Below are 57246 nucleotides of genomic sequence, written 5' to 3'. Positions count from 1 at the left end.
ACTGGTGGAAGGCCTGGCCCACTGCGGCGCCTGCCACACGCCACGCGGGCTGGCGTTCCAGGAAAAGGAGATGGCCGATGATGGCAGCCGCCAGTTCCTGTCCGGCTCGGTGCTGGAAGGCTGGTACGCGAAGAACCTGCGCAATGAATCGACCGGCCTGGCCAGCTGGAGCGAGGGTGAGATCGTCGACTTCCTTCGTACCGGACGCACCGATCGCTCGGCGGCCTTCGGTGGCATGGCCGACGTGGTCGAGCACAGCACGCAGTACCTGTCCGACGCTGACCTGCTGGCCATGGCGCGCTACCTGAAACAGCTGCCCGCGCGTGAGGGCCGCAGTGCCCAGTGGTCACCCGGTACCGACACCACCACGGCCGCACTGCGCAGCGGCGACTACCGTGTTGCCGGTTCGCTCGCCTATGCCGAGCACTGCCAGGCCTGCCACCGTGCCGACGGCCGTGGCATGCCCCGCGTCTATCCGGCCCTGGCCGGCAACTCGATCGTGTTCGCCGATGATCCCAGTTCACTGGTACAGGTGACCCTGATCGGCGGACGCACGCCGCTTACCCCGCACGACCGCATGGCCTTCACCATGCCTGGCTTCGAGCAGCTGCCGAATGCGCAACTGGCACAGATCCTGACCTTCATCCGCAGCAGCTGGGGCAACCAGGCCAGCGCGGTGAGCGAGGTCGACGTGGCGCGCATGCGCCGGGTGGTGCGCGACAAGCCGGTGCACTACGTTCCGCAGGAGGCTGCACGATGAAGCGTTCGCGCAAACGTTCCCGCCTGCTGATCGGTAGTGCGATCACCGTGGTGCTGCTGGCCGGTGCCAGCGCCCTCGCCTACCGTCACCTGTACCCGGACCTGGATGCTGCCGTAGCCAGCACGATCGATATCCTCGATGCGCAGGGCAAGGTGGTCGGGCACTACCACGCACCCAGCGCCGAGGAGATCGCCGGGCTGGGCAATGCCGAATCGGTGATGCTCGGCCGCCGCATCCTCAACGAAACCGCGCGCCTGCTGCCGGACAACGTCGGCAACGATCTGAACTGCAACTCATGCCACATGGCCGAGGGCAAGAGGCCCTTCGGCAACCACTACTTCAATACCGGTGGTGGTGCCTATCCGCGCTACATGCCGCGCCCCGGCAAGGTCATCGGGCTGACCGAGCGCATCAACGGTTGTCTGCAGCGTTCGATGAACGGCAAGCCGTTGCCGAAGGACTCGCCACAGATGCGCGCGATGCTCGATTACATGGCATGGCTGAGCAGCCCGGTGCCGGACGGCGCGCGCGTGGCTGCTCCCAGCGAAGGGCCGATCAACAACACGCTGACGCCGGACCCGATCCGTGGCCAGGCACTGTACGCCGCGCAGTGTGCTGCCTGCCACGGCGACAACGGCGAAGGCCGGCGCGACGCCAGCGGAGACATCGCTTTCCCGCCGCTGTGGGGCCACCACAGCTTCAACATTGGCGCCGGCATGGCGCGCCTGTACAAAGCGGCCGGTTTCGTCAAGCACAACATGCCGCCGGCGGTGACCCGCGAGCCGCCACTGGGGCAGCAGGTGATGCCCGACCAGGATGCGGTGGACATCGCCAGCTACTTCATCAACCAGCCGCGGCCGGACTTCGCCAACAAGGCCAAGGACTGGCCGCGCGACCCGAAACCCAAGGACGCGCGCTACTGAAGCAAGTGGCGGGTGCGGGCCGTCCCACAACACGGTTCCTGCATATTCACGTCATGCCGATGTCATTGGCATTGCTGACACTCCGGGGCTTCCCACCCCTGAAGGTCCGGTCTCGATGCGAACGTTCGCGCGCTTTCCCCGTGTCTCCCTGCTTGCCCTGCTGATCGCCCCCGCACTGGACGCCCTGGCCGAAGCACCGCAGGGCGCGGCGGCCGAGGCGCGCAGCAGCGAGGCGCGTACCCTCGACCAGGTGCAGGTCATCGGCCAGGCCACCAGCTACGCCAAGACCTCGGTGCGTGCGGAAACGCTGAACCGGCAGACGGTGATGAGCAGCGTCAACGACGCGCTCAACGAAGTACCTGGGGTGGTGGTCAGCGAAGCCGACGCCACCGGTTCGTCGGTGTGGGGCACGCAGATCAGCATGCGCGGCTTCGTCACCAACCGCGATACCCAGCAGATCGGCACCACTATCGACGGCCTGCCCAATGGAGGCTCGGGCTACGGCGGCGGTTCGCTGGCCAACCGCTACATCGACACCCTCGATCTGGAAACGGTGGAGGTCAGCCAGGGCACCGCCGACATTTCCTCGCGCTCGAACGAAGCGCTGGGCGGCACCCTCAACTTCCTCACCAGCGATCCGCTGCAGGACAGCCGCCTGCGCTTCGTGGTCGGTGCCGGTGACAACGAAGCACGCAAGTACTACGTGCGCTACGACACCGGCCTGCTGGGCGGCCATACGCGCGCCTGGGTCAGTGCCTCTTCGGCCCGCGTGCATGACTGGATCGACGGCAGCGGCAAGACCAGCAACGACCACATCGCCGGCAAGTTCATCACCGAGTTGGATCGCTGGACGCTGACCGGCTACCTGTCCTACAACGATGCCGACGAGCCGGAGTACACCAGCGTCTCGCCGAAGGGCTTCGCCACCAATCCGGACCGCGACAACCTGGTCGGCACCCTCACCGGCATTCCCTACCTGGACCAGAACTACCGTTCCGGCTCGCGTGCGCTGCGCGAGAACACCTTCGGCTACCTGCGCGCGGCCTTCGACGGCGGCAACGGCTTCAAGGCCTCGGTGGCGGCCTACGGGCACCGCATGGAAGGCCGTGGCGACTGGCTGCCACCGTACCTGGCGCAGGTCAGCGATGACGGTGCCGGCCGCCCCGAGTCGGAGTACATCGGTGGAAAGACCGTGTATGGAGGCAGCAACCGCGGCCAGATCTTCTTCGTCAATCCCGACGGCAGCGCTGCTCAGCGCCTGGCCAGCTGCACGCCGCGGCTGGGCTTCACTGCCGAGTACGATCCGAACTGCTATGCCGGCAACGTGCTGGGCGCGCAGTCGTATCGCCACACCCACTATGACAATGACCGCATGGGCGTGACCGCCGACGTCGAGTGGCGGCAGACCTTCGGTGCGGTCGACAACACGATCCGCGGCGGCCTGTGGGTGGAGAAGCTGGACCGCTCTGCCCGCCGCGATTGGCACCGCCTGCTCAACGTCGGCCAGGACATCGGCTTCGACCACCAGCCCTACTGGGTCCAGTTCGAGGACAAGTACAAGGTCGACGAGCAGATGTACTACGTCGAGGACGTGGCCCGCTTCGGCCCGTTCAGTGCACGCCTGGGCGTGAAGCAGTTCTTCGTCGACCAGTCGCGCCGCCGCGTGATCGGTGCCAGTGAGCACGTCAAATCCGATTCCAAGTCCGACCCGCTGCTGTCCACCGGCTTCACCTGGGCGCCGGGCGTGGAAGGCATGGAGCTGTTCGCTGGCTTCTCGCAGAACTTCGCCGCCATTCCCTCCGGCGTTCTCGGCGAGACCGACCCGCAGCGCTTCCGCAACGTCGAGCCGGAGACCGCCGACAACATCGAAGTAGGCATGCGCATCAGCCGCTGGCCACTGACCGCCTCGGTCACCCTGTACAACATCAAGTTCGACAACCGCATCGTCTACCTGCCGGCCGGCTTCGTCAGCGGCATCGACTACCTGGGCGAGACCGACGGCGTCTACGAGAACTTCGGCGGCGTGGTGAGCAACGGCCTGGAGGCCGCCTTCGGCTACGGCTGGGACAACGGCTGGCGACTCAACGCTGCCTATACCTACAACCGCTCCAAGTACCTGGGCAGTGGCGACGCCGCACGTGATACCCAGTTGGGCATCGTCGACGGCGCCAAGGTGATCGGCCAGCCCGAACAGACCCTGGTGCTGTCGGCGGACTGGCAGGGCGAGAACTGGAACTTCGGCCTGTCCGGTCGCTACCTGGGCACGCGCTACCTCGATGCCGCCAACGTCAACAAGCTGCCTTCGGCCACCGTGTTCAACGCCAACATCGGCTTCGACCTGCAGGGCCTGTCGCCGCGCCTGAAGGGCATGGGCGCCAACCTGGTGGTGAGCAATCTGACCGACAAGCGGTATCTTGCAGGGGTGGACGGTCGCGACAACGCCTTCATCGGCGCTCCGCGCACCGTCGGCATCTCCTTCCGTGTGGACCTGTGAGTGAGCCCGTGACCGATATCGGCCGACGCCGGTTGTTGCAGGCCGGCGTTGCCGCTGGCCTTTCCCCGCTGCTGCCCAGCATCGCCCGGGCCGCAGCGATCGCCCCCGCCGCGCAGACGCGAAGCCTCGAAGACCTGCAGCACATCGTGGTGTTCATGCAGGAGAACCGTTCGTTCGACCACTATTTCGGCACACTGCCGGGTGTACGGGGTTTCGGCGATCGCTTCGTCGCTCCGGCGCAGGCACTGCAGGCCGGCGGCCGCGCGCGCAGCCTGTGGCTGCAACCCGATGCCAGCGGCAAGCGCGCGATCGCACCGTTCCCGCTGGATACCGCTGCGCACTTCGGCTACATGCGGGTGGAAGGCACGCCGCACACCTGGCCGGATGCACAGCGGGCCTGGGACCACGGACGGATGGGGCAATGGCCGAAGGCCAAGCAGAACCACTCGATGGGCTACTTCCAGCGCAGCGACCTGCCGTTCCAGTTCGCCCTGGCCGATGCCTTCACCATCTGCGACGCCTACCACTGCGCGATGCAGGCCGGAACCAACCCGAACCGGGTGTTCCTGTGGACCGGCCACAACGATGCCGCCGCGCGCGCTGGTGGCCCGGTGATCGCCAACTCGCACGACAACTTCCCGGAACATGGCGGGCATCCAGCGTCATACCGTTGGACCAGCTATGTCGAACGCCTGCAGAAGGCAGGCGTTTCCTGGCAGATCTACCAGGACATGGCCGACAACTTCACCGACAACCCGCTGGCTGGCTTCGAGGCGTTCCGCCAGGCTTACCGCGCTGCACCCGGTCATGACCCGCAGCTGCGCGCACGCGGGGTCAGCACGCGTGGACTGGCGCAGCTGCGCCAGGACGTCATCGACGGACGCCTGCCACAGGTCAGCTTCATCATCGCCGACGCGGCCGGCAGCGAGCATCCCGGCCCCTCCAGCCCGGCCCAGGGCGCGGCCTATACCGCGCGCGTGCTGGATGCGCTGACTGCCGATCCGGAAGTGTGGAGCCGCACCGCCCTGCTGCTGATGTTCGACGAGAACGACGGCTTCTTCGACCACATGCCGCCACCGGCACCGCCTTCGCCGGTGGGCGGGGGCTGGGCGGGTGCGTCCTCGGTGAGCACCGAGGGCGAGTACCACCACCATCCGGCCCCGGGCGACGAAAAGTACGACGCGGCCGAACTGCGCGGCCGTCCGTATGGGCTGGGCCCGCGCGTGCCGCTGTACGTGATTTCGCCCTGGAGCCGCGGTGGCTGGGTCGATTCGCAGGTGTACGACCACACCTCGGTCATACGGCTGATCGAACGCCGCTTCGGCGTGGCCGCACCGGACATCTCGCCTTGGCGCCGCGCGGTCTGCGGTGACCTGAGCAACGCCTTCGACTTCGCCCAGCGCGATACCCGTCCGTTCGTACGCGGCCTGCCCGACGTGAGCGCGGTGGCCGCACGTGCCGCCGCCCTGCCGGGACGCACCGTGCCGGCGTTGCCTGACGGACTGAAGCCGGCGAAACAGGAAAGCGGCGTACGCCCAGCGCGCGCCCTGCCCTACCGGCCGCAGGCATCGATTGCTGCGATCGACGCCTCGGGCGTGGACCTGAGGTTGTCCTGCGAAGGTGCGGCGGCGGTGCTGCATGTCTACGACCGGCTGAGGCTGGATGCGGTGCCACGCCGCTATACGCTGGTGCCGGGCATGCCACTGCAGGCGCGTTGGCCGCTGGATGCACACGGTCGCTACGACCTGTGGCTGCTGGGCCCGAACGGCTTCCACCGCCATTTCCAGGGGGCGGCCAAGGCACCCGCCGTGCAGGCGGCGGTCGAGCGTGCGGACGACCAGCTGCGGCTGAACCTGCGCAACCTGGGTGACAGCGCACAACAGGTGCGCGTGCATGCCGGTGCCTATGCCGGGCACATGCCCGAGCAGACGCTGGCACTGCCCGCACATGCAGAGACATCGTTGGCGTGGGATGCGATGCCTACCGCCGGCTGGTATGACCTGCGCGTCAGCGCGGGTGAGAGCGTGCTGCGCCTGGCAGGCCGGGCCGAGGATGGACGCCCCGGCACCAGCGACCCGGCGATGGGCAGCGAACCGCTGCGCTTCGAACACGATTGATGGATCTCTGTAGAGCCGGGCCCAGGCTCGGCCCTACAGTGCGGCTGTACTGATCAGGCCTCCTGCAGCCCCGGCCGACCGTGTTCCACCGCATAGCGTTTCCAGCTCTGCAGCGCGCCATTCGGCTGCATCACGGCATCCAGCGTCTTCATGTCGCCGATCCACGCATCGCGGGTGACATCGCACAGCACATAGCCGCGCTTGTCGATGGTCGCCTTCAGGTGCGGACTGTGCCGCAGCTGATTCTGCGCATACGCGTCCACGCCCTGTCCATCGGCGCCCGAGCTGATCGAGGTGGCGAGGAATTCGCTGGAGACCACGCCCGAATCACGATGGTCCTGCACGAGGTCGCTGGCGTAATGCCGGTGCGCGTCGCCACAGGCGGTCACCACGTTGCCGAAGCCGACCTCCTGGATGTGGTCGAGCAGGCGCCGGCGGCTGTCCAGATAACCCGACCACTGGTCATCGGACGACTGCACCGCCCCGTCCTTCTCGCGCATGTAGTTGCCCAGTGCCACCTGGTGGGCGATGGTGTGCCAGCGCGGCGTGGCATCGGCCAGGCCGTCGAACAGCCATCGCTCCTGCTTCGCACCCACAATGCTGCGCGCCGGTGATTCCACTTCCTCACGCAGCGCCATGTTCACCTGCTTGCTGCGGTACTGGCGTGTGTCGAGCAGGTGCAGGTCCATCAGCGTGCCGTAGCGCGCACGCCGGTACATCTGCATGTGGCCATCGCGCGGAAACGCCGATCGTCGCAGTGGCATGTTCTCGTAGTACGCCTGGAAAGCCTGCACGCGGCGCAGCAGGAAGACTTCGCTGGGCGTGTCGTCCTGGTCCTCGGCACCGGCCCAGTTGTTGTCCACTTCATGGTCATCGAAGGTGACGAACCACGGTGCAGACGCATGTGCGGCCTGCAGGTCGGCATCGCTCTTGTACTGGGCGTAGCGGCGGCGGTAGTCGTCCAGCGTGTAGGTCTGCGGCCCGACATGATTGCGCAGGTTGGTGAACGGCTGTCCGTTCATCTTCCGCAGGCCCGGCTGGCTTTCGCCCTCGTAGATGTAGTCACCATAGTGGAAAACGAAATCCAGCGGTTCCTCGGCGATGCGCCGCCACGCGGTGTAGTGGCCCTCTTCGTAGTGTTGGCAGCCCGCTACCGCGAAGCGCACCCGATCCACCGCCGTCGTGGCTGCGGGCAGCGTGCGCGTGCAACCCACCGCACTGGCATGGCCGCCCACCGTGAAGCGATACCAGTAAGGTCGGCCCGGTGCCAGTCCTTCCAGCTCCACGTGCACGGCATGGCCCAGCTCGGGATGCGCCATCGCCGAACCCTGGCGCACCACCCTGCGCATACGCTCGTCCGCAGCCAACTGCCATTCGACCACCATCGGCCGGGTCGGCATGCCACCGCCGAACACCAGCGGTTCGGTCGCCAGCCGTGTCCACAGCACCATGCCATCGGCCGAAGGATCACCCGAGGCCACGCCCAGGGTGAACGGAGAGCTGGCAAACCGCGGCGAGGCCAGCAGGTTGCGCGGGTTCAACGCGGTGGCATCGGCCTGTGCCGCCAGCGCGTGCGCCGTACCCATCCAGGCGCCGGCGGCGGACAGCCCAGCCAGGGCCAGGAATCGCCTGCGATTGATCGTATCCACGGCTGCGTCCTCAGTTATAGATGATGTGGAAGTAGAAGAAGCGGCCGTAGTCGTCGATCTCGGTACGGAAGCGCCCATTGGGGCCAGTGCTGTAGGTCGGCTGGGTGTTGAACAGGTTCTTGGCCTCGTACTTCAGCGTCACGTGCCTGCTGACCTTGTGGCTGAAGGCCATGTTGAAGGTCATGTACGGGTCGTAGTACGAATCCAGCCACTGCGTATCGCCGAAGTCGACCAGCATCCGGCTGCGGTAGGTGCCGGACAGGCGCAGCTGCGCGCTCTTCCACGGCATGCGCCAGATCACCGAACCATTGAGCGACCAGTCCGGCTGGTACAGCAGGCGGTCCAGGCGACGCTCGGTGCCATCACTGATGCGGTAGTTGGTCTGGCCATCCAGCCGCGTGGCATTGAAGTACATGTCGAAGCGCTGGCGGCCCCACTGCAGGTTGCGGTTGGCCACTGCGAACTCGACGCCGCGAAGCCTGGACTCATCGGTGTTCATCGGCTGGGTCACCCGGTAGCGGGTATCACCCACGTTCTCGAAGGTGGTCAGGGTGTAGATGTCGTCCTTGATCACCTTGTCGAACAGCGCGACCGAGACCAGGCCGTTGTTGCCGTTGAAGTACAGGTCCCACGCCAGGTCGATGTTGGTGGAACGGCGCGGCTGCAGATCGGCATTGCCCTGCTTGATGGTGCAGAAGCCCCTGCCCTCCTCGTCATCGCCACAGCTGGTGCTGGTGGCCTGGGCGATGTTGCTCGGCGTCGGCCGGCCCAGCGTGCGGCTGGCGGAGAAGCGCAGGCGCTGGTCCTCGCTCAGCTTGAACGTCGCATTCAATGAGGGCAGCAGGTTGTTGTAGCCACCGCTCGTGTTGCGGAAGGCGGAGGTATACGTAGCGCCGCCATCATCGCTGAATGGGCTGTAGGCATCGAAGCGGGTGTGGTCGTAGCGCAGGCCGCCGATCAGCAGCAGCCTGTCCCAGGCGTAGTGCGCGGAGACGTAGGCATTGGTGATGTCCTCCACGTACTTGTAGTCGCTGGTGAAGTTGGCATTCGGATACGCCGCATTGTTGTTGCCCAGTTCCGGCAGCAGTTCCTCGTTCCACTTGCGGTTGTCGATCAGCGGGAAACCCGGCACGCTGCCCAGCAGGGTCGAACCCGGGTACAGGTAATCGTTCAGCGTCGCGCTGCTCTTGTAGTAGTCGAAGTCGATGTCCTGCCAGATCTTCAGGTGGCGGTATTCCGCACCAGCAGCCAGGCCGAAGCCACGTGCATCGGCATCAATGTTGTAGCTGAAGTCGGCGCGCAGGTTGTCGATGCTCTCCTTGGCATCACGCGGCGAGATATAGGCCTGGGCAGGATTGAGCTTGAACGCCGAGCTGGTCAGCAGGCTGGAATCGGAAACCGCCACCGCATTGGGAAAGCCATGGCTGTCATTCTCGTAGTCGACGAACAGGTTGCTCGGGTAGGCGCGTACCCCCCAGTAGACCTGATTGTTGTGGAAGGTTTCTTCGGTGTGGCCACCGCGCAGGGTCAGCCGCGAGCGATCACCGATATCCCAGTTGAAGCTGGCGATGGCACCGCGGTTGCTGCGGTCCCAGCGGTCGTGCCGGTTCTTGATGTAAATGCTGTTGATCTGGGTGGTGCCGCTGTCCTCGGTCTGGTTGCGGATCGGGAACTTGGCATTGCCGTACAGATCGGTCTTGTTCATCGTCGAGTTCTCATAGAACCGGTACGAGTACAGCAGCAGTGATGCGTAGAACGGATCATCCGATGGCTTCCATTCCAGCTTGGCCGAGCCACCAAAATTGGTGATGAAGTTGGTGTAGGTGCCGGTGCTGAAATTGCCCGGCGCGCGCAGCCCGTTCCAGCCCTTGGCCTCGTCCGGCCCGGTGGTGCCGTCGGTGAGGTACTTGCCGGCGTCGTTGTAGTAGTAGTTCGACTCCACCCAGCGCTTGACGCTGTTGCGCGAACGCTGCTCATAGCGCGCCACCGCAACGATGCCGAAGTCCTGGTCGGCACCGAACTGGTTGGAGAACACCATTTTGGCGCTCTTGCCGAAGTGACCCAGGGTCTCGTGGTTCCCACCGGCGCTGCGCTCGACATTGGTTTCGGCCGTGGAGTAGATGCCGGCCACATCGGCGAACACATACTTGCCGGAACGGTCGAAGGCGCTGCGGCTGATGATGTCGATCACACCGCCGATCGCGTCCGGCGCCTGTTCTGCACTGAAGCTCTTGTAGATGTCAGTACGGGTACCGATATCGCTGGGAATCAGCTGCAGGTTGTTCATGCGCTCACCCGAGCCACTGCCACCCACGCTGGCAATCGCAATGCCATCAATCGTGGTGTAGTTGAGGTTGGCCTGCACGCCACGCACGGTCACGTAACGGGGCTCGCCGGCATCTTCCACCGCACTCAGGCCCGGCGCGGCCATCAGGCTTTCGGCCAGGGTTTCGTCGCCGTAGCTGTCCATTTCGTCATAGATCACCGAATCCTTGATCACCGGCGAAGTCTTCTTCTGGTCGATCACCTCGTGCGCGGCGATCACCTTCACCGTGCCCAGGGTCGGCGCAACCACTGCCTCGGCCTCGCGCGGCTTCGGCGCGACCGGCTTCGGTTCGTTGCGTGCGGGCGCCGGATCGATGGCGATGACGTTGCCGTCAACCACGGTGTAGCCCAGTCCAGTCCCTGCCAGCAGTGCGTCAAGCGCCTGCTTGACGGTCGCACCACGCGGCACCGCCCCGGCCATGTGCGCTTCACCGCTGCCCGAATACAGGAACTGCACGCCGGAGCTGCGCGACAACTGCTCCAGCGCACGCGACAGGGGCTGTGCTGCGATCGGCGCCGATACGCGGGCCTCCAGGCCATCGGCAGTGGCCGCGGACGCCAGCGGAACGGCGCAGGGAGACAGAGCGAGGAGGATCGACAGGTAGAGCGTGTTGCGCATCACGGGTCCTTGGAAGAGAGAAGGCAGCAGGTGCCACTGCGCGGATCGGCAGCGGCTTCTTCCAAGTAAGAGCCCGCTTCCACCGAAGTGGAGAATGCGGATTCGATGAATCTTTTCTGACAGTGCACGGCCACGTCGCCCTCAGCGACTGCCAACCCGCACCGTGTCGCCTTCGCGACGGACGACAAAGCGTGGATCGCGTTCGAGGAAGGCCTGCAGCGCGCCGATGCGATGCGCATCCAGGCTGCCGGACAGCCGCGCCGACGCCGCACCTTCATCCAGCACCCGCACCTGCACCTGGTTGTGCCGGTTGAAGGCGGCGGCCACCTCATCCAGCCGCTCGTCCAGGAAGGACACCTTGCGTTGCTGCCAGTCCAGCAGCATCGACAACGGCACATCCAGCGTCTCCACGGCCTGACTTCGCGCGTCGACCTGTACCACCCGGCCTTCGCCCAGTTGCGCAAGGCGCCGGGCGCCCTCGCCCTGGCTCCATACCTCCACCTCGCCGGAGACCACGCCGATGCGCGTCCCCTGCAGCCGTCGGGACACGTCGAACACCGTGCCGATGTCGCGGATCTCCAGCCCGTTCACCTGCACGTTGAACGGCCGTCGGTCGCGTGCAATGTCGAACGAGGCCTCGCCCTGGAGCAGCTCCACCCTGCGGCTGAACCAGCCCATGCGTACCCGCAGCCGGCTGTCCGCGTTGAGCCGCACCTGGGTCTGGTCGGGCAGCACCAGCACACGCAGTTCACCATGGTTGGCGCTGTACAGCTGGTCGGTGGGCATCAGCTGCGGAACCAGGCCCACGCCAAGCAGTGCAACACTGGCGACGGCAGCCGCCACCCACCAGCGCGCGTGGCGACGACGCGGCGCAGCGCGCGGCGCGGCCTGTGCGCTACCGAACAGGGGCACCACCTTGGCGGCAGCCTGCCGTGGCAGCAGCGGCGCCTCTTCCGGCAATGGCGGTTGCAGCGCCTCACCGACCTGCCGATGCAGCGCGAGGGCGTGCATGTACGCGCGCACGTGTTCCGGCGAGCGCTTCATCCAGTCCAGGAATGCACCCCGCTCGGCCTCGCCCAGCATTCCGTCGCGATTGCGCAGGAACCAGTCCATGGCCTCGCAGGCGATCATGTCGTCGACCACGGGGGATGGGTTCCGGTTCATGTGTGCTCCCTGGCGCCAAGCGCCTTCCTGCACGCCTCCAGCCCCTTGCCGATGTGCTTGCGCACCATGTGCACCGACACCTGCAGCTGCTGGCTGATTGCGGGGCAGTCCAGCCCGTCGCGGTAGTGCAGCTCCATCACCCGCCGCGTGGCCGTCGGCATCCGTGCGATGGTGGCGCGGATATCGTTCCAGCGCTGCGCGCGCTCGAATGCACCTTCGATGTCTTCTTCGCTTTTCAGCACTTCGGCCAGAAGGTCGACGTCCTCCAGCGGCGGCAGGGACGAACGCGAGCGTGCATGCTCCCGTGCAAGATTGGCCGCGACCGTGAACAGGTAGGCCTCGGGGTTCTCGATCGCTGCGGCATTCTCGCCGGTGGCCCGCAGCAACCGCAGGTAAACCTCCTGCGCGAGGTCCTCGGCATCTTCGCTGGCAGAACCGCGGCGCAGGAAGAAGCCACGGAGCAGCCGCCGCCGCAGCGCATAGCCCTTCTCCCAGATCCTCACGCTGTTCACGGCCGGCCAACCACCCCGAGGCTGGAAAGCCCTGCAGGGTGACGGCCATCGATGACAGTGGCGTTTCAACAGCCCACAGGCAGCGGCTAGAATGCCGCCCCTGCCTTGTCCCGGCAGCCGGCACAAGGAGCGCCCCGCAATGAACGCCCGCACCGCCATCAATACCCTCAGCAGCCTGATGTTCCTGCTGCTGGTCGCCCACACCACCGCCTACCAGCAGCAGATGTGGCCACCCAGCCGGGTCGTCCACGTGCATCCGGTGGTCGTCGCCCTCGCCTACGCGCTGGGCCTGCTCACCCTGCTGCTGTGGATCGGAGGACGCCGCTTGCCGGAACGCTGCCAGCAGCTCTCGGGCTGGCTGCCGATCGTGGCCTGGTGCCTGCTGGGCGTCGGCGTGGCGGTCATCCCGATGTTCTTCCCGGGCCTGTCCCCGGCCTGATCAGCGGCCGCACGCAGCACGCCCGCCCATGATACGGCGCGCCGTGCCAACCCTTGCTTGCCAGAGACCCAAGCCGGGCCCGCCTATCGAAGGCACAGGGCCGGGCCTACGCTTGTCTCCTCGGTGACTACGACGGTCGCCCTTCGCGTCACGGCTCCGCCGTTGCGACCCCGCTCCAGTGCTGTGCGTCCTGCCGGTGTTGTCGCCCAGGCCGAAGTCCAACTGGCGCTTTCTGGAGACAGCCATGAATCAAGCCCTCATTCCCTTCGATACCGACCCACTGGAAACACAGGAGTGGCGCGAGTCGCTGGAGGCGGTGATGCAGGCCGGCGGTCGACCGCGTGCGCATTACCTGATCGACCAGCTGAGCGAACTGGACGCGCAGCAGCACGGCGACCTGCATGCGCGCGCGTGGACCGCCTATGTCAACACCATTCCACCCGAGCGCCAGCCGGCCTATCCGGGTAACCTGGCCATCGAGCACCGCTTGAACGCGATGATCCGCTGGAATGCGATGGTGATGGTGCTGCGTGCTGGCAAGCAGTCCAACGTGGGCGGCCACATCGCCACCTACCAATCGGCGGCAGTGCTGTACGACGTGGGTTTCGATCATTTCTTCCGAGGCCGCACCGACGCCTTCGACGGCGACATGATCTACATCCAGGGTCATTCAGCGCCAGGCATCTACGGACGCGCCTATGTGGAAGGCCGCATCGATCCTGCGCGGATGGACAACTTCCGCCGCGAAGCCGGCCGCGAAGGCCTGTCTTCGTATCCGCACCCTCGCTTGATGCCGGAGTTCTGGCAGTTCCCCACCGTGTCGATGGGGCTGGGGCCGCTGACCGCCGCCTACCAGGCGCGCTACATGCGTTACCTCGAGTACCGCGGTCTGAAAGAACACCAGGGCCGCCGGGTCTGGGCCTTCCTCGGCGACGGTGAGATGGACCAGCCCGAATCGCTGGCGGCGATCTCGCTGGCCGGGCGCGAGCGGCTGGACAACATCGTATTCGTGGTCAATTGCAACCTGCAGCGCCTGGACGGTCCGGTGCGCGGCAATGCCAAGGTCATCCAGGAACTGGAAGGCACCTTCCGCGCGGCCGGCTGGAACGTGATCAAGCTGATCTGGGGCAGCGGCTGGGACGACCTGCTGGCCCGCGACCACAGCGGCCTGCTACGCCAGCGCATGATGGAATGCGTGGATGGCGACTACCAGACCTTCAAGTCGCAGAGCGGCGCCTACGTGCGCGAACACTTCTTCGGCCGTTACCCCGAGTTGCTGGAGCTGGTCGCGCACATGAGCGACGACGACATCTGGGCGCTGGCACGTGGTGGCCACGATCCGCAGAAGGTGTACGCCGCCTACCAGCAGGCGGTGAACACCAGCGGCCGGCCGACAGTGATCCTGGCCAAGACGGTCAAGGGCTTCGGCATGGGCGAAGCCGGCGAAGGCCAGAACATCAACCACCAGCTGAAGAAGATGAGCACCGATGCAGTGCGCGCCTTCCGCGACCGCTTCAACCTGCCGGTCAGCGACGACCTGCTGGAGGAAATGCCCTATCTGCGCCCGGAACCCGGCAGCGCCGAGGCCGCCTACTTCGCCGAACGCCGCCGCATCCAGGGCGGGCAGTTGCCCGCGCGCCTGGCCAGGGTCGATCCGCTGCCGCTGCCACCGCTGTCGATCTTCAATACCCAACTTCAGGGCAGTGGTGATCGTGGCCAGTCCACCACCATGGGCTTCGTGCGCATCCTCACCAGCCTGCTGAAGGACCCGGAGCTGGGCAAGCTGGTGATTCCGATCGTGCCTGATGAATCGCGCACCTTCGGCATGGAAGGCCTGTTCCGCCAGATCGGCATCCATTCGTACCTGGGCCAGCTGTACACCCCGCAGGATGCCGGCCAGCTGAGCTATTACAAGGAAGCCAAGGACGGCCAGATCCTGCAGGAGGGCATCAACGAATCCGGTGCGATCTGCTCGTGGATCGCCGCCGGCACCGCCTACAGCAACCACGGCCTGGCGACGATTCCGTTCTACATCTTCTACTCGATGTTCGGCCTGCAGCGCGTGGGTGACCTTGCCTGGGCTGCAGCCGATGCACGTACCCGCGGCTTCCTGCTCGGTGCTACCTCCGGCCGCACCACGCTGATGGGCGAAGGCCTGCAGCACGATGATGGCCACAGCCACGTGCTGTCGTCGGTGATCCCGAGCTGCGTGTCCTACGACCCGACCTACAACTACGAGCTGGCAGTGATCATCCACGACGGCCTGCGCCGCATGTACGTCGACCAGGAAGACATCTACTACTACATCACCGTACTCAACGAGAACTACCCGCAGCCGGCACTGCCCGAAGGCGTCGAGGCCGGCATACTGAAGGGCATGTACCTGCTGCATCCGGCAGCCGCCGATGCCGCCTCGCAGCCACGCGTGCAGCTGATGGGCAGTGGCTCGATCCTGCGCGAAGTGGAAGCCGCAGCCGAACTTCTGCGGCAGGACTTCGGCGTCGCCAGCGATGTATGGAGCGCGACCAGCCTGACCGAACTGCGCCGCGAGGGCCTGGCCGCCGAGCGCTGGAACCTGCTGCATCCAGCCGCGGAACCGCGTGTGCCGTACGTGCAACAGTGCCTGCGGGGCCACCAAGGGCCTGTGGTGGTGGCCACCGACTACATGAAGATCGTCGGCGACCAGATCCGTCCCTTCATCAACGACCGCCGCTTCACCGCGTTGGGCACCGATGGCTTCGGCCGTTCCGACACGCGTGAGTCGCTGCGCACGTTCTTCGAAGTGGACCGCCACTTCATCGTGCTGGCGGCCCTGAAGTCGCTGGCCGACGAAGGGCGCATCGAGCGCTCGCGGATGCAGGAGGCGATCGACAAGTACGGCATCGACACCGGCAAGCGCGATCCGGCCGCGGTGTAAGGCTGCTGCGTTCACCACGCCCGTTCTGCGGGCGTGGTGCCGGCGGCAACGCTAGGGCATCCGCTTGAACAGATTGGTCTGCAGGATCGGCGTACCGTCGTGGCCGTAGAACGCCTTGGTCTCGGTCATCGTCGTACGGTCGGCCGCCACGGTATAGATGCGGGTGGAGGCCGGCGTACCGTGGTCCACCAGCTGCATCACCAGCGTGTTCGGCGCCGGCAGTTTCAGGTTGGCCTTGTCTGCGCCATAGGTGCCGGACAATGGCCCCGGCGTGCCATCCAGCGCCAGCGTGCCGTCGGACTTCATGGTCTTGCCATCGTGCAGGACGATGTCCACATGTGAACTCCAACGCCCCGCACCGGCGTCCTTGAACTCGAGCACCACCTGCTTCGGGCGTTGCGCCTCTGGCAGCGCGGACGTGGCGATATCCAGCGACCAGCGCCCCAGCAGCGGTGAGGGCGAAGCCTCTACTGCCAGTGCCGGAACAGCGGGTAGCGAAAGCGCAGACAACAACACAGCGGACAACAGTTTCATACGTTGCTCCGTTCCAGTGAAGAAAGCGCTGCGTGACGCGTTGCCGGGCGCAGCAAGGCGAATGCTGCGCGCCCACGGCCTGTGGTGCAAGCCACTTGCTGAATGGCCGACCACGCGCCATGTCAGGCCCCTGTCACACACGGGCAGTAGAACGATCCCAAATCTCCGGCAATCCTTCCCCCACACGGCGTTGAACGCGCAGCCCTCGCTGCGGCATCTTTATGCCGCCGGCCACTTCGCCCGCACTCTGGCCTGGTCGTTCGTGGACCTCGCGCTGGGCTTCTACCTGCACGCCCGGCTCGGACTGTCGGCTGCCCACACCGGCCAGCTGCTGGCGATCTCCTTGGCCTACAGCAGTGTTCTGGACCTGCTGCTGGCCGCCATGTTCACACGCCTGCGCAACCAGCATCGCCTCGCATTGCGCCTGCAGCTGATCGGCGGCCTTGGCACCGCCGCCAGTGCCTGCCTGCTGTTCAGCCCAGGTCCTGCAAACGGGTCCGCCTTCCTGCCGTTGCTGGCCGCGTCGTTGCTGTTCCGCACCTGTTATGCGGTCTACGACGTGGCCCAGAACGCGCTGACGTCATTGCTGCCCCGCGACGAAGACGAGGCCATGCGCTATGTCTCCACCCGCGCTGTGGTGGTGCCGATCTCCAAGCTATGCATCGCCGCAGCACTGTTCGGGGTGGTCGGCGCACCTGCCTCCCCAGGCAGCAGTGGCAACGAGTTGCTGATCGGCATGATCATCGGCGTCCTGATTACCTGCGCCGCGCTTCCCCTCGCCTGCGTTTCCACGCCCTCACGGCTCTCCGCAGCCAGGATGCCCGTTACCGGCGCCCTGCCCCTGCCGGCACTGCTGCCGGTTCTGCTGGCCGCAGCGGCAGAGACGGCGCTGGTTGGCCTGGCCGGGCGTCTGTTTCCCTTTGCCGACCAGGGCGCGACGCTGACCTTCGCCATGGTGGCAGGCATGGTGGTCGCGCCCTGGCTCTGCCTTCGCCTGCATTCTTCGCTACACAGCGAGACAGGAATGATCGCGTTGATGTCGGTGCTGGCCGTCGCTGCTGTCGGCGGATACCAGGCCAAGCCCTCCCTGCCTGTAGCAATTGCATGTGCTTCCGCCCATGGAGCCGCTGTGGCCAGCGTCGGCCTGGTGCTGTGGCGGCGGACCGCGCTGATCGCCCGTCGCCATGCCGCCCGCAGCGGACGCGAGGATGACCTGAGCTGTTTTGCCCTGCTCACTGGAACCATGAAACTGTCCATCGCCGCCTCCTCATTGCTGCTGGGCCAACTGCTGCCCGGCATACAGGCCGGTGATCCGGGCACAGCCGCCGCACTGATCGCGCTGGTCGCCGTCGGCAGCCTGCTGGCGCTGGCCGCATTGGCCTGGCCAAGCGCGCTGCCCCGTAGCGAGGGCCTGCAGCCATGAGCCTGGCTCCCACATCGCGGTTGCGCCGCAAACCGCTGATCGCGCTGGATGCCGACCACAAGCGCATCATCTGGCTGTTGCGCACGATGGGTGCGGTTCCCCGCATCACCATCGCCCACCAGCTGGGCATGCACAACGGCGCGTTGACCCGCCTCGCGCGCGAACTGTTGATGCTTGAGGTAATCGAGGAACAGGGTCAACTGTCCGACGGCCAACGTGGGCGTCCCTCGGTGCCACTGGCGCTGTCCGGACGGGGTGGCTATGCCGCCGGTGCCACGGTGCATCCCGGTTGGCTGGAGATCGCGCTGGTGGATTTCGCCGGCCAGGTCATCGCCCGTGACGCCACCGCATTCGACAGCGCAGATCCCCGCGATTTCGTCCATCGCGTGGACCAGCGCCTGCGCAGCCTCACCAGCAGCACCGGACTGATGCGCGCCCGCTTCCTGGGCCTCGGCGTGGCCGTTCCTGGGCCTGTGGTCGACACCGGTCCGGCACGCCGGCACGCGGTGGACTGGCTGCATGGCTGGCGCGATATCGACAACGACCAGTTCTTCGAAGACTACTTCGGCTTCCCGGTCTGGGTGGAGAACGATGCGACCCTGGCGGCGTTGGCGGAGTACTACGACAGCGGGCTGATCCGCGACTGCGCGTCGGCGCTGCTGCTGTATGTCGGTCACGGCGTCGGCGGTGGCGTGATCCATCGGCGCGATGTGATGCGCGGTGAATTCGGCAATGCCGGCGACATCGGCCGCCTGTTCCGCATGGACGCACCGCGCCCCTCGGGCATCGACCTGCTGGGCACCCTGCGCGACGCCGGCGCCGGGATTCCTTCGCTGTTCGAGCTGGAGGCCTGCCTGGAAAGCCATGCCGGCATCATCAGTGCCTGGGCCGAACGCGCCGGAAATCAGCTGGGCGCAGCGGCCAATACGGGCGTCGCCTGGCTCGATCCGGGTGCCGTGATCCTGTCCGGTTCACTGCCCCGCCAGGTGCTTGACGCCTTGGGGCAATACCTGCGGCAGCCGGCACGCTGGAGCAGTGCGCTGGACAGCCTGCGCCTGCCGCAGGTGCATGTGTCACGACTGGGAGGGTCTGCGGTATCGGTGGGCGCGGCCCTGCTGCCCATCCACCAGCTGGGTGCCGATGCCATCGTTTAATTGTTTATTTCCGCCGAAGTAAACAATTCCGTCATCGCCCGGACCTACCGTGCAGCGGGTCCCCCTTCCCTGCATGGTCGCCCTCCGATGAACGTCAACCCCTTGGTCCTGGGTATCTCCCTGGCCTTGATCTCCCTGCATGGCATCGCTTCCGCCCAGGACGCGCCGGTCCAGAGCAAGGACAGCACCGACGCCGCAACGCTGGATGCGGTGGTGGTCACCGGAGCGGCACGCACCCAGCGTCGCTTCGATGCGTCCTTCGCCGTCAATTCACTCAGCCGCGAAGACGTGCAGAAGCTCGCGCCGAAAAGCTACGCCGATCTGCTCGGCTCAGTGCCGGGCATCCATGTGGAAGCCACCGGGGGCGAGGTCCAGAACATCACCCGGCTGCGCGGCATTCCCACCGATCGCGGCTTCATCGCCTTCCAGCAGGATGGCCTGCCGCTCTACCAGGAGTTGGATGGCCACTTCTTCAATTCCGGCGACGGCATGAACCGTTTCGACGTGATGAACCAGCGGGTGGAGATCGTACGCGGTGGCCCGGCGCCGATCTATGCGAGCAGCGGCGGCGCCATCGTCAACAACATCCTGGCCGAGGGCTCCGAAGAGACCCACGGCAAAGCCCAGCTGACGATCGGCGATACCGGCCTGTACCGCGGCGAGGCGTACCAGTCGGGCGCGCTCGGCAAGGACACCTTCTATGCCGTCGGTGGCTTCCTGCGCCAGCATGACGGCTACCGCGACAACGGCTTCCCGAACGACAAGGGCGGGCAGATCCGCGGCAACATCAAGCACTACTTCGACGACACCAGCTGGTTCAAGGTCAGCGGTACCTTCGTCGATGATCACAATACGTTCTACCTGCCGATTCCGGTCGCCGACCCGCGCAATCCCAGCGTTCCGCTGGATCCCTACATCGACTACTTCGACGGCACCCTGAACTCGCCATCGCTGCGCAGCGTAAACCTCAAGTACCTCGATGGAGGCGGTGTCCTGCAGGGCATGAACCGCGATCTGGCCGACGGCCGCCACATGCGCTTCGGCAACATCGGCTTCCAGTACGAGAACACCGCCAGCGAGTGGACCCTGTCCCTGAAATCCGGCTACACCAAGGGCCGCAATACCTTCGACGCACTGTACTCGACCACCAACCCGGTCGACGCACGCAGCTTCGCCAACAGCTATCTGGGCGCGGCCCGCAGCGCCTTCGGCGCCGGTGTCGCGCGGATGGGCTACGCCCTGGCCGGCAGCAACGGCGCCAACGCCTACGATCCCTACGCCGACTCCGGCCTGGTGGTCTCGGCCCAGTACCGGGCAGCGGATTCGGACTTCTACTCCGGCCAGGCCGACTTCAGTGCGACACGGCTGTTTGAAACGGCCTGGGGCAGCCACGATCTGAACATCGGTGCATACACCGCCTTCTTCGGCACCACGTCCTTCAGCCTGTACCAGGACATGCTGATGGAGATGCGCGGCAAGCCACGCCTGCTGGATCTGGTGGCCTACGGCAATGATGGCACCCCGCTGGGCTATGTCACCGACAAGGGCACACTGCGTTACACCACCACCCTGAATCGCGGCAAGGTCGATGCCCGCATGTTCGCGGTGTATGCCAATGACACCTGGGCACTGACGGACCGCTTCAAGCTCGACGCCGGTATCCGCCATGAGCGCTACCGCTATGAAGGCTATGCAGAGCAGACCGCCCAGGTCGACCTCGGCGATCGCGGCACACTCGCCGACAACACCACGCGCCGGTTCACCGGCGTCGTCCAGAACCATCGCCTGGATCCGTCCGCCACCAACTGGACGGTCGGTGCGAACTTCGACTTCACCCCTTCGGTGGGTGCCTATGCCCGCGTGTCGCACATGGAGATCGTTCCCAACTCGTCGGTGGCACGCTCGATCGATCCCACCATCGTGCAGACCCAGCTGGACCAGTATGAGCTGGGCCTGAAGGCTGGTTTCGGCCGGTCCTATCTCTACCTGACCGCGTTCTACACGAAGTTCGATCCACTCAATGCCTCGTTCGTGGCGTTCAACCCAACCACCGGCCGCAATGACCAGTCGGTGCCCTTCATCGGCACCGCCGTCTCCAAGGGCATCGAACTGGACGGCCTGTTCCGGCCGCTGGACTGGTTCAGCATCGCCGGCTCGATCACGGTCAGCGATCCGCAGTACGACAGCCTGCAAAATGATTCCGGCGCCGATCCGGCCGCGGTCAACGGCAAGCAGATCGTTCGCGAGCCCAAGCTCTACGGCAACCTCCGCCCGACCTTCAGCTTCCAGCACGGCCAGGACCAGTTCGAGACCTGGCTGCGCTACGACGTGGTCGGCAAGTCCTATGTCGATCTGTTCAACCAGACCGCACTGCCTGCCTACCAGACCCTGGGCCTGGGCGTTTCATGGAAGCGCGGCAACTGGGGCGCACAGCTGGTGGGCGACAACCTGACCAATGAAAAGGGACTCACCGAAGGCAACACCCGCACCGATGCCCTGGCGGGCCAGGGTTCGGCCGAGGCAATCTATGGACGGCCGCTGTTTGGCCGCAACGTCCGCCTGATGGTCAGCAGGAGCTGGTGATGCATCGAAGATTGAGCTTGTCGCTCGCCCTGCTGGCGACTGCCATGCTGCCGATTGTGGCAGCCGCCGACGACCGCGACAGCGCTGCACTGGCCGGACGCTTGTTCCCGACCCTTGTACAGCTGAAGCACGACGCACTGCCCGCGCCTGCGCGCGCCCTGATGGTCGAACGCGCGCAGCACATGACCGGCTGCCGGACCGCGGCCTGCACACTCGACGCGGCACGTTGGACGCCGGCGCAGGCCGATCTGCTGGCCGCCACGGTTCCGACGCGTGCCGAGGCGATCACGCGGGAGCTGGCGGGCCTCAACAACGTCCTCTCCGTTTACGGCCATGGACAGCGGCCCCGCTACGACGCCATCGACGGCCCGATCGGCACGGCAGGCAGCACGCGCCTGGCGACCGATGTAGCCATTGCCATGCAGATGAGCGAGGTCGACGCCAGCGCGGCCTACACCGCATTCGATCGCAGCATCGCGGTGGCGGTGGGCCTGCTCGATGCCAATGACCGCCTCGATGCGATCCGCTTCGAGCCCATCAACGCGGGAATGAACGCCGTACCGTTTGCGCGTGCGCGGCAGCTCGAATGGAATGCCCATCCCTACACGTCGATCATCGTACTTGGGCAGGGCCCGGACGAACTGACCACCCCGCTCAGCGCTGGCAGCAAGCTGCGCCTGAAGGCGGCCGCGCAGCGCTACGCGGCAGGCGATGCGCCATTCATCATCGTCTCCGGTGGCGCCGTGCATCCACGCGGCACCCGTAGCGTCGAAGCGGTGCAGATGCGCGAAGCGCTGATCGCGCGCTTCGGCGTTCCCGCAGATGCGATCATCATCGAGCCGTATGCGCGCCACACCACCACCAACCTGCGCAACGCGGCCCGGCTGCTGGCCGCGCTGCAGGCGCCGCCGCAGCAACCGGCGCTGGTCGTCAGCAGTCCATCGCATATCGATTCAGTCGCCAGCAGCGGATTCGGTGACCGCAACCGCCGTGAGCTGGGCTACGTTCCCGGCAAGGTCGGTTCACGCATCTCACCTTACGCGATCACTTTCGTGCCAGCGCCCGAATCACTTCGCATCGACCCGATGGATCCACTGGATCCCTGAACGCACCGATGCAGCTTCAGCAACCGACCTTCAGCGTGAACATCACGTTTCGCGGCGCGCCGTACCAGCCCTGGTTGTAGAAGCCGATCTGCGAGTAGTAGTGGCGGTCAAACAGGTTGTTGATGTTGACCGCCGCCGACACGTTGGAACTGAGCGGATAGAGCGCCATCCGGCCCGTGCAGTCCAGATAGCTCGCCAACAGCGGGAAGCCGCTGCCGCTACCCAGGCCGTCGAGGTCGGCAAGGGCGGGGCTGTGCATGTGCGCTCGTGAAGAATCCCGTATGAGAGCCGCTTTCATATCCGGCTCTTCCATATCCGGCTCTTCGGCAAGGCCCAATCCACCCTTGTCGACTCGAATCGTTACGTTATAACATTACACATCAACGTCACGAATCGAGTCATGCGTCGCCATCTCCTTGCTGCAGCCATTCTGCTCGCCGTCCACACCGCCCAGGCCGCGGACGAACCCACCCTCCCCACCCTGCAGGTCCAGGCCACGCAGCCTTCCCGCATCGACAACCGGGTCACCCTCGACAATCCGCAGACGCAGAACCGCACCCTCGGCCAGCTGCTCGAACACGTCTCCGGCGTGCAAAGCACCGCCTTCGGCCCGAACGCGGGCGCTCCGGTCATCCGCAGCCTGAGCGGCAACCGCGTGCAGGTCCTGCAGGACGGCCAGTCGATTCTGGGCATGAACGCGATCAGCGGCGACATCAACATTCCGTTCGATCCGCTGTTCGTGCGCAGCGTCGCCGTCAACAAATCCTCCGACACCGTGCGCTTTGGCGGCAACGCGATCGGCGGCAGCGTGGAGATCGACTCGGGCCTGATCTCGCGCAGCATGGAAGACAAGGACCAGTCGATGGAACTGGTCCTGCGCAAGGGCTTCAACGCCGCCGACGCGCAGGGCTTCCGCATGAACTTCAACAACCAGCGCAATCTATCCACCAACCTGCAGGTCTCGCGCCAGCGCATCTCGCACTACGACATTCCCGGCAACAGCAAGGCCAGTGTCTGCAACAGCGGGCTGTTCCCGGTCGGCGGTGGCGTCAATTCGGCGCTGGCCGACAGCTGCCAGAAGGAAGCACGCGTCCAGCAGCTCTACAACAAGGCCTCGCAGCCGTACATCGACCAGTTCATGACCGAAAACCCGGACTGGGCCGACGGCGATTTCTCGTTCTACACCAACAATCCCACCTCGGTCTGGCAGCGCCGCACCTACATCAATCCGGTCAACCCGGCCTATGTTGCCGGCACGCCGTCATACATACAGAAGCAGATCAACAACGATGTCACCCCCGACTATCACCACCGGTTGGGCAACAGTTACGCGCGCAATTCGCAGGTGGCGTTCGGGTCGACCCTGTTCTTCGACCGCGGTTACGTGGGTGTCAGCATCGATGCCAAGGACAGCGAGTACGGCGTGCCGGGGTTCTCGATGCAGAACCTGTCGTTCGGTTCCAACTACGCCAACGCATTGCCGGCGGGCGTGGTGATCAAGCAGGAACGCTACGCACTGGAAGCCCTGTTGCGCGATCCGCTGCCGCTGTTCGAGCGCGCCGAACTGCGTGTCTCCAAGCTCGACAACACCTCGGGCGAACGGCTGGGTGCCACCCGGGCCAACGACTACGATTTCGAGAGCACCCAGGCCGAGCTGCTGCTCAGCCACCAGCGCGTTGGCCCGCTCAGCGGCCTGCTCGGCTTCAGCCATCAGTCGCGCGATGTCACCGGCAGCGGCTCGCTGCGCTACCTGCCTGATGTCGACACCCGCAGCAACGCGGTGTTCCTGAAGGAAACACTGGACTTCGGCTGGGCCAGTTTCGACGCTGGCGTGCGCCACGAGCGCGTTGACCATGATCTGCAACCCAGCCGCTTCAAGACCGCGCGCAATGCCGCCAACACAAAACTGCAGGACCGCAACTACCGGCTCAACAGCTACAGCCTGGGATCGTATGTCGAGCTCGGTCCATTGTTCGCCGCCAAGGTGCGCTACTCGTCCTCGCAGCGCGCACCGGAAATCAACGAGCTGTATGCCAGCAATGCGCACTATTCGGTGATGACCCAGGAAGAAGGCAACCAGAACCTGGAGCCGGAGCGCGCGAAGAACCTGGAACTGACCGGACTGTTCCACCTCGGTGGTTTCGAGCTGTCCGCCACCGCGTACCAGATGCGGTACGAGAACTACCTCTACCTCGGCTACTCCGGACTGCAGACCGCCAATCGCCTGCCGCTGAAGTACTGGAAGCAGACCGACACCACGGTGAAGGGCTTCGAGATCGACGCGTCGCAGGTAGTGGACCTTGGCCGCTACGGCACGTTGAACGTCTCCGCCTTCGCCGACCTGGTGAAGAACAAGGCCGACCACCCCGATTCGTTGCGCGCCCACAACGATGGCGAGTACCTGCCGAACATGCCGACCAACCGCTATGGCGCCAACCTGCGGTGGCAGCGCGAAGGCTGGAAGGCGCAGCTGTCGAGCACCTACTACGACACGCAGAAGTACCTCGGCCGCAACGTCAGCGAGGAAGTACCGCTGGATGCGTTCAACCTGGTCGACCTGCAGGTCAGCCGTGAGCTACCGGTACGCAACAGCTACATCGCCGGCATGGAGGTGTTCGTCAACGGCAGCAATCTGCTCAATGAAGAAGCACGCCCGCACAACTCGCCGCTGAAGTACATCGCGCCGCTGCCGGGGCGGGGCTTCCAGGTAGGGGTGACGGTGAAGCTCTGAGCAGAGCCGATTCGGCCGCCATCCAGCGATCAACGATCGCTGGATGGCACGCCGGGATCCTGCAGAAGCGCAAAGAAAAACGCCTGCAGATCGAGGATCTGCAGGCGCTTCTTTGTATCTGGCGGAGTGAGAGGGATTCGAACCCTCGATAGAGCTTTTGACCCTATACTCCCTTAGCAGGGGAGCCCCTTCGGCCACTCGGGCATCACTCCGGGGTTTTCTCCGCGCCTAGTGCGTTGCACCTCAGCGGGGCGTGAATCATAACGTTAATCGGGTGCGAAGGTAAAGCGTTATTCGGCAGAATTTTCGCTACCGGTGCCACCGGCTTCATCACCACGCTGGATGCGCTGGTAGATCTCTTCGCGATGCACAGCGACGTCCTTCGGCGCAGTGATGCCGATACGCACCTGGTTACCCTTGACGCCAAGCACGGTGACGCTCACCGAGTCACCGATCATCAGGGTTTCGCCGACGCGGCGAGTCAGGATCAACATTTTTGTAAGTCTCCATGGAACCGTGTGGAAGGGTATCCCCCACCGGCTTGACGCTCCGTCAAGAAGCGCTACCACGACAAAGGGAAAAGATTCGCAATGGTACCGTCAGCCGTCCCGCTCCTACAAGGAGGGGGACGGCAGGGTTCATCACAGGCGGGGGCTGACCCATTCGACGACTGCAGCCAGCGCAGTAGCAAGGGCGGGCCCGTCCTCGCCACCACCCTGGGCGAGGTCCGGGCGTCCGCCGCCCTTGCCCCCGATCTGACCGGCGATATGGGACAACAGTTCCCCGGCCTTGACCTTGCCCATTGCGCTGCCGTTCACACCGGCGACCAAGGCGGCCTTGCCGTCCTGGGCGCCGGCCAGCACGATCACCGCGTCGCCCAGCTGCTGCTTCAGGCGGTCCATGGCATCACGCAGGGCCTTGGCGTCGAAGCCCTCCAGGCGCGCGGCCAGCACCTTCACACCGGCGACCTCGACGGCCTGGCCGGACAGGTCGGCCGTGGCACCGGCGGCGACCTTGGCCTTCACGGCCTCCAGTTCGCGCTCCAGCTGCTTCTGCCGCTGGCCGAGCGCACGGATCTTCTCGACCACGTCGGCAGCGCTGCCGCCGAGCAGGTCGGCGGCTTCGGCCAGGCGGGCCTCTTCGGCGTCCACGTAGTCCAGGGCGCCCTGGCCGGTGACGGCCTCAATGCGGCGCACGCCGGCGGAAACACCGCCCTCGGAGGTGATCTTGAACAGGCCGATATCGCCGGTACGGCTGACGTGGGTGCCACCGCACAGCTCGGTGGAGTAGTCACCCATCTTCAGCACGCGCACATGCTCGCCGTACTTCTCGCCGAACAGGGCCATCGCGCCGAAGTCCAGCGCTTCCTGCATGCCCATGGTGTGCACTTCGGCGGCATTGTTGGCGCGCACCTGCTGGTTGACCTTGCGTTCGATCACGGCCAGCTCTTCGGCGCTGATCGGCTGGAAGTGCGAGAAGTCGAAGCGCAGGCGGTCCGGAGCGACCAGCGAACCCTTCTGCTGCACATGGGTGCCCAGCACTTCGCGCAGCGCGGCGTGCAGCAGGTGGGTTGCCGAATGGTTGAGGATGGTGGCGCCACGGCGCTCGCCATCAACCTGGCCGGACAGCACGTCGCCGACCTTCAGGCCGCCTTCGGACAGGGTGCCGACGTGGCCATGGAACTGGCCGGCGAACTTCTGGGTGTCTTCCACCGCCAGGCGCACGCCGTTGCCGGTCAGAACGCCGGTGTCGCCGACCTGGCCACCGGATTCGGCGTAGAACGGAGTCTGGTTGGTGATGACGATGACCGCATCACCCGCATCGGCCGACTGCACTGGACGACCGTCCTTGAGCAGGGCCAGCACGCTCAGTCCGTCGGCCTGCAGGCGGTCATAGCCCAGGAACACGGTCGGGCTGAGGGTGGCCACCAGCTCGGCCGGCAGGGTCACGCCGCCGCCGAACTTGCCCGCGGCGCGTGCGGTCTCGCGCTGCTGTTCCATCGCGGCATCGAAGCCGGCGATGTCGACCGTCAGCTCGCGCTCGCGGGCGATGTCCTGGGTCAGGTCGAGTGGGAAGCCATAGGTGTCGTAGAGGCGGAAGGCGTCAACGCCTGGGATCACGCCATCGTTGGCCTTGCCGGCCACGTCCTCGAAGATCTTCATGCCCGCATCGAGGGTTTCAGCGAAGCGCTCTTCCTCGGCCTGCAGCGCACGGGTCACGGTGTCCACCGCCGCCGGAAGTTCCGGATAGGCCTCACCCATCTGCTCGACCAGCGTCGGCACCAGCTTGCTGAAGAACGGCTGGCGCACGCCCAGCATCCAGCCATGGCGCAGGGCACGGCGGATGATACGGCGCAGCACGTAGCCGCGGCCTTCATTGGACGGCAGCACGCCATCGACGATCAGGAACGAGCAGGCACGGATGTGATCGGCAATCACGCGCAGCGATTTGTTTTCCAGGTCAGCAGTACCGGTCAGCTCGGAAGCCTTGCGGATCAGTGCCTGGAACAGGTCGATTTCGTAGTTGGTATGCACGTGCTGCAGGATCGCCGCCAGGCGCTCCAGGCCCATGCCGGTATCCACGCAGGGTGCCGGCAGCGGCACCAGGGTGCCGTCGGGCTGTCGATCGAACTGCATGAACACCAGGTTCCAGATTTCGATGAAGCGGTCGCCGTCTTCATCCGGGGAGCCCGGGGGGCCACCAGCGATATGGTCGCCGTGATCATAGAAGATCTCGGTGCACGGGCCGCACGGGCCGGTGTCGGCCATCTGCCAGAAGTTGTCCGAGGCGAACGGTGCGCCCTTGTTGTCGCCGATGCGCACGATACGCTCTTCCGGCACGCCGACCATGTCGCGCCACAGCGCGTAGGCTTCGTCGTCGGTCTGGTAGACGGTCACCAGCAGGCGCTCGGCCGGCAGTTTCCAGACCTGGGTCAGCAGCTCCCAGGCCCAGGCGATCGCGTCCTTCTTGAAGTAATCGCCGAACGACCAGTTGCCCAGCATTTCGAAGAAGGTGTGGTGGCGTGCGGTGTAGCCGACCTGGTCAAGGTCGTTGTGCTTGCCGCCCGCGCGCAGGCAGCGCTGCACGTCGGCCGCGCGCACATAGCTGCGCTTCTCCGCACCAAGGAACACGTCCTTGAACTGCACCATGCCGGAGTTGGTGAACAGCAGGGTCGGATCATTGCCCGGCACCAGCGGCGCCGACGGCACGATGGTGTGGCCTTTGCCCTTGAAGAATTCAAGGAAGTCGCTGCGGATCTGGGAAGTCGTGAATTTGGCGGATGCGTTCATTGGGGGCTGGCAGTCTGCGGGCCGACGGACCCGGGGACCACCGGCCGCGTTGGCCAGGGTCCACGAGGGACCGCCGAAAACCTAAAGGGTATCAGGCCCGGCGCCGCCAGTCTCAGTCATCCGGGTCGTAGCGGGTCGCACGGCGGATACTGTCACCGTCAAAGCCCCGCCGGGCCAGCAGATCGGCGGCCTTGCGCCGCTGCGTCAGGTCCTGCGGGCCGGCCTCGCCGAAGCGGCGGCGAACCAGATCACGGGCATTTTCCTGCCAGTCGCCTTCGTAGCTGTCCATCGCTGCCGCAATCGCGGCGCTGTCCAGGCCATGGGTACCCAGCTCGGCACGGACATGGATCGGGCCATAGCCGGTGTTGGCGCGCATCCGGACCAGGTTCTCGGCAAATCGGGTGTCGTCCTGCCAGCCGGCTTCGGTCAGCTTGTCGACAGCGGCCTGCGCGGCTTCATCTTCGATGCCACGGGCGGTCAGCTTACGGGCGAGTTCCTTGCGCGAGTGCTCGCGGCGGACCAGCAGGCCCAGTGCCCGTTGCACGGGCGTCTGCTCACGCGGCCGGCGCTTGCGGCCGGTGGGAATGTCGTCAGCGTCAGACATCGGTACTCCAAGGGTGGCGCCATCCATGGCGCCCTGCCCATCCCTGGGCGATTCGAACCTGCGGGACAGGGCGACGTCACTGACGGCGCCGCCCTGCCCCACAGCAAGCCTTACTCGTCGTCGCCTTCGTCGTCGCCTTCCTCACGGCTGGCTTCGGTCGGCTGGAACTTCTCTCGCAGCTCGGCTTCGAGCTTGGCTGCGACCGTCGGGTTGTCGCGCAGATAACCTCGGGCATTGTCCTTGCCCTGGCCGATGCGTTCTTCGCCGTAGCTGTACCAGGCACCGGCCTTCTCGACCAGCTTGGCGTCCACACCCATGTCGATCAGCTCGCCTTCGCGGCTGATGCCTTCGCCGTACAGGATTTCGGTAATGACCTGCTTGAACGGAGGCGCCAGCTTGTTCTTGACGACCTTGATCTTGGTCTGGTTGCCAATGATCTCGTCGCCCTTCTTGATCGCGCCGATACGACGGATGTCCAGGCGGACCGAGGCGTAGAACTTCAGCGCGTTGCCGCCGGTGGTGGTTTCCGGGCTCTGGCCCGGCATCATCACACCGATCTTCATGCGCAGCTGGTTGATGAAGACCACGAGGGTGTTGGAGCGCTTGATGTTGCCGGTCAGCTTGCGCAGCGCCTGGCTCATCAGGCGAGCCTGCAGGCCCGGCAGCTGGTCACCCATCTCACCCTCGATTTCGGCCTTCGGGGTCAGCGCGGCAACCGAGTCGACCACCAGGATGTCGACCGAACCGGAACGGACCAGCATGTCGGCGATTTCCAACGCCTGCTCACCGGTATCCGGCTGCGACAGCAGCAGGTCGTCCACGTTCACGCCCAGCTTGGCGGCGTAGATCGGGTCCAGCGCGTGCTCGGCGTCGATGAAGGCCGCGGTGCCGCCCATCTTCTGGCATTCGGCGATGGCCTGCAGGGTCAGCGTGGTCTTGCCCGAGGATTCCGGCCCGTAGATTTCAACGACACGGCCCTTCGGCAGACCGCCAATGCCCAGCGCGATGTCGAGCATCAGCGAACCGGTCGGAATGGCTTCGACGGGCTCGACCACGCGGTCGCCCATGCGCATCACCGAGCCCTTGCCGAACTGCTTTTCGATCTGGCCCAGAGCTGCAGCGAGGGCGCGCTTCTTGTTCTCGTCCATCGGATTGGTCCTTGCAGAGGTCGTGTCGTTGGGGGTGCTGTCTTTGGGGGTCTTCTTTGCCATGGGTTCACTTTAAGTCGGACGTATCGCACAGGCTGAGATTCTGCCCGGCGCTCTGAAAAGAATTATCGGACATCCGTACCAACCTCAGTGGAACCAGAGAATCGCCACAAAAGACCGCGGGGTAATGCGCTATGGAGCAGGTCAACGGTTGGGCCGCAGCAGGCCGCAATAGAGGCCTTCGATCGCGAAGTCCTGATCCGGCAGCACCTCGATCGGCTTGTAGTCGGGGTTGCGCGGCAGCAGGCGGATGCGGTCCTTGGCGATCTTCAGCAGCTTCACGGTGATCTCGTCATCGATGCGGGCCACCACGATCTGTCCGGAATGGGCGTCTCGGGTGCGGTGCACGCCGATCAGGTCACCGTCGAAGATGCCCTCGTCGATCATCGAATCGCCCTGCACCTTCAGCAGGTAATCCGGCGCTGGGGAGAAGAACACCCGGTCCAGCACTACGAAATCGTCCGAGCCGATGTCGGCGCCGATCGGCAGGCCGGCCGCGACCCGGCCCAGCACCGGCAGGCGCAGGACGCTGTCGGGCAGGCCCGGCTCGGCCAGCTTTTCGACCGGCGGCGCCTGCACCAGGCGGATGCCGCGGGCCTGGCCTGGGATGCGACGGATCGCACCGGCCTGCTCCAGAGCTTCCAGGTGATACTGGGCTGCGCGCACGCCCTTGAAGCCAAACGCACGTGCGATTTCAGTCTGCGACGGCGGGGCGCCTTCGCTCTCGATACGCTCGGCGATCAACTGCAGGATCGCCTGCTGGGTGTCGGTCAGGTCCATGGTTAGTAGTATTACTACTAACTAACAGGACTGCAAGTGCCGGGGGCGACACGGCAACATCCGTCGTGCCCAGCCACGCGAGGCAATCGTCGCCGGCTTGGCCCGGCCGGCAGAGACAAAGGCGAGAGCAAAAGCAGCCGACCAACGGTCGGCTCTAGCAATCGCGCAGCGATTCCGCGGTTCCCCGTTGGGAACAGATGCGGTAAACACACTCATGTGTGCTTGCCGCTTCTCCATATCGAAACCAGGATCCACACGCCGCAGACGCCGGCGCCGATGAAGCCGCACACGCCCAGCGCCAGCAGCCAACGGCTCGAGACGCCACCAACACTGTGCATCACGATCGACGAGCCAATGATCAATGCGGCGGTGACGATGCCCACCACCAGCCGGTTCGCGGCGCGGTTGACCTGCTCGCCGAAGCCCTCCAATGCACTGGTTTCCACCTTCAACTGCAGGCGTCCTCGGCGCGCCGCCTGGACCAGCTTGCGCAGGTCGCGGGGCAGCTCACCGGCGAAGTCGACCAGGCCCAGCAGGCTGCGCCGTCCACGCTTGAGCAGCGCCTTGGGCGCATAACGCTGCAGCACCACCCGCTCCAGGAACGGGCGCGCAGCACTGGCCATGTCGAAATCAGGGTCCAGCTGCCGACCCATCCCTTCCAGGGTCAGGAACGCCTTGATCATCAATGCCAGGTCGGCCGGCAGGGTCAGGCTGTAGCTGCGCAGCAGCTGGGTGATGTCACCCAGCATCAGGCCGATCCGCAGGTCCTTCAGCGGCACGCCGCGGTACTGATCGACGAACTGGCTGATGTCGTGCTGCAGCCGGTTCTCGTCCACTTCCACGCCACCGGCCCAGTCCAGCAGCACGTCCGCCACGCCCTGCGGGTCCTGCTCGACCAGGCCATGCAGCAGTTGTGCGACCTGGAAGCGGCGCACTTCCGACAAGGCACCGACCATGCCGAAATCGATCACACCAATGCGACCGTCACGCAGGTAGATGATGTTGCCGGGGTGCGGATCGGCGTGGAAGCTGCCGTCCTCCAGCACCATCTTCAGCACGATGTCGGCACCACGCCGTGCCAGCTCGCGCCGGTCCAGGCCCGCCGCGTCGACGCCGGCCAGGTTGCGCCCGGGAATGCCGTCGACGAAGTCCTGCACGTTCAGGCTTTCGCAGGTCCACTGCCAGTGCACGCCGGGAATCAGGATGTCGCCGCGGCCCTTGAAGTTGCGCGCGATGCGCTCGGCGTTGCGGCATTCGGCGGCGAAATCCAGCTCACGGCGCAGCGATACGGTGAACTGCTGCACGACCTCGGCCGGGCGATAGCGGCGCAGGTCCGGCAGGCGCGCCTCGACGATCTCGGCCAGCCGCGCCAGCAGCCGCAGGTCGGCCTCGACCACATCGCGGATGCCGGGCCGCCGCACCTTCAGCACCACCTCGCGGCCGTCATGCAGGCGCGCACGATGGGCCTGCGCCAGCGAGGCGGCGGCCATCGGGGTTTCATCGAGGAAGGCGAACACCTCTGCAGGCGATGCGCCCAGGTCGGCCTCCAGCTGCTCGCGGATGTCGGCATACGGCAGCGCCGGCACCGCGTTCTGCAGTTCGGACAGTTCGGCGATCCATTCCGGCGGCAGCAGGTCAACGCGCGTCGCCAGCACCTGGCCCAGCTTGACGAAGGTCGGGCCGAGATCCTGCATCGCGCTGCGCACGCGCACCGGCGCGGTCATCCGCAGCAGCTCCTGCCGCTCTTCGTTCCAGTGCAGCAGGCGCCCTGCCCGCTCCAGCGTGGTGGCCAGGCCGATGCGCCGCACCACGTCGCCGAAGCCATAGCGGATCAGGACGACGGCGATTTCCTGCAGTCGGCCCAGGTCACGGACCGTGCCCAGCGTTTCCCACATCATGCGTGCTCCGGACGATTACCGGAGCAGCATGTCACAGCTGGGCGTCGATACCGCGCAATGCCGCCGCCACGGTTTGCCGGCGGATGGCTTCGCGGTCGCCGTCGAACTGGAAGAGTTCGGCACGGGCGTAGCCGCCACGGCGCTTCCAACCGATCCAGACACTGCCGACCGGCTTGTCCGGACTGCCACCGCCGGGGCCGGCGATACCGGTCACCGCCACGGCGATGCCGGCACCGGAATTGACCAGTGCGCCAGACACCATCTCCAGCACGGTTTCGCGGCTGACCGCACCGAACTGCTCCAGGGTCTGCGCGCGCACACCGAGCAGACGCTGCTTGGCCTCGTAGCTGTAGACCACCATGCCGCAGTCGAAGAACGCCGAGGAACCGGCGATATCGGTCATGCACTTGGCGATCCAGCCGCCACTGCAGCTTTCGGCCGTGACCAGCTGCAGCGAGGCCTGTTGCAGGCGCTGCCCGAGCGCGGCGGACTGGGCGTTGAGATCGGCGTCGGTGGGGATGGACATCGGCATGACGGTGGGGTGAAGAACCTGCACGTTGTACCGCAGATGACAGGTTGATGTCGCGGGCCGCCGCGATGGCAGCGGCCGGGCCTGGCCCGGCGCTACCTCACCACTCCGGCAGTTTCTCAGGCAGCAGCGCCCGGATCGGCGCGCCTTCGGCACTGGCGGCCAGCTTCTCGGCTTCGGCGATCGGCAGGTCCACCTGCAGCAGCCAGCCCTCCTCATCGGCCTGTTCGCTGCGGATCACTTCCAGCTGGTGCAGGCGCGCACGCAGGCGGCCGGCATCCGGCGGCAGGCGCAGTTCACCGGTCACGTGCTGCAAGCCCAGGCGCCTGCCCAGCACTGCCTGCAGCAGCTCAAGGCCCTGCCCGTCACGCGCGGAAATCCAGACGCGTTCACGACGCGACTCGTCGGGCACGCCATCCTGGCCATCGTGGCGGACGTCGGCACCGTCGATGCGGTCGATCTTGTTGAACACCAGCAGCTGCGGCAGATCACCGGCACCGACCGCGGTCAGCACCTCGTCCACCTGCGCGATGCGCTCCTCGCGATGCGGATCGGCAGCATCGACCACGTGCAGCAGGAAATCGGCCTCGCGCGCCTCGGACAGGGTCGAGCGGAACGCGGCGACCAGATCATGTGGCAGATCACGGACGAAGCCGACGGTGTCGGCCAGCACCACGTTGCCGCCCGGCACCGCGATGCGGCGCACGGTCGGATCCAGCGTTGCGAACAGCTGGTCGGCGGCGTAGGCCTCAGCGCCGGTCATGGCGTTGAACAGGGTCGATTTGCCGGCATTGGTGTAGCCCACCAGGGCGACACGCGGCAGCTCGCTGCGCACGCGCGCACGGCGCATCTGGGTGCGCTGCACTTCCACCTTTTCCAGGCGCTTCTGCAGCTGCTCGACCCGCTTCTGCAGCAGGCGGCGGTCGGTTTCCAGCTGGGTTTCACCCGGGCCGCGCAGGCCGATCGAACCACCGCGCTGGCGCTCCAGGTGGGTCCAGCCGCGGACCAGCCGCGTGGCCAGGTGACGCAGCTGCGCCAGCTCGACCTGCAGCTTGCCTTCGTGGCTGTGCGCACGCTGGGCGAAGATGTCCAGGATCAGGCCGGTACGGTCGATCACCCGGCGCTCGAGGAAGCGTTCCAGGTTGCGCTCCTGGCCCGGGCTCAACGCATGGTTGACCAGGATCAGGTCGGCACCGCTGGCGTCGGCCGCGGCCTTGATCTCGTCCAGCTTGCCGCTGCCGATCAGGGTCGATGGATTCGGACGATCCAGGCGCGCGGTGATCGTCGCGGCGATGCTGGCCCCGGCCGAGCGGGCCAGATCACCGAACTCTTCAAGCACATCGTCTTCCAGCTTGCCGAAATGGGGCTGGATCAACAGGGCGTGTTCGCCCTTTTTCGAGCGGTCAAACATTCACCGCTCCGGTATTACTCGTCTGCTTCATCACCTGCCTGACCACCTTCACCCGACTGCACGTAACCACCGCCCGGACCGACCTTCACATTGCGTGCCGGAACGACCGTGGAAATGGCGTGCTTGTAGACCATCTGACTGACCGTATTGCGCAGCAGGACCACGAACTGGTCGAACGACTCGATCGTGCCCTGCAGCTTGATGCCGTTCACCAGGTACACCGAAACCGGCACGCGTTCGCGCCGCAGTGCGTTCAAGAAAGGATCCTGCAGCGATTGCCCCTTGGACATTGCACACTCCTGATTATTGTTCTTATTGGGTTGCCGACGGTTGCCACGGCCCCCGAGCCGCCCGCCGACCGATGATGTTACACGGCTGGCGGGACTTCAGCGTGCGACGAAGGTCGACACCGCGCCGGCCAGGCGCTCCTGGTCGATATGGGGGTCGAACCAGCGCGCATCAAGCTCGCCGCGCAGCCAGGTCAGCTGGCGCTTGGCCAGCTGGCGGGTGGCGAAGATCGCCTTGTCACGGAAACGGGCGGCATCGCCCTCCCCGTCCAGGTACTCCCAGGCCTGGCGATAGCCGACCGCACGCACCGCTGGCAGGTCCAACGGCGCCTCCACGGCGGCCATTTCCGGCATCGCCCTCAGCGCCCGTACCTCGTCCAGAAAACCCTGCGCCAGCATGGCGTCGAAGCGCGCCTCGATGCGCTGGTGCAGTACCGCGCGTTCACGCGGGGCCAGGATCAGCTTGAGCGTGCGCACCGGCAACGGCGCCACACCCGGCCGGCGCTGCCATTCAGTGATGGGGGTGCCAGTCAGGCGATAGACCTCCAGCGCCCGCTGGATGCGCTGCGGGTCGCTGGCATGGATGCGTGCGGCAGCGGCCGGATCGACCCTGGCCAGTTCGGCATGCAGCGCGGCCCAGCCGCGCTCGGCGGCTTCGGCTGCCAACGTCGCACGCATCCCCGGGTCGGCCTCGGGCATCGGCGACAGGCCCTGCAGCAGCGAACGGAAGTACAGGCCGGTGCCACCGGCCAGGATCGGCGTTCTGCCACGCGCCACGATGTCGGCCACGACCCGGCCGGCATCGGCAGCGAACTCCGCCGCCGAGTAGGTCTGCCAGGGATCGCGCAGGTCCAGCAGATGGTGAGGTGCCTGCGCGCGCTCGGCCGCATCGGGCTTGGCCGAACCGATATCCAGGTGGCGGTACACCAGTGCCGAATCGACGCTGACGATCTCGCCGTCCAGCTGTTGCGCCAGGGCGATCGCGGTGGCGGTCTTGCCACTGGCGGTCGGGCCCATCACGGCGATCGCCAATGGCCGCCGGTCGATGCCCATCAGTCTTCGTCCGGCCAGCGGATCGTCGGCGTGGCGTCGGCGCGCGGCGTAGGCACCGCCTCGACCGCCTGCCAGATCTTCAGCGCATCGACGGTGGGCGCCACGTCATGCACGCGCACGATGCGTGCGCCGCGCTGCACCGCGATCAGATGCGCGGCCACCGAGGCCGCTACCCGTTCGGACGGCATGTCGCGGCCAGTCAGTTCACCGAGGCTGCGCTTGCGCGACAGGCCGGCCAGCATCGGTACACCCAGTTCCACGAAGCGGTCCGAGCGCGCCAGCAGAGTCATGTTGTGGGCAGTGGTCTTGCCGAAGCCGAAACCGAGATCAATCAGCAGGTTCTTCTTCGCGATGCCGGCCATTTCTGCAGCGAACAGGCGCTGCACCAGGAAACCGTGCACCTCGGCAACCACGTCGTCGTAGTGCGGATCGGCCTGCATGTGGCCGGGCTCGCCCTGCATGTGCATCAGCACCACCGGCACGCCGGCCTCAGCAGCGGCGTCCAGCGCCCCGTCCTGGCGCAGGCCATAGATGTCATTGATCATGCCGGCACCAGCAGCCACCGCCGCACGCATCACCTCCGGCTTGAAGGTGTCGATGCTGATCGGCACCTGGGTCCGGGCCGCCAACTGCTCGATCACCGGGATCACCCGGCGCAGCTCTTCCTCGACCGATACCGGCGCGGCGCCCGGGCGGGTCGATTCGCCGCCGACATCCAGCAGATCTGCGCCCTCTTCGACCAGCTTCAGGCCATGCGCGACCGCGGCCGCGGTGGTGTCGTGCGCGCCGCCATCGGAAAACGAGTCCGGGGTGACGTTGACGATGCCCATGACACGGGCACGGTCGAGGCACAGGATGCGGCCGGCGCAATCGAGCTGGGGCGAGGTATCGAACATGGGCAATCCTGCAGGGACAACGGCGGGTAGTTTAGTTTGGCAGGGCGGCGCCCTGCACCCGCAAAGGCAACGGCCACAGCAAGAGCCCAAGCAGCAGCAGAAGCTGGTTTCCTGAGGGTAGCCGGGGAGAATCCGGTTGCGGGAGACGCCGTAAACCCATCCATGGGGGCTTGGCCACGGCATCCATGCCGCCGACACTCCCGCAACCGGACCCACCCCGCCTTCGACAGATTTCTGCGATCTGTCGGAGCACGGGGTCGGATCCCGTTGCTGCGCAACGGGCTCTGACCCCAATCTGGAATTCGATATCTGGCAGATGTGTCGACCAAGGTTGACACCTACCAACAACCGCGCGTTCCAACAGTCGCCGTTACCCACAGCCGCGTGAACCTGTCAGAGGTGGCGCGGTGTGGGTGGGCAGGACCGTTGGCGCCATGGATGGCGCTATCGAGCCCCCATGGACGGGTTTACGGCATGTCCTGCCCACCCACACCGCCCCGCCCCCCAAGGAATGCCCGCTTCTGCTGTTGCTGTTGAGGTTGCCGGCCAGCGGCCGGCACTACCGCAGGTGCAGGGCGCAGCCCTGCCGATACCCCTCAACGGCGTCGGCGCTTGCGGTCCACGTACAGGGTCTTGGCGATGCTCAGCACGATGCCGACCGCGATACCCACCACGCAGCCCAGCAGCAGGTTGTCGGCCCCCAGGCCCACACCTACGCCGACCACGGTGGCGATGACCATTTCGGCCTTGTGGGAAATCGGTTCGGGCTTCGGGGCGGACATGCGGGCTCCAGCGTCAGTTCGGTTTTTCGGAATGGGCCAGTGGCCCGGAAACGACGAAGCCGGGTTGCCCCGGCCTCGTCTGGTGTCACGTGCAGCGGGCCGTCAGTGCGACTCGGCCGGGCCTGCGATCGGTGGCAGCGGACGGGCGTCGCCGCCCTTGTCGTTGCCACCGTCCTTGTTCGACTTGTTCCAGCCGGCCGGCGGCGGCGGATCGCGGCCTTCCATGATGGCATCGATCTGCGGCGCGTCGATGGTCTCGTACTGCAGCAGCAGCTGCGACATCGCATGCAGCTTGTCGATGTTGTCGGTCAGCAGCTGCGTGGTGCGGGCGTAGGCCTTGTCGAGGATGTTGCGTACTTCCTCGTCGATGCGGCGCGCCGTGTCGTTGGACACACTCTTGTGCTGGGTGACCGAGCGGCCCAGGAACACTTCATCGTCCTCTTCGCCATAGGCGATCGGGCCGAGCTGCTCGGACAGGCCCCACTTGGTGACCATGTTGCGGGCCATCTTGGTGGCACGCTCGATATCGTTGGAGGCACCGGTGGTGACCTTGTCCTCGCCGAAGATCAGCTCTTCAGCGACGCGGCCACCGTACAGCGAGCACAGCTGCGACTGGATCGCCACGCGGTTCATCGAGTACTTGTCGCCCTCCGGCAGGTACATGGTCACGCCCAGCGCACGGCCGCGCGGAATGATGGTGACCTTGTAGACCGGGTCATGCTCAGGCACCAGGCGGCCGACGATGGCATGGCCGGCTTCGTGGTAAGCGGTCAGGGTCTTCTCGTCCTCGCTCATGGCCATCGAGCGGCGCTCGGCGCCCATCAGGATCTTGTCGCGGGCACGGTCGAAGTGGTCCATCCGGACTTCCTTCTCGTTGCCACGCGCTGCGAACAGGGCGGCCTCGTTGCAGAGGTTGGCCAGATCCGCACCGGAGAAGCCCGGGGTACCGCGCGCGATCACCATCGGCTCGACGTCGTCGGCCAACGGCAGCTTGCGCATGTGCACCTTCAGGATGTGCTCGCGGCCCTTCACGTCCGGCAGGCCGACCACGACCTGGCGATCGAAACGGCCCGGACGCAGCAGTGCCGGATCCAGCACGTCCGGACGGTTGGTCGCGGCGATCACGATCACGCCCTCGCCACCTTCAAAACCGTCCATCTCGACCAGCAACTGGTTCAGGGTCTGCTCGCGCTCGTCATGACCGCCGCCCAGACCGGCACCACGGTGGCGACCGACGGCGTCGATTTCGTCGATGAAGATGATGCAGGGGGCATGCTTCTTGGCCTGCTCGAACATGTCGCGCACACGGCTGGCGCCCACACCCACGAACATTTCCACGAAGTCCGAACCGGAGATCGAGAAGAACGGCACCTTGGCTTCGCCGGCGATGGCCTTGGCCAGCAGCGTCTTGCCGGTACCCGGCGGGCCCACCATCAGCACGCCGCGCGGAATCTTGCCGCCCAGCTTGGTGAACTTGGACGGGTCGCGCAGGAAGTCGACCAGCTCGCCCACTTCTTCCTTGGCCTCGTCGCAGCCGGCGACGTCGGCGAAGGTGACCTTGATCTGGTCTTCGCCCTGCAGCTTGGCGCGCGACTTGCCGAAGGACATCGCGCCCTTGGCACCGCCGCCACCGCCCTGCATCTGGCGCATGATGAACAACCAGAAGCCGATGATCAGGATGACCGGCAGGAAATTCATCAGGATCGCGCCCAGCGAGATGCCGCTGGACGGCTCCTCCTGCACGATTTCCACGTTCTTGGTGCGCAGCACGTTGATCAGGTCACGATCGAACGGTGCGGTGATGGTGGACGACTGCCCACCCCGGGTGGTGTAGGTCAGCTGGCTGGTGCCGCCGCGCATATCGCCGCCGAAGGCGACCTTCTGCACGTTGCCGCTGTCCACCTGGTCCAGGAATTGCGAGTACGACGCACCCTGCGCCCCAGCCCCGGAGGTCTTGGGCGAGAAGCTCTGGAAGACCACCATCAGCACGACGGCGACGACCACCCATAGCAGGAGGTTCTTGGTCAAGTCGTTCATCCTCATTGGCTCCGGTGTTCCTCTCAGTGCTGGCGTTGCGTTGGGGTCGAACTTGCGTACGTTACGAGCTTACTTCATGTGGGCGCGTTTTCCCTGACCCAAGGCATACACCTCGGGAGAGCGCTTGCGCGAGGCTTCCGGCTTGCGGATGGAGACCTTGTCGTACCGGCGGCGCATGTCGCGCACGTAGTCGTCAAAACCTTCGCCCTGGAACAGCTTGATCAGGAATGCCCCACCGGTCTTCAGGTGGTTGTCGGCAAAATCCAGGGCCAGCTCCGCCAGGTGCATCATCCGCGGCTGGTCGACCGCGCCCACACCACTCTTATTGGGGGCCATGTCCGACAGCACAAGGTCTACCGGCTGATCCCCGAGCATGGCTTCAAACTGCGATAGGACGGCTTCTTCCCTGAAGTCACCATGAAGGAACTCCACGCCGGCCAGGGGCGGCATGTCCAGGATGTCCAGGGCCAGCACGCGGCCGGTGTCGCCAATCTGTCTCCGAACCTGCTGAGACCAGCCACCCGGCGCCGCGCCGAGGTCGACCACCACCATGTGTGGCTTCAGCAACCGGTCACGTTCGAGCAGCTCCTCGAGCTTGTAGGCGGCGCGCGAGCGCATGCCTTCGGCCTGCGCCTTCTTCACGAAGGGGTCGGAGAAGTGTTCCTTGAGCCAGCGCTGGCTGCTTTTGCTGCGGGTAGCCATTGAAAATAGGGGCTGATGGGGTCCTCATGATACCCTGATCGCCCCATTCAACCGTGTTTTCCTGCATGTCCATCGCCCTGACCGCCTCCCAGACCCGTTTCCTGCGCGGCCAAGCCCACGACCTGAAGGCCCTGCTGCAGACCGGCGGCAAGGGCGTGACCCCGGCCTTCATCGCGGAGCTGAACGAAGTGCTGGAGCGCCACGAACTGGTCAAGGTGAAGGTCGCTGCCGAGGATCGCGACGCCCGTGACGTGATGATCGGCGAGATCGTCGAAGCCACCGAAAGCGCGCTGGTGCAGCGCATCGGCCACGTTGCCGTGCTGTACCGCCCGAGCAAGGAACAGCGCCAGATCGTGCTGCCGCGCGGCTGATCGCCCTGACGTCATGCAGCTGAACCACGAACCACCTGACTACGCCTACAGCCTGCGCGCCGCCGATGGCCGCTCGGCCAAGGTCAACGACCAGGTGCTGGGCAGCAGCTTTTTCCTGACCCCGGACCAGCTGGTCACGCACTGGCCGGTGGCGAGTGCCGCTGCACTGCAACTGTCGGACCTGGAGCCGATCCTGGCGCTGAATCCGGCACTGATCGTGCTCGGCACCGGTGACCGCCAGGTGTTCCCGCCGGCGGTGGTGATGGCCGCCTGCCTGTCACGCGGGATCGGCCTGGAAGTGATGAACAACCCAGCCGCCGCACGCACCTTCAACATCCTGGCCGGCGAAGGCCGCAAGGTCGCGGCCGCCTTCATCCTGGAAGGCTGAGTTCGGGTCGCCGGGCGCGTCCCGGCGCTAGCCGCCCGAAGGCGTGCAGCGGAAGGCCGAAAACTGCTGCAGCCGTCCGATCAGGCTGCCGCCCTGCCCCCAGCGGATATCCATGATCTTCCAGTCCGGGTCCTTCCGCTGCAGCAGGACCCGGTCGGTCCAACGATGGTCGCCCACCGCCATGTCGACGCGGATCCAGGTGGCGTCACCGCTCGATCCGGGCATTCCCACGGATATCGTTTCCGGTCGATCCGGCGCCAGCAGATACGGACTCTGGTCGAGCATATGCGGCTTCTCGTCGTGCGCGGCCAACGCGGCACAGGTCCGCTCGTAAGCGCTCTGCGCGTCCAAGGCTGAGCGCAGGGCATCGCCCAGCAGTGACGGAATGGCCGCTTCGTTCGAAGTCGGCGCCTGGAGCGCGTCGTAGAGACGGGTGACCACGTCACGCGGATCGCTGGCTGCTGCGGCCAGCGGCGCGACGATGAGCAGTGCGAGAGTGGAAGCAAAGCGGAACATGGGGCACCGGAGCGGATGGAACCGCTCAAGAATGCCGGGTCTTTCATTCGCCGTGAAGGTGAGCCTGCGACACACAAGATCGCAAATGACCGCATCTCTCCGGTACCCGAGTCGAGCACGGCTCGACGCTACAGGTCAGGAACGCCGGGCAATGCCCGGCGATACCAGATCCAACGTTGTCAACGCGCCGGCAGGTACTGCTGCGGGTCGACCGGCTTGCCGTTGTAGCGGGTGAGCCGACGGCGCTTGCGGGCCATGGGCCGCGCCGCCGGCGAACGCCCGGCGCGCTGCGCCGGGCCGGGGATCCGCCCAGATGGCGAATCGGCGATCAACGCGCCGGCAGGTATTGCTGCGGGTCGACCGGCTTGCCGTTGTAGCGGATCTCGAAGTGGACCATGTCGCGGTTCGCACCGGTGCGGCCCATCTCGGCGATCTGCTCGCCGGCCTTCACGCTCTGCCCTTCATTCACCAGCCGCTTGCGGTTGTGGCCATAGGCCGACAGCCACTGGTCGCTGTGCTTGATGATGATCAGCTCGCCGTAGCCGACCAGGCCGGCACCGGAATACACCACCACACCGTTGGCGGTAGCCTTGACCGCCTGGCCGCTGGTGCCGGCGATGTCCACGCCCTGCTTGGTCGCGTCGCCTGCAACGTAGCGCCCGACGATCGCGCCATCGGCCGGCCAGCGCCAGGCGATGTTGCTCTTCACCGGCCCAGTCGGCGCCGTGGTCGGCGCGGTGCTGCCGGCGCTGCTGCCACCCGAGCGCGGCGGGGTGACCACCGTGGTCGGCGCACGACCGCTGCCCGCACCCGGCGGGTACAGGCGGATCACCTGGCCGGGGTAGATGGTCGAAGGATTGTCCAGGCTGTTCCAGGCGATCAGGTCAGCCGGAGTGATGTCATGGATGCGGGCCAGCGCATAGATGGTGTCCCCCTTGCGCACCACCACGGTCTGCCCGGGCTTGGGCACCGAAGTCTTCGGCGTGGTCACACCACCGCCGGGGCTGCCACCACCAGGACGAACCACAGTGGCGGTACCGCAGGCGGCCAGGGTGGAAACCAGCAACGCCAGCGCGCCGATGCGCACTCCCTTGCTCAGACGATCAGGACTCATGCGAACTTCGACCTCCATACAAGCCAGGCGATCAGCACCACCACCAGCGCGGTGGCGATCCAGCCCAGCGGTTCAATCCAGCGACGCAATGCCGCTTCGGCACGCACACCACCGATACGGATGACCGCGGCCAGCACGAACACGCGCTTGCCGCGACCGATCAGCATGCTCAACAGGTACTGCGGCATCGGTACCCCGACGATACCCGATGCCCACGTGAAAACCTTCATTGGAATGGGCATGAAGCCGCCCAGCACCAGGAAGGTGAACACCGCCCACGGCGACTCGGCCATCTTCGCCTGCACGGTGGTGATGCCCTGCTCGATCGCCGGCAGCATGCCCAGCGCCTCGAACAGCGGCTTGATCGCCTCGAAGGCATAGTGACCCAGCGCGTAGCCGACCAGCGCGCCGACCATCGAGCCGGCCAGGCTGAGGGTGGCGAACCACCAGCCGCGCTTGGGCTGGGCCACGCACATGGGTGCCAGCATCACCTCCGGCATCACCGGGAAGATGATCGCTTCGAAGAAGCTCAATACGGTCAGGTAGGTCGGCGCGCGCTCGTGCGCCGCCCACTTCATCGCCCGCTCGTACAGCGGCCCGAAAATCTTCATGCAACCCTGCTCCGTGGATTAGTCGAGCATGCCAGACAGCAGCGGCACGAACGTGACCGGCGCCAGCACGTGTTGTTCGATGCTGCCGTCGGCCTTGCGGTCCAGCTGTACCAGCGACTGCGCCCCGGGGCCCCCGACCGGCGCCACCAGCCGGCCGCCCTCGGCCAGCTGCTCGATCAGTGCGTCGACCAATGCCGGTGCCGCCGCAGTAACCACGATGGCATCGAACGGACCGTGCTCGGCCCAGCCGACGCGGCCGTCGTCATGCTTGGTGCGGATGTTCATACCCAGCGCACGGAAGCGCTTGCGGGCCTGGCGCAGCAGATCGCCGATGCGCTCCACGGTGTAGACCTCCAGGCCCAGCGCACCGAGGATGGCCGCCTGGTAACCGGAACCGGTGCCAACTTCCAGCACCCGCTTCGGTGCCACCTGCAGGACCGCCTCGGTCATCCGCGCAACCACCCAGGGTTGCGAAATGGTCTGGCCATGGCCGATCGGCAGTGCGGTGTCTTCGTAGGCCCGTGACGCCAGTGCCTCGTCGATGAACAGATGGCGCGGCACCACCCGGATCGCATTCAAGGTCGATTCGTCGGCGATGCCCGCTTCACGCAGGCGATCGACCAGGCGATCACGCACGCGTTGCGAGGTCATGCCGATACCAACGGCTTCCGGCTGCAGTCGCAGGCGTGGGCTCATGCCGGCTGGTCCAGCGCGGCGCTGAGGCCGCCCACCCAGCTGGCGACCTTCTCCAGCGCCTGGTAGCGGGTCAGGTCCACCTGGATCGGAGTGATCGAGATGTGCCCGGTGCGCACCGCGTGGAAATCGGTGCCGGGGCCGGAATCCTGCTCACGGCCGGCCGGGCCGATCCAGTACACCTCGTTGCCGCGCGGGTCCTTCTGCGCGATGCAGCCTTCGGCGCGATGGCGGTTGCCGAGTCGGGTGACCTCGAAGCCCTTGACCTCGCTCCACGGCAGATCAGGCACGTTGACGTTGAGAATGGTGTCGGCCGGCAGCGGATCCGCCTTGAGCCGGGCAACGATCTCCACTGCGGCGCGCGCGGCGGTCTCGAAATGCTTCGGATCGTGGTTGCGGGTAACCAGCGAGACCGCCACCGCCGGCAGCCCGAGGAAGCGGCCTTCCATCGCCGCCGAGACCGTGCCGGAATAGATCACGTCATCCCCGAGGTTGGCGGCATTGTTGATGCCGGACACGACAATGTCAGGTTCGAACTCGAGCAGCCCGGTCAGCGCAAGGTGCACGCAGTCGGTCGGGGTACCGGCCACCGAGACGGTGTAATGGTCGATGCGCTTGAGGCGGATCGGCAGGTCCAGGGTCAGCGAGTTGCTGGCGCCGGAGCGATCACGGTCGGGCGCGACCACCGTGACTTCATGACCGGCCTCGCGCAGAACCGAGGCAAGCATCCGGATGCCTGCGGCGTCGACACCATCGTCATTGCTGACCAGGATTCGCATCTTCGATTTAACCGCTTGATTTTCCAAGAATTCGATTCCATCACCGTGCAGTGTGGGCGGGACCGCCGTACTCCCCTGCGGAAGCCGTCGACCCTGCAAGGGCATCGTCTATTGTGCCGCATGCGAGCCGCCGGTCCTACCCTGTCGGCGGTCATGACCGACATCGAACCGTCATAGGCAGAGATGCGCCGGCGGGTTTACCCTGTGCGCATGTCGCACCCTGAAGACGAAGATCCGGCCGCATTGTTCCGTGCGGCCATCGGCGAAGTGACGCCGCTGCGCAAGGATGCCGAGCCGGCGCCTGCCGCGCCCCGGCCGAAGCCGCGCGCGCGCATGGCCGAACGTGACGAGGCCGAAGCCGCCGGCGAATTCGCCCGGCTGCTGCGCGACAGCACGCCGCTGGAAGCCGGCGACGTGGCCAGCTATCGCCGCGACAACCTGCCACCACGCCTGTTCCAGCGCCTCAAGCGCGGCCAGTATTCGGTGCAGGACGAGCTGGACCTGCACGGCGCTACCGCCGCGCAGGCCGAAGCCCTGCTGCGCCAGTTCCTGCTGGAAGCACATGCACACGAATATGGCTGCGTGCGCATCATCCACGGCAAGGGATTGCAGTCCGATGGCGGTGCGCCGGTGCTGAAGAACCTGGTCGATCGCCTGCTGCGGCTGCGCAATGACGTGCTGGCATTCCATTCGGCGCCCACCGGACAAGGCGGCACCGGTGCGGTACTGGTACTGCTGGCGCGTAGATGAAAAAGGGGACGGAGGGAATTAAGTCGTTTGTGCACAAACGACTTAATTCCCTCCGTCCCCTTTTTCTGTCAGGCCTGCGAGGCGTCTTCGACCGGGCCGAGTTCGTGCAGCACGGCGGTGGCGTAGCAGCCTGGCGGCAGCGCGAACGACAGTTCCAGCACGTCACCGGCCAGCCACTGGTGCTGCAGCAGCGCCGGGCGCAGGCGCAGCGCGCGGCGCTCCTGCTTCAGGCGCGCGTCTTCCAGGCCGGCCCGCAGCGCCTGCGACTCTTCGTCGTCCAGCGCGGCCAGTTCCAGCTCACGTGCCGCGCCGGTGCTGCGCAGTTCGCCCTCGCCCCACAGCGGCGCACTGGGGTGGATGTCGAAACGCGCCAGGCGCTCGGCCAGCACATCGGTGTACGGCTCGGGACCGAACACGCTGCGGCTGCCATCGAGCATCCACACTTCGCCATCCAGCGGCTGGTCCCAGCTGCCCTGCTCCACGCGTGCGGCCAGCACGCGGTTGAACAACGCCGAGCGGGCGGCTGACAGCAGCAGCGAACGCTGGTCCTTGCGCATACGGCGGCCACCGAACATCGCCAGTGCCGCCGGCACGTTGCCACCGTCGCGACCGAAGCGCTGCTCGCCGAACCAGTTCGGCAGGCCACGCCCGGCAATCTGCTGCAGGCGTTCGCTGATCGCTGCAGCATCGCCCTGCACTTCGCGCAGCACCAGCTTGAAGCGGTTGCCAGCCAGTGCGCCGCGCTGCAGCTTGCGGTTGTGCCAGGTCGCTTCGATCACTTCGATCTCGTCACTGGCCAGCTCGGCCAGGTCCGGCGCAATGCGCTTGGGCAGGTGCACGCTGAAACGCTGGGTGGTGACCGCATGGCGGTCTTTCATCCCTGCATAGCTCACCGCCATTTCCGGCAGGCCGGCCCACTGGGCCAGCACCTTTGCCACATGCACGGTGTTGGCACCACGCTTGCGGATGTGCAGCAGCAGGTGTTCGCCTTCGCCGGTGGCTTCGAAGGCCGGCAGCTCGTCGACCTGGAAATCTTCCGGCGTGGTGCGGATGCGCGCCGTCAGCAACGGCGCACCGAACGCAAGCGGAACCGGGATCATGCCGCCACCAGCAGGACCACCGCTTGTGCGGCGATGCCTTCACCGCGGCCGGTGAAGCCGAGCTTTTCCGAGGTAGTGGCCTTGACGCTGACCGCGTCCATCGGCAGCTGCAGCAGCCCGCCGATGCGCTCGCGCATCGCCAGTGCATGCGGGCCAACCTTGGGTCGCTCGCAGATCACGGTGATGTCGGTGTTGCCAACGCGCCAGCCGCGCTCACGCAGCAGGCTGTCGCAGTGGCGCACGAAGTCACTGCTGTCGGCGCCCTTCCAGCGATCGTCACTCGGCGGGAAGTGCTGGCCGATGTCCCCCAGCGCCAGCGCGCCGAGCATGGCATCGCACAGGGCATGCAAGATGACGTCGCCGTCGCTGTGTGCGAGCACGCCACAGCTGTGCGGCACATTCACTCCGCCGAGCATGATGTGGTCGCCTTCACCGAAGGCATGGACGTCGTAGCCCTGGCCGATGCGGACGGGCGGGAACGGTGCGGTGCTCATGGATGCAACCCTTGCTACAGGGCCACGCGGACGGTCAGCCGGCGCGGCGGGAAAGTACGAATTCGAACCGGTCCAGATCGGCCGGTGTGGTGACCTTGAAGTTGTCCTCGCTGCCTTCGACCAGCAGCGGGCGCTGTCCCTGGCGCTCCATGGCCATGGCTTCGTCGGTGGCATCAACACCGGCAGCGGCGGCTTCAGCCAGCGCACGGCTGAGCTGGTGGCGCCGGAACAGCTGCGGCGTCAGCGCCCGCCACAGGCGCTCGCGTGGCTCGGTACCGTCGATGCCGCCGTCGTCGCCGGCGCGCTTGAGGGTGTCACGCACCGGTGCGGCCAGGATCGCCCCGACCGGATCGGCACGACCCACTTCAAGCAGACGACCGAGATCGGCCAGCGACAGGTTCGGGCGCGCGGCATCGTGGACCAGAACGAACTCATCGGCACGCACGGTATCCGGCAACGCCTGCAGCCCGGCCAGCACCGAGGCGGCACGGGTCGCGCCGCCAATGCAGGTCAGCACCGGCTTGCCTGACCACTCATTCCAGCCCGGCCAGTCAGCGTCGTCCTGGCCGATCACCACCATCGCCCCAGCCACGGCCGGATGCGCCAGCAGTGCGTCCAGGGTGTGGGCGAGCAGGATCTGCCCGCCCGCCTGCAGGTACTGCTTGGGCAGCGGCGCGCCGAAGCGGGTGCCACGGCCGGCGGCCGGAACCACCACCCAGATCGCCGCGCTCATGGGACGTCCGCCGGGTGTTCGCCGGCCTGGGCACTGACGCCCGCCGCAGGCTGCGCCGGATGGACCGGCGCATCCTCGACCACGCGATAGAACTTCTCGCCGGGCTTGATCATGCCCAGCTCGCTGCGCGCGCGCTCCTCGATGGCAGACTGGCCTTCCTTGAGGTCCTTCACTTCGGCAGCCAGCGCGTCGTTGCGCTGCTGCAGACCCTCATTGTCCCGCTCCTGGTTGGCCACCTGGGCTTCGAGCATCATCACTTCACCCGAATTGCCCGGACCGAACCAGAAGCGGTACTGCAGCCAGCCCAGCAACAGGGCCAGCACCAGCAGCATCCAGCGCCAGTCGCGCATCGGCTCAGCGCTTCAGCGAAACGAACGCGTCACGACCGGCGTAACGCGCGCCGGCCCCGAGAGCTTCCTCGATGCGCAGCAGCTGGTTGTACTTCGCCACGCGATCGCTGCGGCACAGCGAGCCGGTCTTGATCTGTGTGGCGGTGGTGGCCACAGCAATATCGGCGATGGTGGTGTCTTCGGTTTCGCCCGAGCGATGCGAGACCACGGCGGCGTAGCCGGCGCGATCCGCCATGGCGATCGCTTCCAGGGTTTCGCTGAGGGTGCCGATCTGGTTGACCTTGATCAGGATCGCGTTGGCAGTGCCCGAGTCGATGCCTTCCTGGAAGATCTTCGGGTTGGTCACGAACAGGTCGTCACCCACCAGCTGCACCTTCTTGCCGATGCGGTCGGTCAGCAGCTTCCAGCCGGCCCAGTCGTTCTCGGCCAGGCCATCTTCAATCGTGATGATCGGGTACTGCGCCGCCCAATCGGCGAGGAAATCCACGAACTGCTCGGAGGTCAGGCGCTTGTTCTCGCCGACCAGATTGTACTTGCCGTTCTCGAAGAACTCGCTGGAAGCCACGTCCAGGCCCAGCAGTACGTCTTCACCGGCGGTGTATCCGGCCTTGCCGATCGCTTCGAGGATGGTGTCGAGCGCTTCGACGTTGCTGCGGAAGTCCGGCGCGAAGCCGCCTTCGTCGCCGACCGCCGTGCTCAGGCCGTGGCCCTTCAGCACCGACTTCAGCGAGTGGAAAATTTCGGTACCGGCACGCAGTGCCTCCGAGAACGAGGTGAAGCCCACCGGCAGCACCATGAACTCCTGGAAGTCGACGTTGTTGTCGGCGTGCGCGCCGCCGTTGATGATGTTCATCATCGGCACCGGCAGCGACGGGGTGACGCCGGTCTTGCCTGCCAGGTACTGCCACAGCGCCTGCTTGCTGGAGGCGGCGGCGGCGTGCGCGGTGGCCATCGAAACACCCAGCAGTGCATTGGCGCCCAGGCGGCCCTTGTTCTCGGTGCCGTCAAGATCGATCAGACGGCGATCCAGGGCAGCCTGGTCGGACGCGTCCATGCCCTTCAGCGCGGCGGCGATGGCACCGTTGACGTTGTCCACGGCCTTGCGCACGCCCTTGCCCAGGTAACGGGTCTTGTCGCCGTCACGCAGCTCGACCGCTTCCTTGGTGCCGGTCGAGGCGCCGGAGGGAACCGCGGCACGACCGAACGAACCGTCCTCCAGGATGACTTCGGCTTCCAGCGTGGGGTTGCCACGGCTGTCGAGGATTTCACGGGCGTGGATGCTGCGGATCGTACTCATGGTCGGGCCGGTTACCTGTCTGGAGAGGGGGCGACAAAACGAATGCCGCGTGATTATCCCCGGCTGCCCGCCACTTGCCAAATGGCCTGGGCGGCATCAGCCCCAGCTGGACCCGATCACGATCAGGACCATCGACACCAGCATCACCAGCAACGCACCGGCAATCGCCGCCAGGATGGGGCCACGTCGTCGCCGCCAGGCCAACACCATCGCTACCGGGCTACCCAGAAAGGACAGCACCATCGTGACCAGCGCACCCAGCAACCACCACTGCGTGGCCTGATCACTGTTGTTTCCGTCCCCCGGCGGCCGGAAACCGGACGTGAAGGCCAGCACGCCCACAACCAGGGCCATCCAGGTCAACACGGACAGCCCCAGCGCGATCAGGCCCCAGGGCCATCCGCGCGCCACCGCGCTCGTATTCATCAAATCACCCCGTAGAACAGGACGCCCAGCCACAGCGAGAGCAGGATGATCGCCAGGCCAGCCGCCACCTTGCCGCGATTCAGTCGCCAGGCCAGCACAGCGGCAGCGATGCATCCCGCGGCACCGAGCAGCTCTGCGACCAGCAGCGCAATGAAGTACGCCCGCAGATCGAGCGTGCTGCTGCCATCACCCGGGGGCCGCACCGACGCAGCGCCGATCAGGAGCAGGCCGAACATGCCCACAGTGAACAGCACGGCCAGGCCCAGCGCGATCAGGCCCCACGGCCACTGTTTCCAGTGCCGGCGATGACGCTGGGCCTCCAGCGCCAGCCACGGGTCACGACTCACGCGAAGCGTGAGAAGCCGTGCTTCTTGGTCACCGCATCAAGCTCCATCAGGGTCTCGAGCAGCGCTTCCATCTGGTCCAGCGGCCATGCATTGGGGCCATCGGACAGGGCCTTGGACGGGTCCGGATGGGTCTCGGCGAACAGGCCGGAGATGCCCACCGCCACGGCAGCGCGGGCCAGCACCGGTACGTGCTCGCGCTGGCCACCGGAACTGGTGCCCTGCCCGCCTGGCAGCTGCACCGAATGGGTGGCGTCGAACACCACCGGGCAACCTGTATCGCGCATCACCGCCAGCGAGCGCATGTCACTAACGAGGTTGTTGTAGCCGAAGCTGGCACCGCGCTCGCAGACCATGATCTGCTCGTTGCCGGTGGCCTTGGCCTTCTCCACCACCGGCTTCATGTCCCACGGCGCCAGGAACTGGCCCTTCTTGATGTTGACCGGCTTGCCAGCCGAGCACACCTTGCGGATGAAGTCGGTCTGGCGGACCAGGAACGCCGGGGTCTGCAGCACGTCCACCACCGAAGCCACTTCGTCCATCGGGGTGTATTCGTGGACGTCGGTCAGCACCGGCACGCCGATCTGCTTCTTGACCTCGGCCAGGACCTTCAGGCCCTCTTCCATGCCCGGGCCGCGGAACGCGGTGCCCGAGGTGCGGTTGGCCTTGTCGAAGCTGGACTTGAAGATGAAGTTGACGCCGAGCTTGCCGGTGACTTCCTTCAGCTTGCCGGCGGTATCGAGCTGCAGCTGCATCGACTCGATCACGCAGGGGCCGGCGATCAGGAACAGGGGCTGGTCCAGCCCGACCTCGAATCCACACAGTTTCATGGCGTTTCCTTGTTGTCCGCGGCACCGGCCGGGCCGGCGCGCTGGGGGTTGAAGCGTGCAAGATGGGGGCCGGCGGCTCCCATCACAAGTCAGGCGCGGGCTTCCTGGAGCAGCTTGCCGCCGGCCTTGCGCTCGCGCGCGGCACGAATGAAACCGATGAACAGCGGGTGGCCATCACGCGGCGTGGACAGGAACTCCGGGTGCGCCTGGCAGGCCAGGAACCACGGATGCGCATCGCGAGGCAGCTCGACCACTTCCACCAGGGTGTCGTCCATCGACTTGCCGGCAATCACCAGGCCCGCATCTTCCAGCTGGGTGCGGTAGCGGTTGTTGAACTCATAACGGTGGCGGTGGCGCTCGGCGACCACGTCCTTGCCGTACAGCTCACGGGCCAGCGTGCCCGGCTTCAGGCGCTGCTCCTGCAGGCCCAGGCGCATGGTGCCACCCAGGTCGCTCTTGTCGTCGCGCTTTTCGACATCGCCGGTGGCGGTGCGCCATTCGGTGATCAGGCCGATCACCGGGTTCGGCGACTGGCGGTCGTTCTCGGTGCTGTTGGCGCCTTCCAGGCCGACCACGTTGCGCGCGTAATCGACCACCGCCGCCTGCATGCCATAGCAGATGCCGAAGTACGGCACGTGCTGCTCGCGGGCGAACTTCGAGGTCAGCACCTTGCCTTCGAAGCCCCGGTCACCGAAGCCACCCGGCACCAGGATGCCGTCGACATCAGCCAGTGCGGCCATGTCGGTGCCTTCCAGGTCCTGTGCTTCCAGCCACTTCAGGTTGACCTTGGTGCGCTGGCGCAGGCCGCCGTGCTTCAGTGCTTCGCCGACCGACTTGTAGGCGTCCTGGTGGTCGACGTACTTGCCGACCACGGCGATGGTCACTTCGTCCAGCGGGTGCAGGGTCGCATCGACTGCGTCTTCCCACATCGACAGATCGACCGGGCCGGCCTTGTCGGCCAGCTTCAGCTGGTTGACCACGATCTCGTCCAGGCCCTGCGCGTGCAGGCCCGACGGAATGCGGTACAGCACGTCCACGTCCGGCACGCTGATCACCGCGCGCTCGGAAACGTTGGTGAACTGGGCGATCTTGCGGCGCTCCGAGTCCGGCACCGCCTGCTCGGAACGGCACAGCAGCACGTCCGGCTGGATGCCGATCGAGCGCAGTTCCTTCACCGAGTGCTGGGTCGGCTTGGTCTTCAGCTCGCCGGCGGCGCCGATGTACGGCACCAGGGTGAGGTGCATGAACAGCGCCTTCTCCGGGCCACGCTCGGTGCGCACCTGGCGGATCGCCTCCAGGAACGGCAGCGACTCGATGTCGCCGACAGTGCCACCGATCTCGACCAGCGCCACGTCATAGCCTTCGGTGGCTTCATCGATGCAGCGGCGGATCTCATCGGTGATGTGCGGAATGACCTGCACGGTCGCGCCCAGGTAGTCGCCGCGGCGCTCCTTGCGGATGACGTTCTCGTAGATGCGGCCGGTGGTGACCGAGTTCTTGCGGCTCAGGCGGGTGCGCACGAAGCGCTCGTAGTGGCCAAGGTCGAGGTCGGTCTCGGCGCCGTCGTCGGTGACATAGACCTCACCGTGCTGGAACGGGCTCATGGTGCCCGGATCGACGTTGATGTACGGGTCGAGCTTCATCATCGTGACCTTCAGGCCACGGGCTTCGAGAATGGCGGCCAGCGACGCGGCGGCAATGCCTTTGCCGAGCGAGGACACCACGCCGCCGGTTACGAAAATCAAGGGAGTCATGGCTGCAAGCATCCTGTCTGGAAATGGAAAACGGCAGCACCACGCGCACCCAGGGGGCGGGCATGGTGCTCGGAAGGGGTTTTCCGGTTCGCTGGGACAGCGAGGGAGGTGCCGATCCGTGCGGCGGCAGGCGCCGGACGGGGACCATCGTGCGAGGTCGGGGCGGCCGTGCCGGTCAAATCGACCGTCACCTGCGACCCGCCATGCTGGAAGCCACGCTTGGCCGCTCCAGCCCATTCGCAAATGGTGGACACGCACTTACTCCCGGAAAGCCATAGTTTACAGATTGATGGCCGCCAACCCAAGGGGCTTGTACGGCCGATCCAACAAAAAACGCCCCGCTGGGCGGGGCGTTCCGGTGCGCAACCCTTGTGGCAAGGGCGCCTGGCAGGTTGCGGGATCAGCGCTTCTTCCGCGCCTCTTCCTCTTCTTCCTTCTGCGGGGCCGGCTGGCCCTGCGCCTTCATCTCGGCATTGGCCTGGGCACGACGCTTGGCCTTGGCATCGGCCTCGGCCTGCGCCTTGTCGGCCTGGTCACCCTGCTGCGGGGCCGGCTGGCCGGCGTTCTGCGCCACCACCAGCGGCACTGCAACGGCGGCAGCGGCCAGGATTGCAATGGTCAGCAACTTCTTCATGGAGTCCTCCTCGCGGTATGGCTTGGACGTTTCAACCCAACGGGGGTCGCCGGCGTTCAGATTCCAGCGGCTGCCATTTTACCCCCTCCCCGGCGCCGAGGCTGAACCGCAGGCGTGCAAATTCCCCGTCCAGACCGCACACTTGCGCGTCGCACCGCGCTTTAGAAGATAGATGAACGCCCGCTATAACGCCGCCGATATTGAAGTCCTGTCCGGCCTTGACCCGGTCAAGCGCCGTCCCGGCATGTATACCGACACCGCGCGCCCGAACCACCTGGCGCAGGAAGTGATCGACAACTCGGTGGACGAGGCCCTCGCCGGCCACGCCCGCTCGATCGAGATCACCCTGTACAAGGACGGCAGCGTGGAGGTCAGCGATGACGGACGCGGCATGCCGGTGGACATCCACCCGGAAGAGAAGATCCCGGGCGTCGAGCTGATCCTGACCCGCCTGCATGCCGGCGGCAAGTTCAGCAACAACAACTACACCTTCTCCGGCGGCCTGCACGGCGTCGGCGTCAGCGTGGTCAACGCGCTGTCGACCCTGGTGGAAGTGCACATCAAGCGCGAAGGTGCCGAACATCGCATCACCTTCCGCAATGGCGACCGCGCCACGCCGCTGGAAGTGGTCGGCACCGTCGGCAAGAAGAACACCGGTACCCGCGTGCGCTTCTGGCCGGACCCGAAGTACTTCGATACGCCGAAGTTCGCGGTGCGCGCGTTGAAGCACCTGCTGCGCGCCAAGGCCGTGCTGTGCCCGGGCCTGACCGTCAAGCTGACCGACGAAGCCACCGGTGAAGTCGATACCTGGTACTACGAAGACGGCTTGCGCGATTACCTGAAGCTCGAACTGGGCGAGCGCGAATCGCTGCCGGCCGACCTGTTCGTCGGCAACCTGAAGAAGGACACCGAAGTGGTGGACTGGGCCGTGGCCTGGCTGCCGGAAGGTGAGCTGGTCCAGGAAAGCTACGTCAACCTGATTCCCACCGCCCAGCATGGCACCCACGTCAACGGCCTGCGTACCGGCCTGACCGAGGCACTGCGCGAGTTCTGCGACTTCCGCAACCTGCTGCCGCGCGGCGTCAAGCTGGCTCCGGAAGACGTGTGGGACCGTGTGTCGTTCGTGCTGTCGCTGAAGATGACCGACCCACAGTTCAGCGGCCAGACCAAGGAACGCCTGTCCTCTCGCCAGGCCGCCGGCTTTGTCGAGGGCGCCGCGCACGATGCCTTCAGCCTGCTGCTGAACCAGAACGTGGAACTGGGCGAGAAGATCGCGCAGATCGCCATCGAACGCGCCAGTGCGCGCCTGAAGACCGAGAAGCTGGTCGTCCGCAAGAAGGTCACGCAAGGCCCTGCCCTGCCCGGCAAGCTGGCCGACTGCATCAGCCAGGACCTGTCGCGCACCGAACTGTTCCTGGTGGAAGGTGACTCGGCAGGTGGCAGCGCCAAGCAGGCACGGGACAAGGATTTCCAGGCAATCATGCCGTTGCGCGGCAAGATCCTGAACACCTGGGAAGTCTCGTCCAACAGCGTGCTGGCCTCGGAAGAAGTGCACAACCTGGCCATCGCCATCGGTTGCGATCCCGGCAAGGACGACATCACCGGCCTGCGCTACGGCAAGGTCATCATCCTGGCCGACGCGGACTCCGACGGCCTGCACATCGCCACCCTGCTCACCGCGCTGTTCCTCAAGCATTTCCCCGCGCTGGTCGATGCCGGGCATGTGTTCGTGGCGATGCCGCCGCTGTTCCGCATCGACGTGGGCAAGCAGGTGTTCTACGCCCTGGACGAGGAAGAGAAGCGCACGATGCTGGACAGGATTGAGCGCGAGAAGATCAAGGGCGCGATCAACGTGACCCGCTTCAAGGGCCTGGGCGAGATGAACCCGCCGCAGCTGCGTGAATCCACCATCCACCCGGATACGCGCCGCCTGGTGCAACTGACGGTGGACGATGGCGAGCAGACCCGTTCGCTGATGGACATGCTGCTGGCCAAGAAGCGCGCGTCCGACCGCAAGGGCTGGCTGGAGTCGAAGGGCGACCTCGCCTCCCTGGAGGTCTGATCCGGCGCGGGGTCGGATCCGTTTCCTGCCTGGAAACGGCGCCGACCCCTTTGCCCGGCACTGCGGTTCATGCCCCCTCGGGGCCATCCGCCCCCATCGGCAAACCCAGCGGCGGCATAATGCGCGTCCATCCGTGTGGATCACCATATTGGCCAGCCACTCGCTGCTGTTCCCCGGCCTGCCGCTGCACAGTGCACGGCTGGTCCTGAGCCCGATCCGCAGTGACGACGCCGCCGCGCTTTTCACGCTGCAGTCCAACCCGGACGTGATGCGCTGGTGGAACCATCCGGCCTGGACGCGACAGGCCGAAGCGCGCGAGCAGATCGACGATGACCTCGCCGCCCATGCCATCGGCACCCAGCTGAAGCTGGCGGTGCGCGAGTCGCTGGAGGGTCCGCTGCTGGGCATCTGCGTGGTATTCGCGGTGGACCGCGAGGCAGCGCGCGCCGAGATCGGCTACCTGCTGGCACCCGATCGCCAGGGCCAGGGCTACATGCACGAGGCCCTGCAACAAGTGCTGGCCTACCTGTTCCGCACCCTGCAGCTGCATCGCGTGGAAGCCGAGATCGACCCGCGCAATGCGCCCTCCGCACGCGTACTCGAACGCCTGGGCTTCCACTGCGAGGGGGTGCTGCGCCAGCGCTGGCGCATCCAGGGGCAACTGGCCGACTCGGCCGTCTATGGCCTGCTGGCCGATGACGAAGCGGCAACCACCCTGCCCGCTTGACCCGATCTGGCCATTAGCGGCCTCAACGCCCGGCCATGCCTTTGGACACATACGGCATGGGCCGCAACCGACCTAGCATCGGAACCCCCTTCCGCTGCCGATCCGGTGCCATGAAGTCCCTGCTGCATACTGCCGCGCTCTGCGTCGGCCTGCTCATCGCCCCAGCCAGCGCGCTGGCCGCGCCTGACGCCGAGGCCAAGCCCGATCCGAAAGACGACAAGACCGAAGCGCCCGCGCTACCCGCCGATGCGTCGGCCCGCCAGAGCATGCGCCTGGCCGGCCGCACCCTCGACTACACCGCCACCGTCGGCACCCTGCCGGTACGCGATGCCAAGGGCAAGGTGAT

The 57246-nt window shown here is 66.1% G+C and carries 52 protein-coding genes and 1 tRNA gene (2 of these 53 cut by a window edge); 17 read left to right on the top strand and 36 right to left on the bottom strand.

All coding sequences use genetic code 11. The features are described from left to right. The 4 genes from B9Y82_RS06080 to B9Y82_RS06065 form a co-directional block, all read left to right on the top strand. Nucleotides 1-760, top strand: the 3' portion of a protein-coding gene (locus B9Y82_RS06080; RefSeq protein WP_100471939.1) for a c-type cytochrome. 587 nt of this gene lie to the left of the window's left edge; only the last 760 of its 1347 coding nucleotides appear in the window; the start codon falls outside the window, past its left edge; it ends in the stop codon at nucleotides 758-760. Further along, nucleotides 757-1683, top strand: coding sequence for a c-type cytochrome (locus B9Y82_RS06075; RefSeq protein WP_100471938.1), 927 nt, complete (start codon nucleotides 757-759; stop codon nucleotides 1681-1683). The genes B9Y82_RS06080 and B9Y82_RS06075 overlap by 4 nt, the downstream gene beginning before the upstream one ends. 115 nt (nucleotides 1684-1798) lie before the next feature. Further along, the gene (locus B9Y82_RS06070; RefSeq protein ID WP_100471937.1) at nucleotides 1799-4177 is read left to right on the top strand and encodes a TonB-dependent receptor; all 2379 of its coding nucleotides are present in this window, start codon (nucleotides 1799-1801) and stop codon (nucleotides 4175-4177) included. Between the two features lie 8 nt (nucleotides 4178-4185). Further along, nucleotides 4186-6294, top strand: coding sequence for a phosphocholine-specific phospholipase C (locus B9Y82_RS06065; protein WP_100471936.1), 2109 nt, complete (start codon nucleotides 4186-4188; stop codon nucleotides 6292-6294). 53 nt (nucleotides 6295-6347) lie between these two features. Here B9Y82_RS06065 and B9Y82_RS06060 read toward each other — a convergent pair whose 3' ends face one another. The 4 genes from B9Y82_RS06060 to B9Y82_RS06045 all read right to left on the bottom strand — a co-directional run bounded on the left by B9Y82_RS06060 (nucleotide 6348) and on the right by B9Y82_RS06045 (nucleotide 12563). After that, entirely contained in the window at nucleotides 6348-7943 is a 1596-nt protein-coding gene (locus B9Y82_RS06060; protein WP_100471935.1) for an alkaline phosphatase D family protein, read from the bottom strand. A 10-nt stretch (nucleotides 7944-7953) separates the two neighbouring features. Further along, the gene (locus B9Y82_RS06055; protein ID WP_100471934.1) at nucleotides 7954-10887 is read right to left on the bottom strand and encodes a TonB-dependent receptor; all 2934 of its coding nucleotides are present in this window, start codon (nucleotides 10885-10887) and stop codon (nucleotides 7954-7956) included. A gap of 141 nt (nucleotides 10888-11028) precedes the next feature. Then, nucleotides 11029-12051, bottom strand: a complete 1023-nt coding sequence (locus B9Y82_RS06050) for a FecR family protein (RefSeq protein ID WP_100471933.1) — start codon at nucleotides 12049-12051, stop codon at nucleotides 11029-11031. Continuing rightward, complete coding sequence (locus B9Y82_RS06045) at nucleotides 12048-12563, bottom strand: RNA polymerase sigma factor (protein ID WP_100471932.1); 516 nt, start codon at nucleotides 12561-12563, stop codon at nucleotides 12048-12050. The genes B9Y82_RS06050 and B9Y82_RS06045 overlap by 4 nt, the downstream gene beginning before the upstream one ends. 139 nt (nucleotides 12564-12702) lie before the next feature. On the opposite strand from B9Y82_RS06045, the gene B9Y82_RS06040 reads away from it, so the two are divergent. Then, entirely contained in the window at nucleotides 12703-13002 is a 300-nt protein-coding gene (locus B9Y82_RS06040) for a hypothetical protein (RefSeq protein ID WP_100471931.1), read from the top strand. A gap of 244 nt (nucleotides 13003-13246) precedes the next feature. Beyond that, nucleotides 13247-15919 carry a pyruvate dehydrogenase (acetyl-transferring), homodimeric type gene (gene aceE, locus B9Y82_RS06035; RefSeq protein ID WP_100471930.1) on the top strand — a complete coding sequence of 891 codons (2673 nt, stop codon included), beginning with the start codon at nucleotides 13247-13249 and terminating at the stop codon, nucleotides 15917-15919. A 51-nt stretch (nucleotides 15920-15970) separates the two neighbouring features. Here aceE and B9Y82_RS06030 read toward each other — a convergent pair whose 3' ends face one another. Beyond that, nucleotides 15971-16453, bottom strand: a complete 483-nt coding sequence (locus B9Y82_RS06030) for a LuxR family transcriptional regulator (RefSeq protein WP_100471929.1) — start codon at nucleotides 16451-16453, stop codon at nucleotides 15971-15973. Nucleotides 16454-16514: 61 nt separating this feature from the next. Here B9Y82_RS06030 and B9Y82_RS06025 point away from each other — a divergent pair, with 61 nt between their 5' ends. From B9Y82_RS06025 to B9Y82_RS06010, 4 genes are all read left to right on the top strand, one after another. Then, complete coding sequence (locus tag B9Y82_RS06025) at nucleotides 16515-17876, top strand: MFS transporter (RefSeq protein WP_238381545.1); 1362 nt, start codon at nucleotides 16515-16517, stop codon at nucleotides 17874-17876. Further along, on the top strand, nucleotides 17873-19030 hold the full coding sequence (locus B9Y82_RS06020) for an ROK family protein (RefSeq protein WP_100471927.1): 1158 nt from the start codon (nucleotides 17873-17875) through the stop codon (nucleotides 19028-19030). Before B9Y82_RS06025 ends, B9Y82_RS06020 begins: the two co-directional genes overlap by 4 nt. An 87-nt stretch (nucleotides 19031-19117) precedes the next feature. Further along, nucleotides 19118-21613, top strand: coding sequence for a TonB-dependent receptor (locus B9Y82_RS06015; protein WP_100471926.1), 2496 nt, complete (start codon nucleotides 19118-19120; stop codon nucleotides 21611-21613). Between the two features lie 11 nt (nucleotides 21614-21624). After that, nucleotides 21625-22719 (top strand): YdcF family protein, encoded by a 1095-nt coding sequence (locus B9Y82_RS06010; RefSeq protein WP_238381544.1) that lies wholly within the window; start codon nucleotides 21625-21627, stop codon nucleotides 22717-22719. Nucleotides 22720-22735: 16 nt separating this feature from the next. On the opposite strand, the gene B9Y82_RS20825 is transcribed toward B9Y82_RS06010, so the two are convergent. Continuing rightward, the gene (locus B9Y82_RS20825; RefSeq protein ID WP_100471924.1) at nucleotides 22736-22978 is read right to left on the bottom strand and encodes a TonB-dependent receptor; all 243 of its coding nucleotides are present in this window, start codon (nucleotides 22976-22978) and stop codon (nucleotides 22736-22738) included. 141 nt (nucleotides 22979-23119) lie between these two features. Here B9Y82_RS20825 and B9Y82_RS06000 point away from each other — a divergent pair, with 141 nt between their 5' ends. Beyond that, nucleotides 23120-25450: a TonB-dependent receptor gene (locus B9Y82_RS06000; RefSeq protein WP_100471923.1), complete on the top strand. Its 2331-nt coding sequence runs from the start codon at nucleotides 23120-23122 to the stop codon at nucleotides 25448-25450. Between the two features lie 119 nt (nucleotides 25451-25569). On the opposite strand, the gene B9Y82_RS05995 is transcribed toward B9Y82_RS06000, so the two are convergent. The 15 genes from B9Y82_RS05995 to rlmE form a co-directional block, all read right to left on the bottom strand. Next, nucleotides 25570-25662: transfer RNA gene (locus tag B9Y82_RS05995), tRNA-Ser, on the bottom strand. 78 nt (nucleotides 25663-25740) lie between these two features. Then, nucleotides 25741-25944 (bottom strand): carbon storage regulator CsrA, encoded by a 204-nt coding sequence (csrA, locus tag B9Y82_RS05990; RefSeq protein WP_004152909.1) that lies wholly within the window; start codon nucleotides 25942-25944, stop codon nucleotides 25741-25743. Nucleotides 25945-26091: 147 nt separating this feature from the next. After that, nucleotides 26092-28740, bottom strand: a complete 2649-nt coding sequence (gene alaS, locus B9Y82_RS05985; RefSeq protein WP_100471922.1) for an alanine--tRNA ligase — start codon at nucleotides 28738-28740, stop codon at nucleotides 26092-26094. A gap of 112 nt (nucleotides 28741-28852) precedes the next feature. Beyond that, the gene (recX, locus tag B9Y82_RS05980; RefSeq protein WP_100471921.1) at nucleotides 28853-29344 is read right to left on the bottom strand and encodes a recombination regulator RecX; all 492 of its coding nucleotides are present in this window, start codon (nucleotides 29342-29344) and stop codon (nucleotides 28853-28855) included. A 110-nt stretch (nucleotides 29345-29454) separates the two neighbouring features. Further along, nucleotides 29455-30492 (bottom strand): recombinase RecA, encoded by a 1038-nt coding sequence (gene recA, locus B9Y82_RS05975; RefSeq protein WP_100471920.1) that lies wholly within the window; start codon nucleotides 30490-30492, stop codon nucleotides 29455-29457. 204 nt (nucleotides 30493-30696) lie between these two features. Further along, entirely contained in the window at nucleotides 30697-31332 is a 636-nt protein-coding gene (gene lexA, locus B9Y82_RS05970) for a transcriptional repressor LexA (RefSeq protein ID WP_005412936.1), read from the bottom strand. A 212-nt stretch (nucleotides 31333-31544) separates the two neighbouring features. Continuing rightward, nucleotides 31545-33227: a 2-polyprenylphenol 6-hydroxylase gene (ubiB, locus tag B9Y82_RS05965; protein WP_100475182.1), complete on the bottom strand. Its 1683-nt coding sequence runs from the start codon at nucleotides 33225-33227 to the stop codon at nucleotides 31545-31547. A gap of 34 nt (nucleotides 33228-33261) precedes the next feature. Beyond that, nucleotides 33262-33756 carry a CinA family protein gene (locus B9Y82_RS05960; protein WP_005409020.1) on the bottom strand — a complete coding sequence of 165 codons (495 nt, stop codon included), beginning with the start codon at nucleotides 33754-33756 and terminating at the stop codon, nucleotides 33262-33264. 103 nt (nucleotides 33757-33859) lie between these two features. Next, nucleotides 33860-35170 (bottom strand): ribosome rescue GTPase HflX, encoded by a 1311-nt coding sequence (hflX, locus tag B9Y82_RS05955; RefSeq protein WP_100471919.1) that lies wholly within the window; start codon nucleotides 35168-35170, stop codon nucleotides 33860-33862. Nucleotides 35171-35184: 14 nt separating this feature from the next. Further along, nucleotides 35185-35460 (bottom strand): RNA chaperone Hfq, encoded by a 276-nt coding sequence (hfq, locus tag B9Y82_RS05950; RefSeq protein WP_004152891.1) that lies wholly within the window; start codon nucleotides 35458-35460, stop codon nucleotides 35185-35187. Between the two features lie 96 nt (nucleotides 35461-35556). Beyond that, the gene (gene miaA, locus B9Y82_RS05945) at nucleotides 35557-36510 is read right to left on the bottom strand and encodes a tRNA (adenosine(37)-N6)-dimethylallyltransferase MiaA (RefSeq protein ID WP_100471918.1); all 954 of its coding nucleotides are present in this window, start codon (nucleotides 36508-36510) and stop codon (nucleotides 35557-35559) included. Continuing rightward, a complete protein-coding gene (gene folP, locus B9Y82_RS05940; protein WP_100471917.1) occupies nucleotides 36510-37406 on the bottom strand; it encodes a dihydropteroate synthase in 897 nt (298 codons plus the stop codon). Before folP ends, miaA begins: the two co-directional genes overlap by 1 nt. Nucleotides 37407-38002: 596 nt before the next feature. Next, nucleotides 38003-38188 (bottom strand): hypothetical protein, encoded by a 186-nt coding sequence (locus tag B9Y82_RS05935; protein WP_100471916.1) that lies wholly within the window; start codon nucleotides 38186-38188, stop codon nucleotides 38003-38005. Nucleotides 38189-38290: 102 nt separating this feature from the next. Beyond that, nucleotides 38291-40225, bottom strand: coding sequence for an ATP-dependent zinc metalloprotease FtsH (gene ftsH / locus B9Y82_RS05930; protein WP_162292081.1), 1935 nt, complete (start codon nucleotides 40223-40225; stop codon nucleotides 38291-38293). Nucleotides 40226-40294: 69 nt separating this feature from the next. Continuing rightward, nucleotides 40295-40927: a 23S rRNA (uridine(2552)-2'-O)-methyltransferase RlmE gene (gene rlmE, locus B9Y82_RS05925; RefSeq protein WP_005409014.1), complete on the bottom strand. Its 633-nt coding sequence runs from the start codon at nucleotides 40925-40927 to the stop codon at nucleotides 40295-40297. Nucleotides 40928-40992: 65 nt separating this feature from the next. On the opposite strand from rlmE, the gene yhbY reads away from it, so the two are divergent. Together yhbY and B9Y82_RS05915 are read left to right on the top strand one after the other, a co-directional pair. Beyond that, nucleotides 40993-41298, top strand: coding sequence for a ribosome assembly RNA-binding protein YhbY (gene yhbY / locus B9Y82_RS05920; RefSeq protein ID WP_004152868.1), 306 nt, complete (start codon nucleotides 40993-40995; stop codon nucleotides 41296-41298). Between the two features lie 13 nt (nucleotides 41299-41311). Then, a complete protein-coding gene (locus tag B9Y82_RS05915) occupies nucleotides 41312-41686 on the top strand; it encodes an Mth938-like domain-containing protein (protein WP_100471914.1) in 375 nt (124 codons plus the stop codon). 27 nt (nucleotides 41687-41713) lie between these two features. Here B9Y82_RS05915 and B9Y82_RS05910 read toward each other — a convergent pair whose 3' ends face one another. From B9Y82_RS05910 to surE, 5 genes are all read right to left on the bottom strand, one after another. Then, a complete protein-coding gene (locus tag B9Y82_RS05910) occupies nucleotides 41714-42202 on the bottom strand; it encodes a hypothetical protein (RefSeq protein ID WP_100471913.1) in 489 nt (162 codons plus the stop codon). A gap of 328 nt (nucleotides 42203-42530) precedes the next feature. Further along, nucleotides 42531-43316 carry a peptidoglycan DD-metalloendopeptidase family protein gene (locus B9Y82_RS05905; protein WP_100471912.1) on the bottom strand — a complete coding sequence of 262 codons (786 nt, stop codon included), beginning with the start codon at nucleotides 43314-43316 and terminating at the stop codon, nucleotides 42531-42533. Further along, a complete protein-coding gene (locus B9Y82_RS05900; RefSeq protein ID WP_100471911.1) occupies nucleotides 43313-43927 on the bottom strand; it encodes a YqaA family protein in 615 nt (204 codons plus the stop codon). Before B9Y82_RS05900 ends, B9Y82_RS05905 begins: the two co-directional genes overlap by 4 nt. Nucleotides 43928-43945: 18 nt before the next feature. Next, entirely contained in the window at nucleotides 43946-44623 is a 678-nt protein-coding gene (locus B9Y82_RS05895; protein ID WP_100471910.1) for a protein-L-isoaspartate(D-aspartate) O-methyltransferase, read from the bottom strand. After that, nucleotides 44620-45399: a 5'/3'-nucleotidase SurE gene (gene surE / locus B9Y82_RS05890; RefSeq protein WP_010485979.1), complete on the bottom strand. Its 780-nt coding sequence runs from the start codon at nucleotides 45397-45399 to the stop codon at nucleotides 44620-44622. Before surE ends, B9Y82_RS05895 begins: the two co-directional genes overlap by 4 nt. Nucleotides 45400-45609: 210 nt before the next feature. Here surE and B9Y82_RS05885 point away from each other — a divergent pair, with 210 nt between their 5' ends. Next, nucleotides 45610-46149, top strand: a complete 540-nt coding sequence (locus tag B9Y82_RS05885; RefSeq protein WP_014036743.1) for a Smr/MutS family protein — start codon at nucleotides 45610-45612, stop codon at nucleotides 46147-46149. Nucleotides 46150-46217: 68 nt separating this feature from the next. On the opposite strand, the gene truD is transcribed toward B9Y82_RS05885, so the two are convergent. From truD to B9Y82_RS05835, 10 genes are all read right to left on the bottom strand, one after another. Further along, complete coding sequence (gene truD, locus B9Y82_RS05880) at nucleotides 46218-47249, bottom strand: tRNA pseudouridine(13) synthase TruD (RefSeq protein ID WP_100471909.1); 1032 nt, start codon at nucleotides 47247-47249, stop codon at nucleotides 46218-46220. Next, a complete protein-coding gene (ispF, locus tag B9Y82_RS05875; protein ID WP_094000066.1) occupies nucleotides 47246-47743 on the bottom strand; it encodes a 2-C-methyl-D-erythritol 2,4-cyclodiphosphate synthase in 498 nt (165 codons plus the stop codon). Before ispF ends, truD begins: the two co-directional genes overlap by 4 nt. Nucleotides 47744-47777: 34 nt before the next feature. Then, a complete protein-coding gene (gene ispD, locus B9Y82_RS05870) occupies nucleotides 47778-48476 on the bottom strand; it encodes a 2-C-methyl-D-erythritol 4-phosphate cytidylyltransferase (protein WP_100471908.1) in 699 nt (232 codons plus the stop codon). After that, nucleotides 48473-48826 (bottom strand): cell division protein FtsB, encoded by a 354-nt coding sequence (gene ftsB, locus B9Y82_RS05865; protein ID WP_100471907.1) that lies wholly within the window; start codon nucleotides 48824-48826, stop codon nucleotides 48473-48475. Before ftsB ends, ispD begins: the two co-directional genes overlap by 4 nt. Nucleotides 48827-48830: 4 nt before the next feature. After that, nucleotides 48831-50123, bottom strand: coding sequence for a phosphopyruvate hydratase (eno, locus tag B9Y82_RS05860; protein WP_100471906.1), 1293 nt, complete (start codon nucleotides 50121-50123; stop codon nucleotides 48831-48833). Nucleotides 50124-50219: 96 nt separating this feature from the next. Then, a complete protein-coding gene (locus B9Y82_RS05855; protein WP_100471905.1) occupies nucleotides 50220-50549 on the bottom strand; it encodes a hypothetical protein in 330 nt (109 codons plus the stop codon). After that, on the bottom strand, nucleotides 50549-50896 hold the full coding sequence (locus tag B9Y82_RS05850) for a hypothetical protein (protein WP_100471904.1): 348 nt from the start codon (nucleotides 50894-50896) through the stop codon (nucleotides 50549-50551). The genes B9Y82_RS05855 and B9Y82_RS05850 overlap by 1 nt, the downstream gene beginning before the upstream one ends. Continuing rightward, on the bottom strand, nucleotides 50893-51723 hold the full coding sequence (gene kdsA, locus B9Y82_RS05845) for a 3-deoxy-8-phosphooctulonate synthase (RefSeq protein WP_100471903.1): 831 nt from the start codon (nucleotides 51721-51723) through the stop codon (nucleotides 50893-50895). Before kdsA ends, B9Y82_RS05850 begins: the two co-directional genes overlap by 4 nt. An 89-nt stretch (nucleotides 51724-51812) precedes the next feature. After that, the gene (locus B9Y82_RS05840) at nucleotides 51813-53477 is read right to left on the bottom strand and encodes a CTP synthase (protein ID WP_014036735.1); all 1665 of its coding nucleotides are present in this window, start codon (nucleotides 53475-53477) and stop codon (nucleotides 51813-51815) included. 400 nt (nucleotides 53478-53877) lie between these two features. After that, complete coding sequence (locus B9Y82_RS05835) at nucleotides 53878-54111, bottom strand: hypothetical protein (protein WP_014036734.1); 234 nt, start codon at nucleotides 54109-54111, stop codon at nucleotides 53878-53880. Between the two features lie 172 nt (nucleotides 54112-54283). On the opposite strand from B9Y82_RS05835, the gene parE reads away from it, so the two are divergent. From parE to B9Y82_RS05820, 3 genes are all read left to right on the top strand, one after another. Further along, nucleotides 54284-56173, top strand: a complete 1890-nt coding sequence (gene parE / locus B9Y82_RS05830) for a DNA topoisomerase IV subunit B (protein WP_100471902.1) — start codon at nucleotides 54284-54286, stop codon at nucleotides 56171-56173. 148 nt (nucleotides 56174-56321) lie between these two features. Continuing rightward, on the top strand, nucleotides 56322-56900 hold the full coding sequence (locus B9Y82_RS05825; RefSeq protein ID WP_100471901.1) for a GNAT family N-acetyltransferase: 579 nt from the start codon (nucleotides 56322-56324) through the stop codon (nucleotides 56898-56900). Between the two features lie 110 nt (nucleotides 56901-57010). Further along, a protein-coding gene (locus B9Y82_RS05820; protein WP_100471900.1) for a S10 family peptidase crosses the window boundary here: on the top strand, nucleotides 57011-57246 show its 5' portion. 1261 nt of this gene lie beyond the right edge of the window; only the first 236 of its 1497 coding nucleotides appear in the window; its start codon is at nucleotides 57011-57013; its stop codon lies off the right edge, out of view.

This window comes from Stenotrophomonas maltophilia (assembly GCF_002799155.1).
In the GTDB taxonomy this organism is placed as follows: domain Bacteria; phylum Pseudomonadota; class Gammaproteobacteria; order Xanthomonadales; family Xanthomonadaceae; genus Stenotrophomonas; species Stenotrophomonas maltophilia_R.
The sequence above is the reverse complement of the archived record's forward strand: the minus strand, read 5'-3'. Positions and strand labels throughout refer to the sequence as shown.

Coding starts and splice junctions, on each gene's coding strand:
- B9Y82_RS06075 (WP_100471938.1), top strand. CDS start 757: ATGAAGCGTTCGCGCAAACGTTCCCGCCTGCTGATCGGTAGTGCGATC.
- B9Y82_RS06070 (WP_100471937.1), top strand. CDS start 1,799: ATGCGAACGTTCGCGCGCTTTCCCCGTGTCTCCCTGCTTGCCCTGCTG.
- B9Y82_RS06055 (WP_100471934.1), bottom strand. CDS start 10,887: ATGCGCAACACGCTCTACCTGTCGATCCTCCTCGCTCTGTCTCCCTGC.
- B9Y82_RS06050 (WP_100471933.1), bottom strand. CDS start 12,051: ATGAACCGGAACCCATCCCCCGTGGTCGACGACATGATCGCCTGCGAG.
- B9Y82_RS06040 (WP_100471931.1), top strand. CDS start 12,703: ATGAACGCCCGCACCGCCATCAATACCCTCAGCAGCCTGATGTTCCTG.
- aceE (WP_100471930.1), top strand. CDS start 13,247: ATGAATCAAGCCCTCATTCCCTTCGATACCGACCCACTGGAAACACAG.
- B9Y82_RS06030 (WP_100471929.1), bottom strand. CDS start 16,453: ATGAAACTGTTGTCCGCTGTGTTGTTGTCTGCGCTTTCGCTACCCGCT.
- B9Y82_RS06025 (WP_238381545.1), top strand. CDS start 16,515: ATGCTGCGCGCCCACGGCCTGTGGTGCAAGCCACTTGCTGAATGGCCG.
- B9Y82_RS06020 (WP_100471927.1), top strand. CDS start 17,873: ATGAGCCTGGCTCCCACATCGCGGTTGCGCCGCAAACCGCTGATCGCG.
- B9Y82_RS06015 (WP_100471926.1), top strand. CDS start 19,118: ATGAACGTCAACCCCTTGGTCCTGGGTATCTCCCTGGCCTTGATCTCC.
- B9Y82_RS20825 (WP_100471924.1), bottom strand. CDS start 22,978: ATGCACAGCCCCGCCCTTGCCGACCTCGACGGCCTGGGTAGCGGCAGC.
- B9Y82_RS06000 (WP_100471923.1), top strand. CDS start 23,120: ATGCGTCGCCATCTCCTTGCTGCAGCCATTCTGCTCGCCGTCCACACC.
- csrA (WP_004152909.1), bottom strand. CDS start 25,944: ATGTTGATCCTGACTCGCCGCGTCGGCGAAACCCTGATGATCGGTGAC.
- alaS (WP_100471922.1), bottom strand. CDS start 28,740: ATGAACGCATCCGCCAAATTCACGACTTCCCAGATCCGCAGCGACTTC.
- recX (WP_100471921.1), bottom strand. CDS start 29,344: ATGTCTGACGCTGACGACATTCCCACCGGCCGCAAGCGCCGGCCGCGT.
- recA (WP_100471920.1), bottom strand. CDS start 30,492: ATGGACGAGAACAAGAAGCGCGCCCTCGCTGCAGCTCTGGGCCAGATC.
- lexA (WP_005412936.1), bottom strand. CDS start 31,332: ATGGACCTGACCGACACCCAGCAGGCGATCCTGCAGTTGATCGCCGAG.
- ubiB (WP_100475182.1), bottom strand. CDS start 33,227: ATGTGGGAAACGCTGGGCACGGTCCGTGACCTGGGCCGACTGCAGGAA.
- B9Y82_RS05960 (WP_005409020.1), bottom strand. CDS start 33,756: ATGTCCATCCCCACCGACGCCGATCTCAACGCCCAGTCCGCCGCGCTC.
- hflX (WP_100471919.1), bottom strand. CDS start 35,170: ATGTTTGACCGCTCGAAAAAGGGCGAACACGCCCTGTTGATCCAGCCC.
- hfq (WP_004152891.1), bottom strand. CDS start 35,460: ATGTCCAAGGGGCAATCGCTGCAGGATCCTTTCTTGAACGCACTGCGG.
- miaA (WP_100471918.1), bottom strand. CDS start 36,510: ATGGGCATCGACCGGCGGCCATTGGCGATCGCCGTGATGGGCCCGACC.
- folP (WP_100471917.1), bottom strand. CDS start 37,406: ATGTTCGATACCTCGCCCCAGCTCGATTGCGCCGGCCGCATCCTGTGC.
- B9Y82_RS05935 (WP_100471916.1), bottom strand. CDS start 38,188: ATGTCCGCCCCGAAGCCCGAACCGATTTCCCACAAGGCCGAAATGGTC.
- ftsH (WP_162292081.1), bottom strand. CDS start 40,225: ATGAACGACTTGACCAAGAACCTCCTGCTATGGGTGGTCGTCGCCGTC.
- rlmE (WP_005409014.1), bottom strand. CDS start 40,927: ATGGCTACCCGCAGCAAAAGCAGCCAGCGCTGGCTCAAGGAACACTTC.
- yhbY (WP_004152868.1), top strand. CDS start 40,993: ATGTCCATCGCCCTGACCGCCTCCCAGACCCGTTTCCTGCGCGGCCAA.
- B9Y82_RS05915 (WP_100471914.1), top strand. CDS start 41,312: ATGCAGCTGAACCACGAACCACCTGACTACGCCTACAGCCTGCGCGCC.
- B9Y82_RS05910 (WP_100471913.1), bottom strand. CDS start 42,202: ATGTTCCGCTTTGCTTCCACTCTCGCACTGCTCATCGTCGCGCCGCTG.
- B9Y82_RS05905 (WP_100471912.1), bottom strand. CDS start 43,316: ATGAGTCCTGATCGTCTGAGCAAGGGAGTGCGCATCGGCGCGCTGGCG.
- B9Y82_RS05900 (WP_100471911.1), bottom strand. CDS start 43,927: ATGAAGATTTTCGGGCCGCTGTACGAGCGGGCGATGAAGTGGGCGGCG.
- B9Y82_RS05895 (WP_100471910.1), bottom strand. CDS start 44,623: ATGAGCCCACGCCTGCGACTGCAGCCGGAAGCCGTTGGTATCGGCATG.
- surE (WP_010485979.1), bottom strand. CDS start 45,399: ATGCGAATCCTGGTCAGCAATGACGATGGTGTCGACGCCGCAGGCATC.
- B9Y82_RS05885 (WP_014036743.1), top strand. CDS start 45,610: ATGTCGCACCCTGAAGACGAAGATCCGGCCGCATTGTTCCGTGCGGCC.
- truD (WP_100471909.1), bottom strand. CDS start 47,249: ATGATCCCGGTTCCGCTTGCGTTCGGTGCGCCGTTGCTGACGGCGCGC.
- ispF (WP_094000066.1), bottom strand. CDS start 47,743: ATGAGCACCGCACCGTTCCCGCCCGTCCGCATCGGCCAGGGCTACGAC.
- ispD (WP_100471908.1), bottom strand. CDS start 48,476: ATGAGCGCGGCGATCTGGGTGGTGGTTCCGGCCGCCGGCCGTGGCACC.
- ftsB (WP_100471907.1), bottom strand. CDS start 48,826: ATGCGCGACTGGCGCTGGATGCTGCTGGTGCTGGCCCTGTTGCTGGGC.
- eno (WP_100471906.1), bottom strand. CDS start 50,123: ATGAGTACGATCCGCAGCATCCACGCCCGTGAAATCCTCGACAGCCGT.
- B9Y82_RS05855 (WP_100471905.1), bottom strand. CDS start 50,549: ATGAATACGAGCGCGGTGGCGCGCGGATGGCCCTGGGGCCTGATCGCG.
- kdsA (WP_100471903.1), bottom strand. CDS start 51,723: ATGAAACTGTGTGGATTCGAGGTCGGGCTGGACCAGCCCCTGTTCCTG.
- B9Y82_RS05840 (WP_014036735.1), bottom strand. CDS start 53,477: ATGACTCCCTTGATTTTCGTAACCGGCGGCGTGGTGTCCTCGCTCGGC.
- B9Y82_RS05835 (WP_014036734.1), bottom strand. CDS start 54,111: ATGAAGAAGTTGCTGACCATTGCAATCCTGGCCGCTGCCGCCGTTGCA.
- parE (WP_100471902.1), top strand. CDS start 54,284: ATGAACGCCCGCTATAACGCCGCCGATATTGAAGTCCTGTCCGGCCTT.